This window comes from Lactobacillus laiwuensis (assembly GCF_019972835.1).
GTDB classification, from domain to species: Bacteria; Bacillota; Bacilli; order Lactobacillales; family Lactobacillaceae; genus Lactobacillus; species Lactobacillus laiwuensis.
On record NZ_BPPB01000008.1, the window covers coordinates 1 to 57,671 of the forward strand.

The following is a 57,671-nucleotide window of genomic DNA, read 5'->3' on the forward strand; positions in this document are numbered from 1 at the left end:
AGAGCTACATGTCATGATAATGCAGCTATGGAAAGTTTCTTTCACATTATGAAAGTTGAAATGAATTATTTTACACACCACTTTGATACTAAGAAACAATTGGTTAAGGCGATGAAAGAATGGATAAGTTATTACAATGAAGATAGGATTCGGCACAAACTAAAAGGCTTAACTCCGATTCAATATCGGAATCAAGCCTTAAGTAAAACGATATAAAACTAACGTCCAGTTTTAGGGGTTAGCTTCAAGTTAATTCAGAGTTTTTATTTTGCAAAAGTAAATTCAAAACGGTCCGCAACATAACTGGCTCTAGTATACTCAAATGGTATACCATTTGAGAGTTCAGTTACTTGCAGGCGAGTAATTAATGCTTCACCTTTCTTGGCGTCGAGCAATCTTGCCGCATTTTCGTTTGCCACCGCTGCAGAAATATATTCAGTTACCCGTCCTATTTTATAACCATTTTTTTCTAAAGTTTGATATAAATGCGAAGAAATATCGGCTTTGGACATATTTAAAATCACGCTATGCGGAATAGATACGACTTCATAGCAAATCGGAACGTCATCTGCATAACGTATACGCTCCATACGCAAAACTTCCTGCGTATCATCTAAATTCAGCCGCTCCATCTCCGACAAAGAAGGCTTACCAAAACGATAAGAAATCAATTTACTTGAAGGCGTTTGGCCATTAGCATGTGTAATATCGGTAAAAGACATAATTCCCGACATTTTTTCCTGCACTTTTTGGTTAGCTACATATGTTCCGCTACCAACACGCTGTTCTAAAATGCCTTCATCTTCCAAAGTTTTAATTGCTTGTCGCAGCGTCATCCGAGAAACACCAAATTTTTGGGCTAGCTGCCTTTCGGCTGGAATTTTACTGCCAACTTTGTAATTATGCTTTTCTATTTCACGTTTAATTTGATTGTGAATTTTGATGTACATTGGTTCTTCCATGAATGCACCCCCATTACACATCTTATTATAATTCAAATTGGTCTACTCTGTATGATACGTTACAAATTATAAATTAGCAACCTAATTCTTTTTAGTGGTCCACTTCATACCCCATAAACGAAATTCAGCGTTTTGGCCACATTCTACTGTTATTGAATCATCACTTGTGGCAATCACGCTGGCATGCAAGTGTGCCTGATTTTCTACGGCCAGATTTGCACCATTAGAATTAAAGATAAGATCATGTCCTTCAAACTGTGCCTGATCACTTAGAGCTAAAAAATATTCATACTCATTACCACCATTGAAAGTTACCCGCCTGGAATTAGATTCAACTTTATTCTGAAAATCAGCATGATTAACAATAATAGAATTGTTAAGTGTGATCTGCGCTTCACCAGTGGCTATCAAGCGGTTTATTCTGCTGTTTTGAATAATTATGTGCGGATTTTTCTCGCAGTAAAAGCCACCCTCAAACTCACTGCCGATAATATTAATCCAGGTCTCATCGGTTATAAACATCCCAGTATCTTCCTGTGATAGGAGCTTGCTGTTAAGCATATTTAGCCAGACCTGCCCCTGAATAAGAAGTGAGGAAACAATAGTGTTATTTATATCTAATTCAACATTTGCTTTTTTAAAGGTATCGATACTGCCATGAATGCGAGAATTATTGATAATAGCAGTGCCGTGTCCTTCCAGTGCCAAGGCTCCAATATCTTGAACAACATTCTTGATGGTCGAATCATTCATTTCCAAGCGAAAATTGGAATCAGCAAATAAAGAAACTGAACCATTTAGAATTACTGTCGAAAACAGCTCTAGTGTCACCTTACCATTGGCAGCTATAGTAGCAGTATCACCACCGAAGCCCTTGATAATACAATTGCGTAATGACAAAAAAGTATTGGCTTCAGCAGGTACAAATAAGCTGTTGGCATCTTTTACAGTATTAACACACAAATTTTCTAAATTAACAAATTGACTGCCAGCATCTACATTCACGTAACCCAGTATTGTTGTATCTTCTGGAAGATTGCCAGTTCCTTTAATAGTAATATCAGATAAAAAAATTCCCGCAGGTAATTCATAAAATCCTGGCTCCAGAAGCAGAACATCATCTGCACGTAAATCTTTTAAGGCATTATGCCAGCTAATTTCTTTACCTCCGGCACCAACTCGCACAAGTCTTGACATATATTTCCCTTCTTAATCAAAGTTAGCTTCTCTATTGTACTATTAATAAATCAAAAATAGGCAGATTTTAGCAACTGAATTTAATTCATTCAGAAAATTTATAACAAATTATAAAAATACGAAAGTATATTTTAAATAACAATTATTATAAAAAAGTAAACAATCACAAACTAATTCAGCTAAAAATTTTCAATGTTTATATCTTAATTATATTCACACACATTTTTATGTTTGTTAAATTTATTTATTAATATTTTTTTATACAAAATATATACGTTTTTATAAATAACGCTTTTTATATTTTTCTAAATTAGTAATTATTAATTTGTCGCACATCGTAGTAAACTTTTCACCAATTTTAAATAACAGAGAGTAAATATTTGCCAGCTAAAAAATTTGACCGCAAAAAACAAATGCTGTATAACCCTAAGCTAAATGAAAATATAAAAATTACGTAAGGGGTTTTTATTATGCTAGATAATAATGTTAGAAAACTAAAAAATAACGACTGTTTTAATTTTAAAAATAACAGTACTAGATTCTTTTCTTATAGTCTATTTGTAGTGACATTAATAGCAGCTGCATTAATAACCTGCAATAAGTCTATTGATGCCCAAGCTGATTCAGTGTCTACTTTAACAAAAAATTCCGCTACTACAAAAGGTTCTGTCTTAAAAAATAACAATAACTTAAATTCACAAAATAGTAATACTATTCATGGCACGGATAATGAATGTGAGTGGTCTTTTGATGAAGAGACAAAAATTCTCACAATTACAGGAGGAGCTCTATCTTCTACACCAATCAATCAGTTGGTAAGAAACCAACAAAATAATCAAAGTAAAGGTATCAGTCCAAATGAGATTCAGTATATTGCTTTCCAGATCGGAACTGCTGATTACGGCGGTAAGCTGAAAGTTCGACTAGGACGTAATTCAAGTAGTAAATTCGCTAACTTACCAAATTTAGTTGGTTTTATTGATCTCAATAATGTCGATGCTAGTGAAGCCAGTGATTTAAGTAGCTTGTTTGAAAACGACAGTAGCTTAAAAGAACTTGACTTGACTTCTTGGGACACTATTTCAAATAGAGACATGAATAGTATGTTTAAAAACGACACTAAATTGGCCAAAATCAATTTAAATAATTTCAGAACAGATAGTGTTTTTGATTTTAGTCACATGTTTGAAGGTGACGCAGCTTTAACCACTTTAAATTTAGCCAATTGGAAAACCGGTAACGTTAAGAACATGAGTTATATGTTCAATGGCATCGCGACTACGGAATTGCCAGATATTGTCAGCTGGCAAACATACAACGTTACTAACATGAGTTATATGTTTAGAGACCCCAACTTGAAACAATTAAACTTAAGCCACTGGGATACAGGAAACATTTTTGAAATGACTAACATGCTTGATGGTTTAGGAAATAATTCTGACGGTTTCGTACTTAGTTTAGGTAAACATCGTTTAAAACCAGCAGCATTTGCCAATTTAAAAATGCCTCAAGCTATTGCAATAGGTAGTGCCAGTGCAACAAAACCTGCCGGAAAAACTCTTTCTGTCGCAGATTTAACTAATTTATATGACAAAGAAGACAAAGATTGCCCGGCAGAAACATATGTCAGCCAGCCAATTACCTGGCCTGTTGGTTTAATTGACTTAGATAGTTCTGTTAATAACATACATATCCCGGCAAACAAAATTAATAATTCCAATTATGATAATAAAACAATTGGCTTCATAAGTTCAGTTCCAACTGAAAGTTCAAAGATTCAAGATCCAGGAAAAGAATCAGTTACTCAATTTAAGACAATAAAGGACCAAGCAGAAGATAGTGATACTGTTAAATTAGCTCGTAAAGTTCTATGTTTAATCCAAGTTTATGATCAAAATGGTAGTCCCATTAAAGGTTTTACACTTGAGCCAGGTTTGACTATTGAAACTTATGGTGTAGAGACAATTAATAATCAAAAATTTTATAAACTCGGTCAAAATATTTTTGCTAATGCTACTGACATTGAAGGTAACAAGAAAAAAATTGTACGTAATTCATACGTTTATAACAAAAAAGGTAAGAGAGTCCGCAAATTGCTGGTAAAGAAAGGCAAAGCGGTTCGGGTTTATGGCAATCCAATCAAAATTAAAAAGAAGCTTTACTATGTAATTGATAAGAATCAGTATATTAAAGTTAATAACATAGCCTAAAGTAACAAAAAACGACTCTAACGAGTCGTCTTTTTTATTGGGTTAGCTGGATTCGAACCAGCGCATACTAGTACCAAAAACTAGTGCCTTACCGCTTGGCTATAACCCAGTGATAATGGAGGAGGGTGGATTCGAACCGCCGAACTCAGAGAGAGCGGTTTTACAGACCGCCGCGTTTAGCCACTTCGCTACTCCTCCGTCACGCACGTTAATTATAATACCGAAAAACGTACGTGATTGCAAGCAAAATTTGCTTAAAAATTACTTCTTATTCTCTTTAACGAATTTTTCTAGGCGCTTTAACCCCTCTTCAATTTGATCCATTGAAACAGCGTAAGAAAATCTGATATAACCTTCCCCGCCTTCACTAAAACTAGAACCTGCTGTAACAGCAACTCGCGCCTTGTCAACCAACTCATAAATAAATTTATTATCATCTTGTTCAAAGCCATCAGGTATTTTAGCAAAAATGTAGAATGCACCTTGGGGTTTAGCACACTCAAAACCTATTTTTGTGAGGCCGGAATACAAAGCGTCGCGTCTCTTTTGAAATTCTTTTTTCATTGGTAGCGCATCATCCATACCGTTTTTAAAGGCTTCTTCGGCTGCATCTTGCATAGGTGTTGGCTCAGTAGTAACTATTGCTTGGTGAACTTTTGCAATTTGCTGCAAAATATTTTCTGGCGCACAAACAATACCAATTCGGTAACCGGTCATGGCCCATGACTTGGAAACGCCGTTCATTAAAATAACTTGGTCATGCAATGATTTCTCCATTGACGCGTGTGGTTGATCATAGTTCAACTCACTGTAAATTTCATCACATAGTGCAAAAATTGGCTTATCACGGATAACATCCGCCAAAGCATCCAATTCATCTTGACTATACATTACCCCAGTTGGATTGGTAGGATAATTCATAACCAACATCCGTACCCGGTCCCCATACTTGTCAATTACCTTTTGCAATTTTTCTGGTGTCAGCTTAAAGCCGTCGTCTACTGTATTTACCTTAACAATTTCAACGCCTTCATTAATGACGCCCTCGTCAGTCATATAAAGTGGAAACAATGGAGTTGGCACAACCATAATATCGCCAGGATTCAAAGTAGCCAACACAGAATCAAAAATTGATTCAGTTACGCCATTGGTAACCAAAACCTCAGTTTCTGGATCATAGTTTTGCCCATATTTTTTACTCAAAAACTGGCTGGCTGCCTTGCGTAAGCCAATAGTCCCATTTGAAGGAGCATAGTGGGAGTGATTTTCATCAACTCCTCTTTTGGCTGCCTCTTTGATATGATCAGGAGTGTTGAAATCAGGCTCACCAAGAGTGAATTTTACAACATTCGGAATCTTGCCGGCATAATCTGAGAATTTCAAAATCGGATTAGAGGGAGCATCAGCTAAACCTTTTCGTACGTATTTAATTAAATCTACCATATTTTTCACCAAACTTTCTTTTCAATTATATAGATTATACCTTTAATAAAATTATTTTTCTACAATATTTTTCTAATTATTAACTAATTTTACATATAAAAACACCTTTAAACTGTATAAGTTAAAGGTGTTTTAAAATTAACTATTTTAATACTCCGTATAGGTTAGCTTATCCCTGAATTTGATCACGTAATTTAATCATCATAGGGTAGTTATTAGTAAAAATTCCTGCAACATGTTTTTGAAAATATTGTTTAGCAATTTGCGGGTCATCAACAGTCCAAATTCGTTCAGTAACTGATTGCTCTCCTGGTAAAAGCTTGCCTGGATGAATGCCAGCAAAGTGGTTATCTTTAACCAATTTAGCTGAATTAACTACTTCTTCATCAGTCAGGTAACAATAAATCTGGTTCGGATCAATTTCCTGGCAGTTCTTTAAAGTAACATAATCAAAAGATGAGTAGATAATGGGATAAACGAAATGATAAAGCTGAGCCAGGCTTAACACAGTTTTTTCAATACCACGGTAATGAATCACTCCAGTTTTAAGTTCCAAATTTATTTGAATATTTTTATTTTCAAGTAGTTCAAATAATTCTTGCAGAGTTGGAACCGGCTCACCATTTGACAAGTGCAATCTCCTCAATTTTTTAAGCGTAAAATCCTTAATATACCCAGAGCCATCCGTTGTCCGGTCAACTTTTTCATCATGCATTACTACCGGTATGCCGTCTTTAGTCAAGTGAACGTCAAATTCAATTCCCTCTGCTCCATTTTGAACAGCATTGCGGAAGCCCTCCATTGAGTTTTCTGCAAACTTTACGGGATATCCTCTATGACCAAATACTACTGTCTTATTTTTGCCATTATTCATATTTTTGTGTTGGTTAAACCTCGTTAAAAAGAAAACACTACAAACCAAACTTAAAGGATATCATAAACCCTTTTCCCTAAATTTTAAATAGTAAAAGCTAAAAAATAAAAAAATTTTTTGTGCATTTTCTAAACAAAAAAAAGAGATAGTTCTTATTTCAGAACTATCATCTTTCGGGTTGGGTGTTCGTAAGAACAATTGGGTTAGCTGGATTCGAACCAGCGCATACTAGTACCAAAAACTAGTGCCTTACCGCTTGGCTATAACCCAATACCATCTGAGCTTTTACTTGTATGCTCAACATTTAATAGTATAGGAAATTGTGCTTTGCAAGTCAAGAGAAAACAGCTTTTTTCTTACTATAAATTTAGTTCATATGCGTTTCTAGTACCATTTTTAGTTTGATTAACTTGAACAATTCCCCGGTATTCAAACCCTAAACTTTTAATCAGACTCTGCATGCGCTTATTGACCTCATGTGTATCAATGCGGAAATTATGAATGCCAAGCATCAATCCTCTCGATATCAAGTTTGACATCATAAACTGACTGAGGTGCTGACCGCGAAATTTTGTGCTAATTGCAATTCTGTGAATAGTGGCATATTGTTCGTCATTATTTTTCCAAGCACCATCTATTTCAGTATAATTAGGATCAGGTGTAGTTAGTAAAACAGCAACACCGGCAATTTCTTTATTAGCTACAAGGCAATATGTGCGCTTTAAAGCAATGTCTTCTGCAAGCATTTTACGGTTAGGAGAGCCATTTTGCCACTGAGGATTGCCGTCTTCTTTCAGCAATTTTTTTGCTTCAGCAATAATTTCCATAATTTGGTCTAAATCTTGTTTTTCTGCCAAGCGAATATAAATCAACATTTTGTTTTCCTCATTACTTTCAATATTTTATTTTAAAGTTAATTATACAATAAAAAGCAGCCTTTCAAATAGGCTGCTTTTTATGGCTGAAAACCGCTATTATACTTTTTACTTTTAACTACATATGTAGGAACGCTAATAAAATGCATAGAACAAATATTATCATTATGCGAAATACTAAATCCATAATAATTATAATCACCATCATGAAGCGTACCTTGGATGTTAAACAAGTCCCCAGCATGTTCCCATTCTTGATAATAGCTGCGGTCAGATCTCTCCTCTTCACCGCTGCCAACATAGCCAAAAATCATTTGTTTCAAGCCAAAATAAACACTTTTCTTTAATTCAGTCATGGTCATTGTAGGACTAATATTATAAAAACCGGCCATGTCTTCAACAAAATTATCGTCAAGGTTAAGTCCATTAGCATGACAAGCACGAACAATTCCAGGAACATAGTGACTGTCTTTAATTGTTTTATTATTTTTGCTATATTCCAAAGCAATATCAGCTGCTAATTTACCAGTTCCATTGCTTTCAACCCAGGGAGATAAATTCAAATCATTCCTTGCTTCATTAATAAGGCGAAGAGAAAAAGCAGTTAAATCTCCAATTTGCTTAGGTGTAAGCTGATTTAGGTCAACCTGAGTTGCATCATCAGCTTTACTTTCAGATACTTTGAGACGACTAAAATCATTAGTTTTCATCCCTTGCATTGAAGCATTAATAAAATTCTTGCTGGGTTTACCCTGATAAGCGAGTAGCAACTCAGTTTTAGTGTAACCTTTGGGCAATTTCATTCTTGCCTGGGTATATACTCTTTTGGTGCTCTTTTTAACTACTTTAACATCTTTAGCTAAAATCCAATGCGAATTGTTACCAATTTTATAGGCCGTTCTTTTTTTCTTACCAATTTTTTTCTTGGCACTATAGGGGTACTTGTATTTAGATTCTGCATAAAAATTAGAATGTTTTCCGGAAATTTTATACAAGCGAACTTTTTTCTTCTTTTTTACTTTAACATAGCCCTTGATAGTGGCTGCCGTTACTTGTTCAGCTTCGCCTATAGTTATTCCTGGAATAGTGATTAAAAAAATAATATTAACTACGGCAATAGCAAATTTGCTTTTCTTCATATTCTTCCTCGAGAGTTATTCTAAATTGGCTCTTTGTGGTACAAATTTAATTCTAAACTTATTATGAGAGATTGCCAATTAAATTATTTTTTCAATTAAGAAACATTTTGTAATATTTTTACCTTATTTTAAATAATACAAGTGATGAATAGGACCGAATGCCAGTCATGATTGTATGTAAAGATTAAGCATTTTTACTGCTACCAACCTTAATGGCAATATTGACAAACACAAGCCTTTGAAAAAAATTGCTCCAAATTAAAGCTTTTTCTGAAATTTTTTGATTAATATTGTTGTTACCGGGTTTACAAAGTGAGCGCTTTTATTTTTATACGTGAAATTCATATCTCTCAGAAATAATGTACTGTTTTCCTGTATGTACAATATTCTTATTTTCATCTTCAACGCTTACTTGTAATAATAACAAAGGAAAGCCAACAGATTTCTGCAAAACTCTGGCTTCACTAAGACTCGCTAAGGCAATACTTATAACCATGTCCCGCGACTTTAGTTCTTTTATATGATATTGGCCGTGTAAAACCCGATATAAAGATTTGCTTAAGTCAAATTTTTCCAGTCCAGTAAACCGAGGCAGAGGAAAGTAGTTGCATTCTAGCATTACAGGTTCGTCATCAACTAAATGAACCCGTTCAATATAAAGAGCTGTCTTTGTTTTTAATATTGATTTTAACTTGTCTGGAGTTTCAACTTTTTTTACCTTAATTACTTGTGCGCTAGCTTTAAAGCCCTCGTTAGCAGCTGTTTGTGAAAAGCTTTCAGCTGAAGGAGAACTGACTATTCTTTTCACTTTATGCGGTTTACGAACAAATGTCCCCACACCATGAATCTTCTCAATCAAGCCATCTTCAGCTAATCCAGCAATAGCTTTCCTTAAAGTTACACGACTTACGTTGAACTGTTTACTTAATTCAAATTCGTTTGGCAATTTACTATCTATTGGATATTCTCCTGTAATAATTTTTTGCCTGATTTTTTCCATTACCTGAGAATACAAAGAACCTGTTGCTACCAAATATCATCACTTCCCTAATATTACTTTTACCCATGTATCATCTATTGTCTAGTAAATGATTATGTACTTGAGCTAATTTTGATCTATATTCACAAAGAATAGTATAAAACAAAATTAGATTAAAGTATTCCAAAACAATAAGTATTCCAAAAGAGAAGACCACTATAAAAACTGGAAATTAACATAAAGGGATTCTATTTTCATAGAATCCCTCTAAAAATACTTTTTACTATATTATATTAATAAGTGAGTTTCCACATATAACGACGCTTGGTTAACGGATGCTTTCTCGCCTTAGCTAATTCTTCGGCATAAACACGCATCACACCTGTATGAATCATCGGGTTGAAGTAATCAATCACATTTTCACTGGCAACTTCATTAAGACCATAATCCTTAGCGTCAATATTTGTTACTTGCGCGTCAAATCTTTGTAAGAATGTTAAAGCACGAGCATCAAGATGACGTGTACTGCCGTCATTCATGAACAATAAGTATGGAGCATCCTTTTCGGTAAGTTCAAATGGACCATGGAAATATTCTCCTGAATGAACTGTTGGAGCAGCAATCCACTGCATTTCCATAAACAAGAATGATGCGGTTGAATAAGCAACACCAAGTGATGCACCACTGCTGAGAACAAAAATTTTCTTTTCGTCCTTGTATTTTTCACCAAATTCCTTTGCTGAAGGGCCAACAGATTTTACTGCATTTTCAATCAAATCAGGCATGCCATTAAATGCTGCGAGAGCCTCATCATAAAACTGATAACCTTCAAACTGCTTAACAATTTCAATAGCAAAGGCCAAGCAATATGACATTTTTTCTGTTTTAGCAGCATAATTTTCGTGGAAACCATGAACAACTTTATATTCTGTTTCTTTAATAATAGGTGAATCATCTGCCATTGATAAAGTAATCAGGTGAGTCCCTAATTCTCTAGCCTTTTTAGTTGCAGCCACTGATTCTGGGGTTGTACCTCCAAGAGAAGCTGTTATTACAATAGTGTGTTCTCCCACTCCTTTTGGAGTATCATAGTTAAATTCATTTGCAGTATGAATTGAGGAAAGCAGTTTAGTACTTTCATGCGAAACAAAGTAATAACCCGGATACAAGTCGGCCATTGAAGCACCACAACCTACAAACATTACACGATCAATATCAGGCTGCTTTTCCTTAATATCACTTACAATAGACTTAACTTTTTCAAAATCCATAATATATATAATCTCCTAGTTCTACTATAAAAATAACTTAAAACTAATTAAAAATACCTAATACGCTGAGCAGGATACCACCGAAAATACAGATAACCATAATCCAAGCAGTATTGACCTTCTTTTTGATTAGGTAAAACATACCCAACGTGAAGGCTAGTGACAACATCTGTGGAAAAATCGAATCTAAAGTTTTTTGTAAAACAAAAGTTTTACCAAATTTTATCGGAGTTGTTATCCCGATCATAGTTGCCACCATTGCGCCAATGACCATTAGCCCTATTACATTCATCAAAGACATGATTCTGTTAATAGTACCATTACTAATGAGACGCTGGATATTCTTTTTACCTTGGAGATAACCCCATTTGCCGCCCCAATAAGTAACAATAACTGAAGGGATGATAGAAATAATCATTGCCAAAATCGGTCCAAATATGTTTCCTTGTTGAGCCATGTTGATTCCCAGACCAAAGGCAATAATTTTAACTGTTCCCTGGAAGAAGGAATCACCAATACCTGATAAAGGCCCCATTAATGAGGTTTTAACCCCATTAATCGAATCGGGATCGAATGTGTCTGGATTGGCTGCATATTCCTCTTCCATTGCCGAAGATAGCCCTAAAACAAAAGAAGTCAATTGCGGTGTACAGTTAAAGAATGCCATATGACGATGATATGCTTCTTTCTTCTTTTGAAGCTTTTCAGGCGTATCCGGTTTCTCACCATAAATCTCATCTATCGTTGGTGCCATACCATACATGAAACCCATATTCATTTGGCTTTCATAATTCCATGATGTCTGAATAGCCCATGATCTCCAGAAGAATTGCCAAAACTTATGACGTAACCGTTTATCTGTATTTTTTTGTTCAGTCATAATTCATCCTCCTATAATTCTTCCAAATCATCTAAATCATCACTACTACTGGTCTTAGGAGCAGCATTATTGTTTTCATTATTAGACATAAACTTGTTGAGTATAATAGCGAAAATAACTGCAAAGATAGCTACGCTGATAACAGTCATCTTGCCATAAGCTGCAATAAAGAAACCTAAGAATAAGTAAACTGCATTTTTCTTATCAATCATAGTTGACATCAGAAGAGCAAATCCGTAAGCTGGTAAAATCTTACTTGCTAAAGTTAAACCGTTTGTTAACCAATCCGGAATCATTTTGACGAAACTGGTTACAACATTTGTTCCTAAAAAGATTGCAAGAAAAACTGGAACAAAATATAACAAACCATAAATAATTGGTCCATAAACTATGTGGTAACTTCTTGCTTTTCTAAATTTGCCTGCATCTATTGCATTCTCAACCAATTGGTTAAAGGATGAAAACAACATTCTAATTACTATAGCTACTAGCTGACCTAGCACTGCTACTGGCAAAGCTACTGTTAGCGCTGCTTGTGCACTAGTATGTGACAAAATAGCAAAAGCTGAAGCTACAACTGAGCCTAAGACCATATCTGGTGGAACGGCGGCTCCTACTTGAACTATTCCCATCGAAACTAATTCAAGCGTAGCACCAACTAATAATCCTTTCGAAACATCTCCTAAAACCAAGCCAACGAGTGTGCTTACGATTAACGGCTGCTCGAAGTTTTCACGACCCAGCAGTCTTGAGTCGAACATGGCGAAAACACCAACCAAGCCGACAACAAAAGCTTTCCAAAACATTTTTTACCCCCTTTTTCTAAATCATATTATTTAGAAACTCCTTATTAGCTGAAGGAACTTGTTGCATTGAGATCTTAATTCCCTGATCGCACATTTTCTTAGTAAGTTTAACTTCGTCGGGAGTTAAATATATAGCATTACTAAAACGTTTAGCATCAGGCTTAGAAGGAACTAGGCCATAGTTAATCTCTTCTACTGGACCATATGCATCAATAAACTTGCTTAGTTCAGTTACATTTTCAAAAAGCAACATAATGTTGTCTTTTAGAGCCTTAATTTGATCGATTTTACTAATTGCTTTATCTACACTGAAAACGTTTAGTCTCACATCTTCCGGTTTAGCCAGTTTCAATGACATTTTCTTAAAATCATCATTTGCTGTAGCTGTATCAATCACAATTACTCTTTCGATATTTGCAAATTTAGTCCATGAAAAAATGACCTGTCCGTGCAATAATCGGTGATCAACCCTAATTACTTTTATCATAATAAATCTCCTTCATCGTCATCTTCAGTCATCAACTTATTTATCGACAAAACTCCCTTCTGTCCTTGGTTAATAGCTTCCTCTATATCTTCTTGGGTTAGGCCTGAATTCGCAGTAGTAACCAAAGTTATAACCAAAGGCAAATTCATACCTGTCAGTACGGTTAACTTTTGGTGATCCTTTAATAGCTGGGTCATTTCATTATTAACTGAACCCCCTAAAACGTCAGTAATAATTACAGTATTTTCATCACTAGCGTTATCTATAGAATTCCTGATTTCACCGATAAAACTGTCATCACTCGTACCATTTTTATATGCTTCATATGCCTCGAGATTTTTCTGTTTACCAGTGATCATCTCAACTGTATCTTTCATTCCTTCAGCGAGCTTGCCATGGCTAACTAAAATTATTTTCACTAAACTTCACCCCTAATCCAAAATCAATCATTGTTAGTACATTAGCAAGATGTATTAACATGTATATTTAGTATAATAATATATAAAGAAAGTCGTGTAAAGGGTTTCTTTAAAAATAATTAAATTTAATTTTTTATTTATAATTTTAAAGCGCTTTTATTTAGCTTAGAATTAAAAAGTAAAATGCATTAACTTTTTAACAACTTTTTATTTATAGTCTTCTTTCCACATATACCTGCGAGTTTCATAACTTTCGTGAGTAGTATAAGAAAGTTCTCTCATATAAACATTATTTAAAATTGATGAAAAAATCGGATGATTAAAATACGGTGATACTGCGGGCTCGATATCATCTAACCCAATTTCTTTACCGTCTAGTACATACAACTTTTTGCCAGCAAATCTTTGTTCAAATTTCAGCGCACGTTCATCTTCTGGTCTTGTTTTTCCCGTAGCCAAAAGTTGAAAAATTGACTTATTCTTATCTGTAACTTCAAATGGACCATTAAAGTATTCATAACTATGGATAGTTGGCGAATTTAATTGCAGCATTTCCTCTAAATTACAAATCGAGAAAACATAAGCTGCACCATATGCTGGACCGCTACCAATAACATAAATGGTTTTTTGATCTTTATTTTGCTCAGCCCATTCTTTTGCCAAAGGTGTAGTATATTCAACGGCTTTGCGATAGATAGGATCAAGCAAATCAAAAGTTTTCATGGCTATTTTAAAATTCTCATAGCCTTCAACTTGTTCCAGCAAATTCATCGCTATGCATATTCCAATACTGCCATTTACACGTTCAAGTCTGCTTTCATCTAGAGCCAAACTTTCATATTTTATTTTAAAATCACAAACGTCTACCAGCTCAGATTCATCAACATAAAGAGCAATGGTGGTTGCATTATGTTCTTTAGCAACTTTTGCAGAATCAATCGTCTCGCTGGTTCCTCTCATAGAACATAAAACTACTAAAGTATTTTGGTCTATGCTCTTTGGCGGAGCATAAATAAATTCTCCGCTAGTATACATACTGGAAAATATAGTTTTTGACTCCTGATGCATAAAATAGTTTGCACCGTAAAAGCCGCCAAAAGAGCCTCCGGCACCAACCCAAATTACCTGCTTAATACCTCCACCAGATTCCATATTTTTAATAGCTTTTTGAACAACTTGTTTAGCTTCTTCTTGTATCTTCATCTTTTTCTCCTGTATTAAATATAGATACATGTATCTTCAATTTAAAATTATAAAGCGCTTTATTTATAAAGTAAAGTGTATATTAAAAATACAGGTATCTTTTTTATAAAAAAGATACTGGTGCCTAATTAATCAGCTTTTGTTATAATATAGTTAATAGTTATTCAGGAAAGAAAAAAATATGTTGAAAAAGTCTGAAAATCATATGCCACTATATCTTAGCTTGGCAAATATTATAAAAAACAAAATTACAGAAAATAAATATCAAATAGGTAAAAAGATACCTTCTGAAATGGAGTTGCAAAAAGAATATTGTGTCAGTCGTACCACTGTTCGTAAGGCTCTTAAAGTCTTAAGCGAAGAAAATTTTTTAATTAAGCTTCCTGGTAAAGGAACTTTTGTTTCTGACAAAAGTAATGAAATTCAAACTCAAAATCAGAAATTTTCGAGTTTAACAGAAAGCGTTGTCAAAACTGGTAAAAAAATTTCTAACCGTTTAATTAGTATCAAAAGCGTTGCAGGCAATGATGAACAAAATTCATTCCTGCAAACTACTAATGAGCAGCAAATAATAGAAATTAAGCGTTTAAGATATATTAATGACATCCCATTTTGCCTTGAATGGATATGGCTTGCTCCAAAATTTAATGCTATTAAAGCTGAAGATCTTAATATGCCCTTGTATCAAATATTACAAAAGAAGTTTCATATTAATCCTGGTAAAGGCAAGAAAACTTTTAAAATTGTGTTTGCAAATAGAGAAGAATCTTTTTTGCTTAATGTTGACGAAAAAACACCATTAATGCGAATCAAGGACTTAGTTTATGACGATCACGATCTTCCTTTACATATTACGCAAGAAATAATTCGCAGCGATAAATTTACATACGCAGTTAATCATTAACGTTTTCAAATAAAAAGCAGGCGCTAGTTTTTCCGACTAGTGTCTGCTTACTTTATAAATATTCTGTTTTTAACTGACTAACTAATTAGTACCAGCCATTAGCTTGCCAGAATTGTTTAGCTGCTGCCCATGAGCCGTAACGATTAGTAACGTAGTTGTTAGCAACACGTTCTTGGTTAGCAGCTGAGTAGTCTCCATTAAGGTATGCAGCAGATAGCTGATATTTACCAATGTATTGTCCATTTTGTGCACTGTATGAGCCGCCAGATTCACGACTGGCAATCCACGCTTTTGCTCCAGCTTCTGAATCAGATGAAGCAGTTGTGTAATTAATATTTGTAGCTGCAGTATTGTTTGCAGAATGCGTAGTTTCTACATTATTATTGGCATTAGAAACTGAACTATTTTCTGTTTGTGTGCTAGTTGCAGCTACAGTGTTTTGGGATTCATTTGCTGGATGATAGCCTTTATTAACGTATTTGGCTTTAACCCATTGGTTCTTGCCTAAGTCATACCACTTGTGACCCTTTTTGTCGTAAGCAGTTTTAATGACTTTCCAAGAAGAATTACTTGGTAAAATTTGCCCAGTAGCTTCAGGATGTTTGTAACTGTTCCATACGCGAATTGAATTGCCATCAACATAGTTAACAGTTACAACTGCTGCATCATTTTCTACTGTGGCTGCTTGAACATCATTTGCTTTAACGCTGCTCATAACTGCAACTCCGGAAGCAGATAATGCTGCTACTGCTGCTGATTTAACTAAGATAGATTTTACCTTCAAAAAAATTCTCTCCTTAAATAAAAATCCATAATATGTTTTTCAAACTGAACATACTAAATCACTATTCAATTTGATGCTATATATACTACAACGTTAAAGTTGCAGAACCATAACAGGAATATCACTCAACCTTTAAGAATTAGTTACCTAATTTAGTAAAAATGTCACAGTTGTAACACAACGTTAACTGTTATTTAATTTGACAAAATCCTATTAGAACAAGGTCATACGGTTAATTGTCACTAGCAAGAACATGCGTTTGTATATTGCAACTTTAACCAAATGAAAGCTATTTTTGCAACACAAATGAAAAACATTGGCCAGCTTTGCATAATTTCTACCTAAAGTGATATAGTTAAGTTAATATTTAGTAGAAAGGAAATTACAGAATGAGTAAGTTTGAAGTTACATTAGACAAAAAAGATTTGCAAATGCTTGAAGATTGCCATTCAAAAAGCCCTTCAATTATGAAGGCATTAAAAGAAGCCAAAAAGGTTGAAGACTAATATTTAATCCAGGAAGCACTAATGTGCTTTCTTTTTTTGCATTTCAGAACAACAATTGCTTTTAAATAAATATAAAGCCTATCGATTATAAAATTATTCAAAATTGAAAAACACAGCAAAATAAGTCCCGTAAGTTAGACAACTTGCGGGACTTACTTTATTTAATCTAGTATTTACTAGCCCATTAATTATTTTCAAACAAACTTTGGATTTCTGCAGGTGTATTTGCTGCTTTTAACTTAGCAATAAAGTCCGCGTGAGTCAAAAGTTTGGCAGTATTTGATAAGTACTGCAAATGAGCATTACTATCAACTTGTGGTATTAAAAAGGAAATAACTGTATCAACCTTCTTACCATCTAATGATTGCCAGTCAATCGGTTGTTTGAGTTTTAAAACGATCATTGAAGACTTAGCAATTGCTGCTGACTGAGCATGGGGAATAGCAAAACCGTCTGTCATCCCTGTAGAGCCTTCTTTTTCACGCTTAACGTAACTATTGTAAACAGCTTCACTGTCATTAGCCAAGTTGTTTTTGACGGAAAAGTCTGCTAAATATTTGAGCGCTTCATCACGACTCGCAACATCAACATCAACTTTAATATTTTGTAAATCAAGAATATCGCTTGGATCAAAACTTTCTACTTGTTGGTTAGAGGTATCGTCAACACTAGGTGCAATTGTAGAGTCAGCTGCAGTTGCTAAAGCATCTTTTTTAGCAAATCTACCAGCGATTAGAGCCAATAGCGCACCCGAAATAGCTGCTCCAATCAGAATCCACAGTACCCATAAGAATGGTTTATTAACTAATGGTAAAACAATAAAGCCACCGTGAGGAGCAGGTACGCTAATCTTGGTTATGTAAGTTAAAACTGACGCTACTGCAGAACCAATCATAAAAGCCGGGATATTCCATAAGGGATGTTTAGCAGCAAATGGAATCGCTCCTTCAGTGATATGAGTAGAACCCAGTAAAAAGTTGACATAACCAGCTGCTCTTTCACTCTTAGAATATGCTCTGCGATTCATTAAGACGGCAAAGCCTGTTGCAAGCGGTGGAGCAATACAAGCAGCAGAAACTCCTGCCATAAAGTAGTAGTTTCCTTGAGCCAGTAATACCGTACCTGTAACATAGGCAGCCTTATTAATAGGACCACCAAAGTCTGCTGCACACATGATGCCCACAATAATTCCTAGCAATGCAGGATTAGTATTTTCAAAACCTCTAAGCCAGGACATTAAACCAACGTTCAGAGCTTTAATTGGAGTATTTAACAGGTACATAATTGATCCTGTAATTAAAACTCCGAGAACAGGTAAAAGAAAGATTGATTTCAAACCTCTAAATTTATCATCTGGTAGAGGTTGAAACAGCTTCTGCAAGCCTAAAACAACGATCGCAGCTAAATAGCCACCGACGATGGCTCCTAGAAAACCGCCACCACCGTTGAAGGTGATAAAACCGGCAGAAAGGCCGATTACAAAACCCGTTCTTTGAGCCAAAGCTTCAGCAATATAAGCTCCTAAAACTGGAGCCATTAGGTTCATAGTAGTACTGCCGACTGTATTTAGCATCGCAGCAAATTGATTGTATTCGCTACTTTTGGGATTTGCCGAATCAATTCCCCAGAAGAAGGAAATAGCCATTAGCACACCGCCTGCAACGACAAATGGCAACATATGAGAGACGCCATTCATTAAAGAGGTATAAATTTTGTTGCCTAGCTTTTGCTTTCCTACACTTTCATGCGTGGAATCCTCAGCTGCCTGTCCTTCTTTATAAATTGGTGCTGCCAATGCTTTTTTAATTAAAGCATCTGGCTCTTTAACACCCCTTGCTACTGGAACTACTACTAGACGTTTGCCTGCAAAACGATCCAAGCCAACATCAATATCAGAAGCAATAATTACGGCTTGCGCGTCTGCAATTTCTGCACTTGTTAAATTATTTTCAATACCCGTTTGACCGTGTGTTTCAATTTTAATGGTATAGCCAAGCTTTTCTGCGGCTTTTTCCAGTGCCTCTTGCGCCATAAATGTATGAGCAACACCAGTTGCACAACCAGTCGCACCAACTAAATCATATTTAGCCACTTTAACTCATCCTTTCCGTTACTGAAATTTGTGGTAATAAATTATCTAAAGAAAAAGCTGTTAGTCCAGTGCGACTAGCTGTATCGCTTCCTGCAGCTACAGCTACTTTGAGAGCCTCACTAATAGGTTTTTTCTTTTCCAAAAAGGCAATGAAGGTGCCAAGCATGGTATCTCCGGCACAAGCTGAATTAACTACTTTTATTTTTGGAGCATTGGCAAACAGGATATGCCGTTCATTTATAAAAGCAGCACCATCAGCACCTAGAGAAACTAAAACATTTTGACAACCCGATTTAATTAATTTCTGAGCCAATTCGACTGTTTTTGTGGCAGTCATTTCACCCTCATAATTAAAGAAAGCTGCCAGTTCTGCGTCATTAGGTTTAAGTAGAAATGGCCGATATTTTAAAGTATCAATTACTTCTAGGTAACTACTGTCAATCACAAATTTAGCCCCCTGTTTTTGGACTAATTGAGCCAGTTGCACTAAAAAATTTGGTTTTATACCCCGAGAAAAGCTTCCGGAAACAACTACCATATCATCCTTAGTTACTGTACTTTCAAGATAATCCAAAAATTGATCTTGTTTATCTGAACTTACTACTGGTCCGGGATTAACTTGTTTGTATTCTGTACCTTCGTCTAAAACGTCCGTAAAGACATTAACTCTAGTAGGTTCTTTTACCTTTAAGAAATTAGTTTTAATACCCTTTTCTGTTAAACCAGAAATGACATAATCTAATGTAAAGCCGCCACCAATACCAGTAGCTACACTATCAATGCCTAATTTCTCTAAAATGAACGAAACATTGACCCCTTTACCATTAGGTTGCAATTCAAATTTTTCTGTTCTATTAACTACCTTTGGTTCCAGCTTTTTAGTGACAATTACTAAATCAATTGCTGGATTCAATGTTATTGTATAAATCAAAGATTTCTCCCCTTTTTTTGCCTTTTGCATTATTATTATAGAAGTTAAAAAGTGTAACGTTTTTCCAAATTGATAGCGTTTACTATAAATAATGGGAAAATATTTACAAAAGGAGCTCGTAAATGAAAAATAAAGAACTTTCTTCAGCAGAATTACATCTCTGGAATATCGTCGAAAATAACCCCCAAAAGATTGCTAATATGTCAATAGTAAAACTAAGTCAATTTGCAAATGTCTCGACTGCAACAATTGTGCGCACCATGCAAAAAATGGGTTACAGTGGTTACACCTCTTACCGTGAAGCTTTGAAACTAAAAAGCAATTCAAATTCTACCTTTAGTGTGTTAAATGAAGCTGACGATAAAATTAAAAACGTGATTACTAAAAACGAAATTGAAATGAACAATACACTGCATAACCTAAGTTACAGCACAATCGAAGACAGCATTTCGCTCACTAAACAAGCTAAAATCGTTTTTATCTTTGCTCGCGGCTTATCTGAATCAATTGCTCACGAAATGATGGTTAAATTACAATTAACTGGAAAATACTGTGAATTCCATTCAGACCCAAATATTATTAAGACAATTGCCTGTAAAATCAAGAAAGATTCGTTAGCAATTTTTATCACTTTGAACGGTGAAACTGAGGAATTGGTCACTGCAGCTAAAGCTCTTAATAAAAACGAAGTTCCGGTTTTGGCCTTCACTACTAATTCCTCAGGCAGCATTTTGCCCTTTTCCACTTTATCCTTTATCGGTTATAAATCTAAAACTAATTATTTTCCCGAGTACGAGGTCAGATCACGACTGCCCCTGCAAATAATGACGCGCATCTTTTGTGATGCATATTCGGTCAGATCAGATTTTTATAAGAGCAAATAAAAAGCCTTCTATACTAATTAAAGTATAGAAAGCTTTTTAGTTAATAGGTAAAATTATTCAGCAACTTCTAGCTTATCGCGCCAAGATTTAGCTCCATTTAGAGCCTCATTTAAGTTTGCAATATTTTCTTTGCCGTGAGTAGCTAACCATTTTCTACCGGCTTCTTCACCTTCAGCGGCAAATGGTTTGATAGCCGGTTTCCAGGTAGCACGACCACAGAGAACACCGTTAAAGTCTGCACCTGCTTCTTCTGCCATTTTAATTTCAGCAATAAACTCTTCACTAGTTACACCAGCAGATAAGAAAATATAAGGCAAATCAGTTATCTCAGACTGCTTTTTAAGCAGATCCTTAGCTTCTTCTTGAGTGTAAACCACGTTGTTGTCACCATTAAAACCTTCGACAAATTTAATGTTAAACGGAATTTCAACTTTAAGTACAGTTACATCATATTCAGGCTTTGAAAATTCTTTCATTGTCTTCAAAACCTTATCAGCTTTAACTTTCGCAAATTCTTCACTCTTAGCGTCAGCGATATTTGCGTCATAAGTCAAAACTTCCAAAAAGAATGGCAATTCATTAGCTTTAGCTTCTGCACCAACTCTTTCAACGAAAGCTTGCTTTTTATCATTAATTTCTTGTCCTTCATCAGGATCATAGTAAACCAAAAACTTAATGGCATCTCCGCCTTCATTTTTAATTCTTAATCCAGACTGATTAGCAATTAAGTCAGGCATTCTGCCAGGTTCTGTGGTATCATACCCGGTTTTTTCATAAGAAAGTAATAATCCGCAATTTTTATCTCTTACTTTTGTTGCCGGCAAACCATATTCTGGGTCAGTCAAAATCGATGAAGCATAAGGAGTCAACTCACTGGAAACTGCTTTTTTAAAATCAACAATAGTTGTTTCATCAGCAGGTTTATTAGCGGCCTCTGCTAACATCTTTTTTAAAGAGCCACGTTGATCGATTGCCAAAGCACTGATTATACCATCAGTTGTTGACAAGTTTGCCATATGTTTGGCAACTGCTGCAGAAATTGTTTTCATTATATATCTCCTTTAACATTTTCTTTAATCGCACAAATATTATTATATACTGATATCTCAGTGTTTTAAAGAAAAGCGTGAGTTTTAGTAAACTTTTTCACAATTATAAATAATCCAGAAAACATTTACTTGGTTTTACGAAAATTACTTTTACTCAACTTTGTCAGCTTTATTAGTTTTACAGCTAACACATGCTCCCCAAGGAGATGCCTTTAAGTCCTTAACTTCTCTTACCTTAAAAGTATGTTCAGATTCAGACTTCAGGCTGCTTAAAGTATAACTTGCTTTTTTAATATTAGTATATAAAACATCGTCAATTTTAAGCTGGTAACTATCGCAATCAGATACAGGTTGCCATGATACCGTGATAGAATCTGCAGTAGTTTTTTCATCATCTTGTGCTAAATTAGTCGGAGTTGTCAAAGAATCATCTTCTGCTGGCAAACTGTTAACCGGTTTTGTACTTATATCGATACCACCGATTTTAATAGTTATTTCGTTTTGACTAATATCAGTCTGACCTAGTTTTATTCTCAAAAATGTTTGCTTTAAATCAGTGCTAAATTCCTTTAAGTACGGGTTAACTAGGTAATTTTGATCAAAGAAATAGCAATTTTCTTGGTTGCGGAATTCAGCTATACTATTTAATTCAGTCAAATTAATTTCTTGGTTGTCTACCAAAGCTTTGATCGCTTCCGGTGCCTTTTTAGTTCTGATATCAACTTCTGTTGCTTTTTCAGGATCAAAACCAGCATATGTACCTTTGGTTTTGTCAATTTTGATAGTCAGGTCATTATCCAGCAAATGACTGCTTACTTTGGTTTGAGCATAATCGCCCTGCTGGTACTTAGCAGAAAAGCCATCATCTTCATAAACTGAAAAGCTGCTGTTTCCACTTGGATAAACTATAAATTGTCGCTGCTTTTTCAGATCAAAGTATTCCTTAGGTGTGTTTGTGGCTGGTGCTAGCGGAACAATCGCTCCTGCTCTAACAAATACAGGCAATTTCCATAATGGTGCATCAAAGTTATTAATTACTTGACCGCCACGATATTCTTGACCAGTAAAGAAATCTATCCAGATTTGCTTTTCATCAGGCAAATAAATTTCGTTTCTGATGTCATTCCCCGTTTCATCACTGGCAGTATCTTGATAAATCGGAGCAATTAAGAAGTTCTCTCCCCACAAATACTGGTATCTGACCAAATTAGTATAAAATTGAGGTACATCAGGATATTCCAAGAACATTGCACGCACCATAGGTTTACTGGTAAAGGTTGCTTGCGCTGCGATGCTATAAATATATGGCATCATCATTGACTTTTGTTTGAGGTATGCACGGTTAAGTTTATTTGTAATACCACCAAATACAAATGGGTTTTTAGGATTCTTGCCCCAGCCATCCATATTTAATTGAATTGGGGTGAAAGCTTTCCACTGATAATCTCTGGTATTAATAATTGGCTTTTGGCCTCCAAAAATGCCGTCCATGTCTGACGCAACATTAGGTTGTCCTGAGAGTCCTTCGCCAATATAAGTTGGTATTTGGAAGCGAATATATTCCCATTCGCCACCTACTTCATCCCCAGTCCAAACTGTACTGGTATTTTGAGTTCCTGCCCAGCCATCAACAGTAATAATAAATGGTCGCAGTTGGTCACCTTTAATTTTGGCAATCATCTTGGCAGTACTTTGAGTGGCATTTAAGCCGAACGAATAACCGTGGCCAACCCACGCCTCATCAGTTTTAAGTGCAGTGACGCCGGCAACCAATTCTTTTTCAAAGTCACGGTCATCTGGTTTAGGATTTTCAGGATCTACTGGGGCAAGATTTTGCTGTGTCCAAAGTCCTACTTGCACACCTTTACTATTAGCATATTTAACAAATTCAGCTAAATTTTTGAGGTTACCTGCTAATGTATCAGTTTGACCATATCCAGCTCCATAACCATCATTAGGCAAGAACCAGCCTATAGGCATATCATTTTGCAAATATTGTTCAAGCATGGCACGGGCACTAAACTGATAAGAAACCCCGCCATGTTCACCGTTAAGCGTTTCCCTGATCGACTTTGGTTTTAATTCTGCCGGTAAATCTTTGGGCTGATATTCTCGATAATACTTGCCATCAGGATATTTGATAGCTCCCTTTTCATCAGATTTTACCTCAACCCAATAGTCACGGTTATATGCATTTAGATGAGCTTCATAAAAGCCGAAAACTGGTGTCAGGGCAGGCCTGCCAGTTAGCTTATGATATGCATTAATTAATTCATATGCTGAGTCGGCAAAGAAATAAATGGCATCAAAACGATTTTCTTCATGAACAGTCGTAATCTCGTCGTTCGAATTGCTATTAAAGTCATAATGTCCGGGCTTAAAAGTATTGCGAATTACACCATAACCGGCAGTTGACCAGTAAAAAGGATTAGGTGAAGCTACACCTTGATCAACCCAGTTATTGGTATTAACAATTTCGATTTTTTCTCCTGCTAGTGTGAAACGGCCGTTTTGGGTACCTCCACCAAAGTAGTTACAATTATGATTAACTAAAGTTTGAACAGTTGCCGAATTTGTCAGTTTAATCGGCCGTGCCTCTTTTAATACTACCTTACCGTTTTTAGTAACACTCATAATAGCTGAATTTCTAGCCAAATTAATCTCAATTGTGCCTGTAGTAATTTGCCAACCCGTTTCGTTTTTAAGCAAATTAGCTTCATTCATCCCTTTGGCACCATAAATATCTTTCACAAAAATTTGAGCATGCAATCCTGTTTCTGATTGCTCTGGTTCTTGAAATTTCTGGCTGGGATCAATATATAACCTGAATGTTTTTGCATCTAGTATATATAGGCGTCCAGTTAGTCCATGTGCATAATGAATCTCAAAATAACCAGTTTGTCTAGTTACTTCAGTGATATGTTGCAATTCTAAATTACTAGTTTCTGTTTTTTGATTTGAGTTAGTTGCTTTATTAATTGTTCTCTCCTCCTTCATATTAGAAGAACATTAATCTTTCTTAAAATATTTGATAAAGCTGATTATATGCTAAATTTGCGAAAGGATAAATAGCTAATAACGAAATTATTGTCCAACCACTTATTTGCTTTTCTTCCTAAATCTCAGGATAAGCAGTAACATATTATGCTAAAATTAAGACAAAATGAATAATGATTTTTTTACAGGAGCAACTACAATATGACTTTTATTTACACTTTAAGATACATGCTTGATCCCAGAGCAAACACTCCAACTAAAGACGAAAAACTAATTGAATTTATTAAAAAAGGCAAAATTGACGATGTTGCTTTTTTTATAAATGGTGAAGAATTAAACCATAGTCACTTAACTAAAGCTGAGACTCAATTATGGTTAGATGCAATTAAGCCGTTACAAAAAAAGTTATCTGAGATAGGCGTAACAACTAGTTTAAACCCCTGGACGACCATTATGCATTCAGATCGAGGCTACCAAGTTAATCCTAAAATCGGCTTTAATACTTTCGTTGATATTGATGGTAATAAGGCCCAAGATATGGCTTGTCCAGCGGATCCAACCTGGCGGAAATATTTAGCAAATACCTACGCGCAATATGCCAGCATCCATCCGCGCAGATTATGGCTAGAAGATGATTTTCGCCATTACAATCATTCACCCCTCAAATTAATGTGCTTTTGTGATTATCACATGCAACTTTATAATGAGCAATTAGGTAAAAAGGAAACACGCACAGAATTTGTTAAAAAAATGTTGCAACCGGGGGAGCCTACTAAGGAAAGACAAGTTTACCTTGATCAGGCTCGTCAAGAGATGATTGAAACTGAGCATATAATTGAGCAGGCTGTCCACAAGGTTAGTCCAGAGACAGATCTGGCGCAAATGACTTCGTATCCTGATTGGCATGCACTTGAAGGCCGTGACTGGGACAATTTATTTAAGGCCCAAGCAGGAAAAGGTCATCCCAAGGTGGCTCGGCCTCATTTACCCGCTTATAATGAAGTTGCACCATTACAATACGGCAGATATTTCGAAGAATATACTCGCATTACCGCTGCTTTTTTAGGAGAAGATGCCGAACTATACCCAGAATTAGAAAGCTATATGTATTCGCCTTTAGTCAAATCAACTGCATTTACTGCATTTCAAATTATTACTTCCGCCCTAATCGGAAGTCAGGGAATTTTGCTTAATTTATTTGACATGATGGGTAACGGTATCAATGATAGTTGGCACTATGCAGAAATGCTCGCTCAAATTAAACCGTTTGTTAACCAACTATTAGAAAATCGTCTGCCGATAGACCATCTGCGGGGCATTAAAGTTTTAGTTGATCAAGACTCTAGTTACTATTTGCAAACTAAAACTGGTAAGAATGTCGAGGAGCTGTTACCTCATGAAAAGAATTGGGCCAGTCTTTTAGGAGCCTTTGGTTTTGCTACAACAATTCTGCCTATTAGTAAAAAAACTTCATTGAAAAATGAAGTAGTTGCTATTTCTGGCCAACTTTTACGCAACTTAACAAATGCACAAGTAACAGAATTGATTAAAAACAATTTCGTGTTGCTTGATGGTGAATGCGTACAAGTTTTACTAGACCGAAAATTAGGCAATTTACTGCATATTGAAAAAGCCGAGTGGCACCCCGTTCGTTCAAACTATCAAGTTTTTGAACAGGCAGATGGACAGATTGTTGACGGAGTTGAAAGTCCGCGAATTACAATGTTGCAGCAAACCGGAAACTATTTGAAAATTGATTATCAACCGCAAAGTTCTGTGAAAGTGTGGTCATTTGCCTATAACGCAGTTGATGAAAAATTGGGTAACGCCATGGCCGTCATTGACCAACATATCGTTGTACTTCCGATGGATCAAGATCCACGCTATGGCTGGGAATCGCAATTTACTACATATAAACAAGGCTTGTTGCAGCAAATGCTTGATAGTATCAAGCCAGTAGATTATTTAATAGGAATGCCGAATGTTAAACTGTTAGTTGAAAATGATGGTCAAAAAATTTGGCTAGCCAACTTTACTTTAGACGGCTATCAACAAATAAAATGGCACCTAGGAGAACCATTAGCAAGTGATGAAGCTACAATTATTAGGAAAGTCAATAACTCTGTCAGGAAAACAAAAGTCCACATTAATGTTGAAAATGGTATTGCTATTATTAATGAAGCTCTAGCGCCATTAGAGACAATCCAAATACTGTTTTAGGATCTATGTAAAACTAGAAATCAACATTTATAAATATTAAAAAAAGAACTGTAATATAATAGTATTTACAGTTCTTTTTCTCTTATTTTTTATATTTCAAATGAATTTATTACGCGCAGGTTATTAAATTTCAATATCAATATCCAAATTATCATCGATTGTCTCATCTTTTTCGTCTTGCTTAAGTTTTGGTTTAATAATTGAAAGAACTATGCCAATTATTAGAGCACCAATTAAGAGACCACCTAAATATAACAATGGTTTATTAGCTACAGGAATCGTAAATATACCCCCAGATAGTAAGGGGACAGTTACTCCCCATGACAACATTAAACCATCAGCTACACCGGAGCCGAGAACTACGGCAGGTACAACTCTTAATGGATCTTTAAAAGCAAATGGTAAAGCTCCTTCGGTAACTTGGCACATTGACATAATAATTGCAGCTACAGCATTTTGTCTATCTGCTTCATCATATTTTTTTCTGGCAAAAATTAAAACTGAAAGAGCTATTCCAAGAGGAGGACACATAGCTGCTACATTCTTACCCGCAGCAGGCCCCCAAATACCGGAAGCAGCAAAAGCTGTTACAACCGCAAAAGATATTTTATTAACTGGTCCACCCATATCAAAACCGGTCATGCCACCTAATAGAAATCCTAATAAAAACTTTGATCCAGTGTTCATACCTGTAAAGAATTTCACAGCAGCATCCGTTAAAGCGGCTAGTGGTGGACCTACAACATAATCAATCATTAAAACTTCTAAAATGCCACCCACTAGTGGAATAACAACTAGAGGGACAATAGATTTGACGTTTTTTGGAAGTTTCAGATTAAAAAGCCACAATGCAACAATCCCAGCTAAAATGCCGGCAAATATTCCTCCAAGAAAGGAAGCATTTACTTGTGTAGACAACCATCCGCCCATTAGTCCTGGTGCGATGGCAGCTTTGCCAGCAATAGAATAACCAATCCCAGCAGCTAAAACAGCAATCATAATAGACATGCCACCGTTACCAGCTGTTAATAAATAATACCCTAAAGTGCCTTTAATTTCAGTATTGCCGATAATGCGACCAATTGCAGTACAAAATCCTGACATAATAATGACTGGTATCATAAAAGACAGACCACTAAGGAAATGCTTTTTAAGATTTTGTAACTTAAATATATTTTTATACATATTATTTTCCTCTAAAAACACTACTAATTAAGCTTTCCAGCTGCTTTTAACTTCTTTTCAACTGTTTTAAGTAAGCTTTTCGGCTTTTGAATTGCCATATTCGTATCTACACTTATGACAGGTTTCCCCTTGAAGCGATCTTTATCAGCTATAGCCACATCTGCTGCAATAATTACAGCATCTGCATTTCTAATATTTTCTTCTGTCAATTTATTTTCTACTCCTCCACTTCCTTGAGTTTCGACAAATCCATTCATTCCTAATTCTTTTGCAGCTTGAAGTAATTTTTCTCTAGCCATATAGGTATGAGCAATACCTATAGTACAAGATGTAACACCTACAAAATTCATATTTATTTCTCCTCATTTTCTTCTAAAATTTTCTTAAACCTATTTCTACTTGTTTCATTAAGCAATTTTGTTTGAACCTCTGGGTGCGTTAGGGCTGCTGAAAGATGAGAAAGCATTTTTAATTGTTGAACATTCCGATTAGTTGACGGTACAACCATCAAAAAGATTAAATGTATTGGTTTCTTATCCAAGCTTTCCCAAACTAAATCATTTTTTGTCCTTAAAACTGCTATAGTAGCAACCTTAGCTACTTCAGATTCGCCATGTGGAATTGCAATACCATTCTCCATTCCGGTTGGGCCTAAAGTCTCTCTTCTTAATACATCTTCCAAAAAAATATTTTTATTAGTGATATAGCCATTCTCTTCAAGCAGATTGCATAAGTATCTAAGTGCTTCTTTCTTTGACTTTACGGTGGCATTCAGAACTACATTTCTTACGTCTATAATGCTATTATTTTTCACACTCAATTCAAATTACCTTTCTCAGATAAATAGTTAGTGGATTGTATAGAGAGTACCTGTAACCTGTTATTTTTACCAAGTTATTTTCATTATTTAGTATTACTATAAGCTTATGATTTTGCTTAGCATAAGCAAAGTAAAAAATCCCCAAACATATACAATCAATAATAGCAGCTAAAATGTTATTTGTTATGCAAAAAACTACACCTATCAAAATAAAAAGCAGTCTTAAATAACTGACACATGTATTCCATTCGTATGAATTCTTTTTTTTATCAAATTTGTACCAATAAAATATTTTATTATTTCTTTTCATTGTAGCCACCAATTTCTTTTCTTAACGAATTAATTACTCTGGCACTATATGTATCAGTAGTTTGCGTTCTTTGCCTCATAGTAAGAGTTACACCAAACATTGGAACAGGAACATTTAAATCAAAAGCTGACTTCATTGCTTCTATAGCAGCTGAACTTGAGTGTATAGTAGTATTCACATCGGAAAGCTTTGCATCGTTTTTAAAAATTTCACTCATCAACTTCATTAGCCAGCCTCTAATAACTGCTGATTTATTCCAAGCAGAAGCAACTTCTTCTAAATTGTAATTAAACGGGCTGGCATGAAGCAGCGAAAAGCCCTCACCTAATACTTCTAATTCTGAATGTAAAATTGCATTATGTATAATCTTTAGATAGTGACCTGAACCGGATTCTCCACAATAAAGTAAACCGTTAGTTGCTGAAATAGATTTCAATAAAGGTGCAATTTTTTTATACGCACTCTCACTCCCACCTATCATAAAATTTGCTCCGTGTAATGCACCATAAGTTCCACCTGAAGTACCAATATCTAAAAAAGCAATTCCCTTTTGTTTAAATTCATCAGCTCTTTTTATTGAATCATGGTAATCGGAATTTCCGCCATCAATTACAATATCGTCTTTAAATAAAATGCTTTCTAATTTTTTTAAAGTATCATTTGTAATTTCTCCAGGTGGAAGCATTACCCAAATTACTTTTGCTTTTTTATCAGCGGCAATCAATTTAAGATCAGAAATAGTATTTATTCCTTTATTGTTTGCATTACTTAATGCTTTTGAACTAATATCAAATCCTGTAATTTGGTAATGATTTCTTTTCATATTCATTGCTAAGTTCAGGCCCATTTTCCCTAAGCCAATCATATAAATTTTCATAATTAACCTCTACTTATTTTAAAAATTGATAAATGCTTTCATAAGCTTCCAGTTTAGTTTTAGAAGACAACAGCTTAACTCTTAATTCATCGGATGAAACCATTAGATTAAAGCCATGGTATATATAGTCAAAAGGTAAAACATTAATATCCGCCTTTTTGTAAGACATTAAAAATATCAAATTAACTTTGCTTTTTCCCCACTTTACCTCATGCTTCGGTATGTAAATGGCAATATTGGTTTTTCTAACTGTATCAGGTTCAGGATGGGGTATTGCAATATTTAATTTAGCCAAAGCAGTAGATGCCATTTTTTCACGACTATTGATAGAACAAATAATTTCAGGATCAGCATATCCTAATTCAATTAATTTATTACCTAAATATTTAATTACATCTTTTTGTGAGCTTAGATTTCCAATAAAAATAGTTTCAGGAGATAATAGTTTTAAAAACTCTTTTTTAGTTTCCCTATCCTTCATTACGTGTACAGCTTGTTTAATTTCTTTAATTTCAACCGAAGTAATAATTGGATCAACTACGATTACACGAACCGAAACAAATTGTATTGGCACAGTACTAACTATAATATCTTCACTTATTGAATTACTTAATAATTCTTCTACTGAAACTACTCTTGTAATAACCGCATCATCTTTAATACACTCTCTAATATGTTGAACTATTATTCTTGCGGTACCTAACCCTGTACTACAAACTACTACAATTTTTATTTTTTGATTTTTATATTTTTTCTGTTTTATTCGCTCATCATAAGCTTCGATGTGTATAGCTATATATGCAATTTCATCATTGTTAAACTTTAAGTCATAATTACTTGCTATCTTTGAAGCCAATTGAATTGCTTCATTTGTAGCAACAGGATACAAATAAAATATTTGATTTGTATAAGGATTAAAAATTTGTAGATTATTTCCCGCTCTATAAATTGCATCATCAAGATGAATTGTTAAATCTTCAATTAGTTGTTCATCCCAGTTATCAAGATTATCTTTTAAAAAATTTGATAAATCATTGTCTTTGCAAAAAAAGTCTTTTGTAACTTGTCCCTGAATATTCTTCTTAACACCTATAATATGTATGTTCAAATATTTTTCTTCACTTGTTGGCACTTTAACATGAAAGGCATCTTCAATGTAACTACATAATAACTGTGTTTCCTTTAATATTATTTCATTCTTAATTGGTTCTTCTTTTAAATATTTTTTCTGTTTTATTCGTTCAATCATTATACAAATATGTATAAAAAAAGATTGATATTGGAATTCCGTGAAAACTAGATTAGTAGAATTAGTTAACTTTAGCAGAACTTCTTGAACCATTCTGATCGTGCTTTCTTCAACTAATTCTCTTAGTTCCATAGGAATACTAATTTTTCTTACATTGTTATCAAATGTTTCCATCCAATATTTATTAATTATTTTACTAGCCTGATTTCTCTTTTCTTTTTCATCACCTTTAATCTTTAGTCCCTTTCTAGTGCCGATAATTTTTAAGGTGGGATCTAATTCTTTTTTTAGCTCTTTTATATCCCTATCTAATGTGCTTCTGCTAACATAATATTTTTCACAAATACTCTCCAGTTTTACACCATCATCATTATCTAAAAGAAGAGAAAGTAAAATTAAGTTTTGTCTATTATTAGTACTTAAAGCTATTTCGTTACTTGTTTGAAAAACTCTGTAAATTTGATTAATATCACCCTCAAAATAAATACCTACATTTCGTTTACGAACTAACTTCATATCTGTATTCTGTAATCTTTTACTTATAATATTTAAATATTTTACGACCTCTTTTCTCGAAACTTGTAAAAATGACATTATCTCAGGATAGTGTACCTGTTGCCTAGTAGCTATGAAACTTACCAATTTCTTGATTTTTTGGTTTACAACTTTATTACTTTCTTGCAACATTGATCACCTCACTAAGTAATTTTATCTTATAATGAAACCGCTTACTAAAAAACACCAAAAAAGATACTTAGATTAGTTTCGTTTTTTAAAATGTTGTACACAAAAAGCCCTCTAAGTTAGGATTACTAACCTAAAGGGCAATAAAAATTCATTTATACAAATTTACTTTTTCATATTAGACAACATTTCATTAACGTCGACGATTCCTGCTTTACCAGCAGTCACAAAATCGGATTCTGCACCGCTCATTTGACTGTTAAGCCATTCGATTACCAATGGTAAATTCATTCCCGAGATTAAGTGAATCTTTTGACCACCCATAATCATGCGACTAACAACATTAGCTGGAGTTCCACCCATTAAATCGGCAAAAACAGTGATGTCTTCAATATTCATTCCTGAAATCTGCTCTTCAAATTTTGACTTAAAATCATCTGGGCCTTCAGATGGAAGCAAGCAAACTGTGTGCACATGTTCTTGCTTACCCATAATTAATTCGGCACTGGCTTTTACGCCCTCTGCCATTTTACCATGACTAATTAAAATTAATTCTTTTTCTGCCATACTTTATCTTTCCATTTAATACTCAATATTATTTAGCTTAAAGCTATTACCATATCTAATTATATCTTAGCAATAACTCCAAGACCACCTAAAACGATACAAAGTACTAAAACAATAAAGATTGCTTTGGTCGAAGTCATACCCTTCTTACCAAGAAGCCAGTAGACAAAGCCTACAACAGCAGCTGGTAAAAGCTTAGGCAGGATCATATCCAAATTATTTTGAACATTCATAGTAACTTTGCCAATTTGTGGTGCCCAAGAGAACTTTATATTAACCATAGTGGCAACAAGTGCACCAACCATGAATACACCCAAAACAGTAGCGGAATCAGTTAAAGCGTTTAAACGATCTCTCATATCAGTAACAAGGGAAACACCTTTATCATAAGCAAAATGCAGTTGTTTCCAACGAAAGACACAGATCAAAAGGCAGGCAATTACCCAAATGATAACTCCAACTGGGTTTCCTTGAGTTGCCATGGAAGCAGCCAAAGCCCCAAAAATAGTTGGAATCAAAGAGGCAAAAATTGAGTCGCCGATAGCGGCAAAAGAACCCATCAAACCAACTTTAATACCGGTAACAGTGTCTTTTCCTTCGATACCTTCATTTTCTTCAACAGCAAGATCAAGACCAGTGATAATTGTATTGAAGAAATTAGAAGTGTTGAAGAACTGCATGTGAGTCTTCATCATTTCCTTTAATTCAGGAGTATCATCACCATAAATTTTTCTTAATTGTGGCAAAATAGTATATAAATAACCACTATTCTGCATTCTTTCATAGTTCCAGCCCAACTGGAAACCAAATAAAGATCTACGATTAATTTGATTAAAATCTTGTTCAGTTAATTTATATTTAGGTTTAGAGTTCGTCATCAGTAATCTCTCCTTCATCGTCATCAGAGCTTGAACTTTCGCTATTACTTTGACTTTCAGTACTTTGTGCTTGAGCAGTACCCTTATTTATCGGAATATTCTTGTAGTGTAAAATTGCAAAGGCCAATCCCAGCATTGCAATAGCAAGCATTGGCAAGCCGTTAAGAACAGTAGTGAAACCTTTGTTAACAGCTGACAAACCTGTTCCCAAGGCTTGAATATTAGTGAAGAGAACCGAGAACAAAGTTGTAATTGTAAAACCAAGAATTAAATATGCTGCATGTCTCTTAACTGGCAGATACCGAAGCAAAACAGCAAAACCAACTGCTGGTAATGTAGCACCGGCTACAGTCAAACCATTACCAAGCCACAACAGGTCTCCATTTAAGGCATTTGCAATCTGTTGTACCAATCCTTGACCAAAGGCTAACGCGATAAAGACAGGAACTGCACGTGAAAGTGACCATGGAATTGCACCATATAAAACATTTCTTTCAACTGCCTTATAGTTAATCTTATCTTGATCAATCAAGTGATCAATTCTGTGTGAAAAGTAAGTGTTGGCAAATCTTGCCAAAACGTCCAATTCAATCATAATAGCAGCAACTGGAACAGCAATTGAAGAAATTGCTGTTTGAGGACTCATACCTTTAACGGTAGTTGAGAATGCTGTAGCTAAAACTGTACCAGTAGTCGCATCAATTCTAGATGCACCACCAAAAGTACCGATACCTAAAACAGTTAACTGCATTGACGCACCAATGAACAGTCCCGTTGGCATATCACCCATGATCAGACCAGCGATTAATCCAGCACCTACTGGTGTGTTTAACGATGAATAAATTTGCAATTCATCTAAAATTTCTAATCCTGCATATAAAGTAAGCAGTAATATTTGCCACCAAGCCATTTTTCTCCTCCTACTTCATCTTTTCATTTATCAATTTCATTAAATCACGTGATTCAACACTGGGATTTAATTGAGCAATCAGGTTAACGCCTTTATTAGCAATTTGCCTGAAAAGGTTTGCTTCATGCTCATTGATATTAACTTGCTTAGTCAGTTCAGTAGTGTCATCTTGTTTAGACATATTACCAACATTGATGGTGTCAAGCTTGATACCCATGTTAAGCAAATCGAGAAACTTATCAGGTTTTTTTGCTACCAGAAACAATCTTTGCTTACCGTAACGGTTTTTCTTTAAATGATCTGCAGCAACTTCTGTTGGTAAAACACTCAGCCTGGTAGACATTGGAGTAGCCATTCTAAGGCCACTCTTTTGAATATCATCTTCAGCTGCTTTTTCGTCCAGAACAATAATCCGTTCTACCTGCAACTGAGGAGTCCACAAGTTTGCTACCTGTCCATGAACCAAGCGTTCATCAACTCTTGCTCCCACAATATTCATAATTCTTCCTCCATATCTTTTAAGGAAATCTAAACATTACAAAAAACGCTTTCACATATTTATGATAAGGTACCAACCAATTTTTGTCAATATGTATTTTTTATATTTAAAAAGTTGATTATTAAAATCATAGTGATATCTTTAGTACCCACAACAAAAGCACATTATTTGAATTCGTGAATTGTAACACCTTTGACTACACGATTGACTGTACCAGTTGGTGATGGTGTATCCGGCTTATTATTAACCTTGATAGAAGTTAGTAAAGCTATTGTCTGACCAAACATGACATCGGGCAAAGCTAAGTAGGCATCAGGCAATACTTCTTTCTCAGCAAACATGAAAGATTTTCCTGAGAAATCCTGACCCTCTTTTTCTTGACCAACAGCCATCACGAGTGGCACAATTTGATCATCCCTAATCTCGTTTAAAATATCTAAGTCGTATTGCCTGGTATAAGTATTGTTGGAGACAAAATCAAAGACGATCGTCTTCTTGTCAAGGAATGATTTTGGACCGTGACGCAAGCCCATTGAGGTATCAAATAATGCGGCAACTTCTCCTGCAGTTAATTCCAAAATCTTAAGCCGTGTTTCTTCAGCCAAGCCACCTAAACTGCCGCTACCTATATAGGTAATTCGATTAAAGTCAATGTCAACTAAAGATTGAATTTCATCTTCACGCTCAATGACGCTCTTACCCATTTGAGCAATTTGACTAACAATATGTTCTTTATTTTCGTCAGCCAAAGTATCAAACACAAGTAGTGCCATTAAACTCATGCATGAAAATGAACCAGTCATTGCAAAGCCCTGGTCTAAAGATTTTTCGGGCATCAATAAAACAAGGCCGGTAGGATCACCTTCTAGATCCTGCGCCAAATGTCCTTCTGGTGCACAGGTAATTGCTATTTGATATAAGTTTTTAACTAACTTTTTGGCTAATTCAACTGTTGCTACCGATTCTGGTGAATTGCCGCTACGTGCAAATGAAACCAGAATAGTCGGAGTATCTTTTTCTAGATAATCTTCAGGAGTAGAGACAATTTTGGTCGTATCAATTGCTTCAAAGTCATATTTTTTTCTGTCACCATGTTTTTGTAAATACGGCATAATCATGTTGCCAACATATGCACTAGTACCGGCACCGGTAAAAATAACTCTAACTTTACCCCATTTTTGAATTATTTGGTTCAAAAAATCAGTAATTTTAGTTTTGTTATTCTGATAAATGGACCAGGTTTGTTGCCATAATTCAGGTTGCTGCTCTATTTCACGAGTAGTAATTTTAGCACCCAATTTTTCTAATTCTGCATCTGTTTTTGAAAACATTAATTTTACCTTCCTTATATAATTAAAATAAATCATTATATTGACGTGAACGATAAACAAATTTATCGCCTCTAGCCAAAGAAATCGTAAACTCTATCGGTACATTTTTGTCATTAATAGTCTTCCGAAATATTTTTAAACTTGGTGCACCAACTTTTTCCGCCAGATTTCTACTTTCTTCTTGATTAAGACAAACAGCTTCAACATCTTCAAAAGCCATCACACTGATTTGGTCATATTTTTCTTTCATGACATCATAAAGCGGCTTAGCCTTTAAATCGTTTAAATTGAGTTTGGGAAATAATTTTGTCGGTAAATAAGTTCTACTAAAAATGCGTGGTTCGTTATCAGCAAGACGCAAACGAACCAGCTCGTAAGTTTTTTCTTTCGGTCCCAAATTCAATTGTGCAGCGATATTTTTATTTGGAGCAATTAAGTCTAAACTTAGATTTTTAGTTGAAGCCTTTTGCCCAGTTCTTTTTAATTCTTCTGAAAAAGAATACATTCCTCCAATATTAGGTTGATCAAGAAAAGTACTTGAAACAAAAGTGCCTTTACCATGAAGACGGTATATTAATCCTCTTTCTTCAAGATTTTGTAACGCCAATCTAATTGTATTGCGACTAACACCGTATTTAACTAATAACTGTCTTTCACTTGGCAATTTAGCATTCGGCTCCATATTGTTTATTTGTTTTTCCAAGTCTAGAATTACTTGGCGATAAAGTGGTTTTGCCATTAATTCCCCCTCCTTAGCTAACTGGTAGATACCACTTAAAGTGTATCAGAGAAAGCGGTTTATTGCAATTTGATTTTTACAAAATATTGTTAATTAAAATTTATTTTTACATAAAAATACCATTGAGAGTTAGTTTCCCAATGGTATTTAATAAATTTATTTACTTAGTTTATTGCCTTTCCAATCATAGTATTTTTGACTAAGGCGATTTTTAGGGTTATCAAAAACAACGATTCGATATAAGGCATAAATTGTACCAACCATGGCAATTAGGCTTGTTATCCAATTTTTAAATAAAATCTGTAGCAAGTTAACCACAATTACAACAACTGCCCAAAAAAGGATGCGATTCCTTCTTGCTTTTTCCTTAGCCGTTACTTTTGTTTTCTTCAATTTGATCACCCTTAAGCCAAGACATTATTAATGATTAATTAGCCTTTTTAGCTGCAGCGTATTCTGCATTTCTCTTCTTCATCTGTTTTGCATACCAGATAAATAAGAGCAGGTAAACTGTCAAAGCGATTAAGGCATAAACTATAAACATTCCTTGTTGTTTCCAGGCATTTCCCACTAGGTAAGCTAAGAATTTTTCAACTGGACCTTCCATAGTAGTGTCTGAAACCAATGTATGTGCAGGAATAGCCGCACCTACTGAGTGAGCCATGTTGGTAACAAATGGACCAACCATAGTACCTGCCCAAAGGAAGATAGGTAATTCAACGGTTCCAATGATAATCATCCGAATAATTTTACCACGAGTAACAACTAGCAAAGCTGGAGTAACACCCATAGCAATGATGCCACCTAAAGGCATTAGTCTGTTACCTGGCAGAACCATTGCTTCAAGCATCATAATTGGAGCCAAAACATTTGCGGCAGCCCAAATTTCAGAACGGCCAGCTAAGAATGGCCAGTCAAGTCCGATATTAAAGGTACGACCAGAAAATTTCTTGGTGGCAAAATCGGCAATACCTTGAGACAAAGGCTCAACGGAAGCGATGAACCATGAACCAATTACAGAGAACAGTTCAATACATGAACCACCAATAAATGATAGTGTAAACATGTCTTTCCATCCCTGCTCAGTAGCGAAATTATTGCCAGCTAGCAAAGAAACAAACACACCAAGGTAAACGCCAATAGCAAATCTACTGCCCCAAAAGCCGATTTTTTCGTTCAATTTAGTAGAATCAAAGTCAAATTTATCTAGCCACGGCAGGCACTTGTCAAAGAACTTGTTAAACACCATTATGATAGGATTCATCATATAGTTCATGTGCGTAGTAGTCATTGGGTTGCCTTCAGGGGCATCTAATAAGTCATTAAATGTTGGCTTCATTAAGTCAGAGTTAATAATTTTCATTGTGCCAATGAAAAGGACTAACAAAGTTGATAGCCAAAGAGGGGCACCGACATAAACACAGAACAAACCATCGAATGCCAGGTGCCAAACATCAAAGATATCTACATCAAGCGTGTTTGTCTTGTTTAATACCAGTAGAACAACATTTAAAATAATTAAAACTAGCAGATAAAACAAGGTATATGGTGATCCCCAAGTTATAGTAGCAAGTGGAGCCCAACCCATATCCTGCATATCCATGTGGATGCCAGTATGCTTAACAAATTGCATCATTGGCTTTTGAAATGCTGTCGTCAGCATATTCATAACATTACCTATCGCTGTAATAGCAATAGCTAATTTCAAACCACCTTCTAAGGCCTTGGTGAACTTGACTCGAAAGAGTACAGCGATTAACGTCAAAACAATTAACATTATTGTAGCTGCACCCATATCAATCAAAGGCTTAAAAAGTGAGTTAGCAAAATTAATTATCCCATTCATTTTTTATTTCCTCATGAAATCTTATTTAGCATTAATTTCTTTAACAACTTTTTCCACATTATCATAAACTGGTTTAGCCATAGCAGGTATACGGTATAAAATTGCTCCTGCATCAATTAATGGAATTTTTGGTTTAAAGGAAAGATCAGTCTTAGCAATTGTCAAATAACCATCATAATGTGATAAAAGATCTTCATTGACATCCTTAATCATATAGGCATCAACTTTGACGTTATACCCACGCTTTCTCATTTCTTCTTCAACTGCATCCTTAATTTGGTGAGATGAGTTTACCCCAGCACCACATGCAGCTATAAATTTTACTTCTCTGCTCATAAAAAGCCCTCCTACTGTTGACTAAAATTCTCACTTAAGAACTGATAAATTTTATCAGTCTCGGTAAGATTGAATAATGTTTGTAACTTTGAAACGGATGTAAGTCTAAGAAAGTCCATAATTTGTGCTAAAATGTTTGCTTGTCCTTCTGGATTATTATTCAAAATCATAAACAGAAATTTTACCGGCAAACTCTGATCAGGTGCAATCATGTTTTTGAAAGATACTGGTGCCTTTAAAGCAACAGGCACTATCAAACAAGTATTAACAAACTCTCCTTCAGTATGCGGTACAGCAATGTTGGGTAATTCCTTTGCAATAGGTGAAGTATCTATCCCGGTCGGATACTGTTGTTCACGCTGGTTAATTCCATTGAAAAAGCCATCGTTGACCAAATCAAGAGCAAGTAACTTATCCGAAACTTCCTTAAAAATTGTGGTTGGATCTGATGCATCACTTACAAATACTGCATTTGCAGAAAACAAGTTATTTTCTTTCACAAATTAGGCCCTCCTTAACAATAGACAAGTTTTTCGCTTTTGTTTGATTATGTTAGTTTTTGTTCGCTTGTCTATTGCTATTATATTTAATGGCAAAGAAAAATGCAAACGCTTTTTTAAAAAATAAAGCAAAAAAATCATCAAAATTACCATGTTCCTTGCTAATTAAAGTGATTAACTTGCTATAAACAGTTAATCAGACAGCATTCAGAAGTTGTTACTATTCTAATTTTTACTAATTAAACAAAACAAAAATAATTCCACAAAATAAAGCCATGACTTTTAAATCATGGCTTCAATGTGCGATTAAAATTTTAAGTTTTTTATTTATATTATTTAACAATATTAGTCGTGGTATACGCCTTCAGCCCACTTCTTATTTTCTTCATCAAAGAAGTGAACGTTATCCTTTTGATCAGGATTTGGTTTGGCAATACCATCTATTTTGGCAATTAACTCTTGTCTTTCTGGAGTAGACTCATATTTGGCATTTAAGAAGGAATCAACAATGTCAAAAATAAAGTCACGTCCTAAAACGATACCACCAAAACCAAGGATATTGGCATTTAACTCGCGCCGAGCATACTCAGCTTGAGCAACATCGCCAACCATTGCTGCCCGAACGCCCTCGTTTTTATCTGCAGCGGTAGAAATACCGATACCAGTACCACAAAGGACAATACCTAAATCGGCACGACCATCAGCAACATCTTCAGCAACCCGTTTACCATAAATTGGATAGTGCGTTCTGGTATTATCATGAGTACCTTCATCAATGACCTGATATCCCTCTTCTTTTAAATGATCAGAAATAGCCATTTTGACAGAAGTAACGATATGATCATTTCCTAAAGCAATGACCATATGCTTATCAACTTTGGGATCAACAAATTCTGGTTGTGGTCTATCATTATCTAGCATTAGTAAGCCTCCTTAAATCATTTCTTCAAGCATATTTAAACGCACTTGATGGCGGCCACCAGCATATTCAGTATCCAAATAATGTTGCACGATTGAATAAGCCAGTTTTTCACCGACAATACCGCTACCTAAAGCAATAGCTTTTGCACCATTGTGCATAGCAGTCATGTGTGCAGTTCTTTCTTCATTAACATTTGCGGTAACCATGCCTTTAACCTTGTTTGACGCCATGGCAGACCCTACGCCGTATTCGTCAAACATGATGGCCTTTTTAATGCCATTGTCTAAGACTTCATGAGTTACCTTTAAACTAGATTCAACAAAATCCTCAGCGGGTTTTGCAGTAACATCCAAAACATCATAGTGATGTGCCTTCAGGTAATCTTTTACTTTTTCTTTTAAGGCAAAACCTGCCTTGTCACTACCAATGACAACCTTCATAGCCAAATCTCCTCTCAAAAAATTACTTATAAATAGTCGTAAATTGACTGTAATGCTTTTCCAACTCAGGCTCAATTCCCCGATTAGTAATTAAACCATCCACATTGCGCAAATCATAAAATTGGTGAAAATCACTATGATCCAATTTAGTATAATCAGCTGCCACAAATTTTATTTGTGAATGATTCAGTCCAATACCTTCGGTTTGACCTTCTTCTAAGTTAGCAGTTGTTAAAGAAGAATCTTTAATGCCATTAACACCGACAAAACCAACAGAAAATGACATAGTTTTTAATTCGTTATTGGCTAAAGCGCCTACAAAAGCACCGCTGATTCTTCTGTAAGAACCGCCAACCATAATTAAATCGTAATCATTCATATTATTTTTGGCAGCTTCAAATACAGGTAATGAATTAGTAACAATGCGCAAATGTTTAACTTTGAGATTAGCCACTAGTAATTCTAACGTCGTCCCCGGTCCAACATAAATCGAATCATTTTCATGAATTAAGTTACAGGCTCTTTTTGCTACTTCATATTTTTCTTTACTATGGATTTCACGCTTTTGCTCATAACTTTTTTCAGTGCGAGTTTGATCAGACAATAACTGCGCGCCACCGTGGACACGTAAAATCTTACTTGCCTTGTGGAGCTCATTCAGATCTCGTCTGATCGTCATATCAGAAACTTTTAAAGCTTGTGCTAATTCATCAACTGTGACAAATTTCTGTGTTTTTACAACTTGTAAAATAGTTTTCAGTCTTTCACTCTTTAACATTAGTAACCTACTTCTTAAACTAGATTATGCAACTAACTTAGTTCATTTTAATTATAGCTGTCCCTTTTTGTTTGTCAATGTTTGAAAGTGTTCGTTAACTAAATTTGAACCTAAATATTGCTTTGGATCATATAAGTTAATAAATACAATCCACGGCTTTTTACCAAAAACACAAATTGTATTTATTAGGAAAAGCCCTATTCAACTAAACTTAGTCTATATTTTATCAACAAAAAATGCATCTTTTAGGTTGAAAAAGATGCATTTTCTTCTATATTTAATCAGCAAAACTACTTTTTAATTGACTCAGCAATTTTTTCATATTTACGAACAGTGTCATAGTCACTATCTTTAGCTTTGACATATCCTTCGTGCGAATAAACGCGTTCGATTACTTTTTTACCTTCTTTAGATTTACCAATGGCAATAAATGCATTAGCTAACTTTTCCCGGAAGGATTTTGACAAACTCGGGATGACAGAAATAGTGTCATTAGGAATTTCCGTTGTGTAATAAATTGGTACAACTTGGGACTTAATCTTAGGGTTGTCTTTAATAACATTATTACGGGCATCCTCAAAAACAAAGGCTGCATCAGTATCTTTATTTAAAACATTTAGAACTGCTTGATCATGTCCAGTTGTAGTAACCAGCTTACAGCTACGAGGAACATCCAGTCCCTTTTGCTTTAGTTCAGCAACTGGGAAAATATAACCAGAAGTTGAAGTTGGGCTTTGAATTGAAATTTTCTTACCTTTAAGATCCCTCCAGCTCTTAATACCAGAGTCTTTTCTAACTAGAATTTCGGAATGAAAAGTATGAACTAACTTTTTAGTCCAATTACCATCTGGTCTGGTTAAACCAAAACGCTCTGACTGTAATAAAACATCGGCTGCATGCTGTTTATGCGCTTGCACATAGTCATCACCTGGTAAAAAACCGACATCTATTTTTTTAGATTTCATTGCTTCTACCAGTGCGTTACCACTTGTTGAAACTGAAACGTGAACTGGAATTCCCAGACGCTTAGATAGCATTTTTTCTAATGGTTTGGCCTTAGTCTCCAAAGTATTCGCAGAAACGCTCGGTACGAACTGCACGTTGAGAGACTTTGGGGTACCGCTATCAGCTTGTTTTTTAGCTGAGTTAGAGCACCCAGCAAGTAAAGCAGTGCCCAAAACTGCAATAGCACCAACTAAAAACTTCTTAAATTTTGGCATGATTTCCTCCTGATCTGGAAATATAGCAATCAAAAAAGACTTAGCATTTCACGTTGCATGATAATGCTAAGTCCATTAATGATCATATTAAAAAACAGCAACAACAGATTGTTCAGATAAGAAAGCCGCACTTCCCCCATAGCAAATTGCTCAAAATTTTGAGTTAACACATGCATATGGATAAATCTACCTCTCTTTCTTAGTCTAAGAAAATAATAGCACAATATTGAGAGTTATTACAGTAGTTTTATTTTCAAAATATGTTATTTTATTCATTTAAAATAAGAAAGCGCTTTCCAAATAAATTAAAAGCTAAAATTCATCGAAACCATCATCATTCTCTTCTTCTACATCTATATTAGCTTTTTTATTTTTATCCTGATCAAAGAAAATATACATGATGGCAGCCATAATTACTGCAAAGATAGCTACTCCAGTAGTGGAAATTTTACTATATGCCACCAGGAAGAAGCCTAAAAAGAAGAAAGCTACAACTTTTTTATTCATCATCATTTGCGCCAGCATTGCAAAACCGAGTAACGGAAGCAAACCAGCTGCTATGTTCATACCTGTTTGCACAAACGGTGGAATAATGTTTAATAATTTTGCTACTGTTGCTGAACCAAAATAAAAAGCTAGTGGATTGAAAATAATTCCTGGCCAATTTTGTGCCCAGCCTGATAGCAACATGTCTCGCGTTATCGCGCGCGTATCTCCTTTATCCGCATCTTTATCACAACGGTGAATTAATAGTAACATCACGGGTTGTCCAACAGCAGTATTAAGTGCCAACATCACCGTTGCAATCGGAATTCCTAAAGTTAAAGCAGCCGCTGCATTAGCATGCGACTCAATCGCTAAGGAAATCCCTAAAACCGTTCCAGCTATTAAATCAGGAGGATTATATGCTCCAATTGAGACTGCACCGATCATGGCAAGTTCAAGCGTTGCCCCCATGACAATGCCATCTTGCAAATCTCCTAGAACTAGGCCAACCAAGGGACCTAAAATTATAGGTCTTTGCAAATAGCTGGTTCCTAATAACCATTCTGAATATCCTAGAAAATTAATCAAAAAGATTAGTATTGTTTTTACAATCATTTTATCCACACTTTTTAAAAACTATCAAAATCATCTAGTGCATCCTTAGACGTTTCAGTGTTTAAATTATCAAAATTCACAATTCCTTCTTTAGCAGCCTCTATACTTTTGTTTATAACTTCAGAAACATTTGTTTCATTGGAAGTTAAAAACTGCAGTAAAAAAGGTAAATTAATACCAGCTACCAGATGCAATCTATCACTAGAAGCAACAATTTTCTGTAAATCAGTATTTACACTACCACCAGCAATATCAGTTCCAAAAACTATGTCGCCTTTATTATTATTAATAATTGTCTTAACAGCTTTGGGAAAATCTTTACATTCTGGTGTATAGGCACATATTGCGTATAAATCATTTCGCTTTCCCATAATAAATTCTGTAGACATTTTTAATCCTTTTGCAAAATATCCGTGTGTTGCAATTACAAATTTTGTCATTATTTCCTCCAAAGTATTGGTATAATTACTAGACCAATTTTGCTTTTTGCTATACCATTAAAATATCATTATCTATGCACCTAATCTGAAAAAATATTCTTCAGAATTGCTAACACTTCAGTGTTAAGCTAATATTAAGTTATCTAATATTGACAAGGAAGAGCTATTAAAATGTTCAATATCATAAATAAAAGCGAACTAATTGCCAAAGACATCAGGTTCCAAATTTCAAATAAAATTTACACTCACTATTTGCCTTCCGAAAGGAAGTTAGCAGATAAATATTCAGTTTCCCGAAATACAATTAGAGAGGCGCTGGAAATTTTAAAAAACAAAGGGATCATTTCTTTAATTGCTAATGATTATATTATTAATCAACCAAAAGAAGATTTAGATTGGCTAGAATTTTTTGGCAAAAAAACTCATCATATTATTCGTAATTATATTGTTAAGAATGAAGTTTTTGAAGCTAACAAAAAGATTGCTCAAAAACTTGAAGTTCCACTTGCTACACAAATTCGTTTACTAGTTTATAAACGAACTACAAATGAACAACAAAATAATATAACTTTATCAATTGATTACATATATGCTCCAGAAAAACTAGCCAAAAATTTACCTTTAAAGCGACTACAAGAATGTTCTTTTTGGAATTTACTGGCTAAAAAATATCAAGGTAAAAAATTAAAAGAGTACCAAAGTTTATCAATTGAATCAGTAAATTTTGAAGATGCTAATTTATTAGATGTTCCCGTTAGGAGTAAAATTCTACAGCGCTCATCCAAAGTTTTTATTGATAATGAAATTATTTACTTTGTATCAAAGAAAATTCCGTCCAATTCACTATTAGTGTCAATAGATAATAATTTAAAGAAAGAAAAAGAAAAATAATGAATAATCTTTATCATGCCCCTCTTTATATTCAAATAGAGGATTTGCTTGAGAAAAAAATTCTTAGTAAAAAGTATTTACCTGGATCTAAAATACCGAGTGAACGTGACTTAGCAAGACAATACGGTGTAAATCGCATGACTGTCAAAAAAGCTATAGATTCATTGAAAAAAAAGGGATTGCTCTATCGCAAACAAGGTAGTGGCACATTTGTTACATCAGTAACTCCAGATAAAGAAAATGTATATTTTAATTTGGCTTTTACTGATAAAAATTCTAATTCAGGAATTTCTGAATTGCTAACCAAAAATGGTATTCACTTTTCTAATGAAGTTGTTGGTACTGATCTCATTAGCAGCAACGCTTTTTTTAATGAAAAACTTAAATTAAATGACGAAAGTAAGGTCTTTGCCTTACATCGAATTCGAGAAATTAAAGAACGACCTTTTGCTATAGAATATAACTACTTACCTGCTAAATTATTTCCGGATGCATCACAAGTCGATTTTAAGAATGTAAGTCTCTATGACTATATGGACTCTAAAAAACATAAACCCGTACATTTTTCCCAATTTATTCAAGTTATTCCAGCTTTAACAAAAGAAGCCAGATTGTTAAAAATAAAAAAAGGAGACCTTCTTTATTACATCATTTATTATGGTTATGATGAGCAAGGTAATGCTGTTGAATATACGGAAAGTTATCTAATTTCAGAAGAATTAAATCTACAATTTACTCTTGGTGGTATTTTAGGTGAAAAAGAAACCTATTAAGTATAGCTACATAGACTTGCTAAAAAATCGTAAAAAGATTATGACTTTTTACGATTTTTTCTTTTGCTCTAATAATCAAATTGACGATAGTAGCGACGGAAATTAAGGTCATGACCAGTATATTGTTGATACCATGATGCTAAGCGATCAGTTAAAAGCGATGTTATAATCATTGGCGAGCAAATTTGCCTAAAGTCATCATCAATTCCTTCAAATACAAAGTCTTTAGTGTCAAAAACTTCGAAACTATTTGTATGCTTTGGCAAAAAGCGTTCTACTCGTTCATCTAATGCACGATATTCGTCTTCGCCTTTGATTAAGTACACTGGTAAAGTATCATCAACTAATTCTAATGCACCGTGGAAAAAGTCAGCTGAAGTAACAGGGCGTGTGCGGACCCATTGCATTTCTTCTAAAATACACATTGAAAACATGCATGTTTCACCCCACAGCATTCCTGAGCCCACAGTCATAGTTAATGGGGCATTGTAATATTTACGCGCAATACTCTGAGCTCTTGGTTCAAATTCTTCTCTGAATCTTAATAGGTTAGGATAAAGTTGTTTCATTTGATCTGCCCAGCGGTCGTAATCCTTATAGTAACCCCAATTTTGATAGATACGCAAAGTTAACATAAAGTACATTAAATAGGCATTTTCACATTCAGCTAGTGAACCATTAATTGATTCTTTTAACAATTTTCCTAAGGCAGATTCTGGATTTTTGGTGAAACCATAAACATCTATTCCTTTCTGATTGCAGTACTTCACTGCTGCTACAATTTCTTTAGTATCACCTGAATCCGAAGAAGTAAGAACCAAGGACTTATTGGTGAGATAGTTAATATCCTTTTTTACCAATAATTCACCAGCATTTTCCAAGTAAACTGGAAAATCAGATAAATGATGCAAGTATTCTGCAATTGGATACCATTCCATCCACGTGCCACCGATACCAATCATTACAATGTTTTGATATTCATTTTTAGATAATTTATCGGCTAATTTTTCAATATTCTCTCTTTGAGCATATACATCTTTACCATTTTGCAAATATTTTTCTACATCAAAATTTTTCATTATTGTCATTTTATTCTCCTTTTAAATCTAAGCTCCCAGAATTTTAAAGTATGCTGCCGCTATACTTACCACCAAAATAATAAACATAATTAACAACGGATTAAGCTTCTTTTTGAGCATCCAATAAGTTACACCGAATAGAGCAAGAGTAGCAATTCCAGGGAAAATGCCATCTAGTAGAGACTGCACTGTTGATGCACTCTTGCCAACACCAATCTTAGTAATGAAATTAACACTGACCATTTCTTGAGTCATGGCACCAACAACCATCATACCGATCATTGAGGCATATTTGGTGATTTTATCCATCATACCCGAATTTTCGACATTATTAATTACATTCGACCCCAAGCTATAGCCTAAAAATGTACCATAATATCTCATAATGTAATGTGGAACATTGAATACTAAGAAAAATAATATTGGCCCTAAAATACTGCCTTTAAGAGCTAAAGTTGTTCCAATACCTGTTGCTAAAACTCTCAGAGTGCCCCAGAAAAACGAATCACCTATGCCTGAGAGTGGACCCATCAATGCTAATTTAACCGCTGAAATAGAAGTCTCATCAAAATCTTCATTGCTAGCATTGGCTTCTTCCATTGCCACAGAAATTCCAAGTGGCAAAGTCACAATATATGGCGTCATATTGTATAATTCCAAGTTACGTTTTAAAGCATGAATGAATTTATCCTTTTGGGGATATAATTTTTTCAAAATAGGCATGATTGCCCAAGTAAAGCCAACATTCCCCATTCGCTCATAATTCCAAGAATGTTCATAAGGAATACTGCGCCAAAATAATTTAACTAAATCGGATTTGTTTATCTTCTTATCATATTTAGGTTTAATATTAAAACTCATCGAAACCATCACTTTCCTGTTCTACACTTGGTTTAACATCTTTACCCTTTTGACTCTTATCATCTCTATCAAAGAAAACGTACATTATGGCAGCCATTATTACTGCAAAAATAGCTACACCAGTAGTTGATATTTTTCCGTATGCTACTAAAAAAAAGCCGAAGAAAAAGAAAGCTATCACTTTTTTGTTCATCATCATTTGTGCCAGCATTGCAAAACCTAAGAGTGGTAATAGTCCCGCAGCAACATTCATTCCATCTTGGACAAACTGAGGTATTATATTGAGCAACTTTGCCACGGTTGAAGAACCGAAGTAAAATGCTAAAGGTATGAAAACCAGTCCGGGCCAATCTTGAATATAACCAGCAATTAGCATGTTTCGCGTAAGTGCTTTCGTATTACCCTTTTCTGCAGCACTATCACAGCGGTGAATGAAAGCCAACATTAAGGGCTGACCAGTTGCAAGTCCTAAAGCCTGCATAATAGCAGCGATTGGAATGCCCAATGTTAGTGCTGCACCTGGAGCGGCATGGGTTTCAATAGCTAAAGAAATACCAATTATTGAGCCAGAAACCAAATCAGGTGGATCATAAGCACCGATTGAAACAGCACCGATCATTGCAAGTTCAAGGGTTGCTCCCATAATTATTCCACTTTGCAAGTCACCTAAAACTAGTCCCACTAAAGGGCCTAGAATGATTGGCCTTTGCAAATAACTAGTTCCAAGCAACCATTCTGAATATCCCAATAATCCAACAAGAAAAATTAAAAAAGTTTTTAGTATCAATTTTTACACCTCCTTTAAAAACTTTTTAGCATCGATCTTGTTTTCATTCGGTACCATTTGAATAAAAAGCTCAACTCCCTGATCTACTAGTTTTTGCATTATTTCTACATCTTCATGATCAATAAAAATACTTTTAGTCACTTGCTTTTTACTATCTTTATACGGCATATTGCCCAAATTAATTGCTTTTTCACCAATAGCTTCAACCAGTTTGGCCGCAATTGGCAGAGTTTCACATATGACAAACAACTTATATTTGTCTGTAATTCCACTTTTTATTTGTTCAATGGCCTCATCACAAGTTTTAATAACTACTTTAGTTCCAGCTGGCTTTGCTAATCTCAACGCCTTCATGCGTAGCGGATCTTTTTTAACAGTATCACTTACTAGCAGTAATGCGTCTGCGCCTAAAGCTTGCGTCCATGAAAAAGCAACCTGGCCGTGCAACAGCCTATAGTCAACACGAATCATCTTAATCATTTTTAAGCCTCCTAAGCTAATTTAACTTTCATGATCTGAATCCCACTTTTGCTTGATATTTTTGATTTCTTCGTCATAATCATCTGTTTTAATTGCAATTTTTTGATCAAACTTGTCAAAATAAGGATGTGTGGCCCAAGCCTGAAGCTCGTCAGTCATTTTTGCTGCCACTAATTGCACTACTGGCAATGAATAATAGGGTTCAAAAAACCAGTTATTCACAGCTTGGGTTTTCAAGATTCTCTGATCTTTTTCCAAATTATTTGAACTAGTAATAAAAAATACATTTGGCGTTATTTCTTTTAATGCTTCAAATACTTCTGAGAATCTTGTTTTCCCAGAAACAGGCATATCATCAACTAAAAAGACGGTATGATTTGGCGTTAATTGCATATCCGGCCCATGAAGAAATTCTTCTAGTTCGTAGTACATTGCAGGTCTTTTTAGCGTTTCTTGAAACTTCAATGCACCTTCCCTTGCAACTCCATAATTGGGTCCATTGCCACAGAAAAAAGTAGGGTTTCTCATTGAAAGGGCAAAATAATTATTTTGAATAAATTTTTCTGTTTCCGCCATCAACTCCTTTTGGTATGAAATAGTTTGCTGTAGTTGCTTATAAAAGTCTTCTTTTTGTTGTGAATCTAGAATGCTAATTTCACAGCCCAATAACAAAAAGAACTCGACAAGTGTTTGTACGCCAACAGTCACATAATCTACGTACTCATTACCAGGACCATAATCAAAAATTTCTTGTGAGTATTTGCTCATTTGACTATCAAGATTGCCAGTTAAAGAAACTTCAAATACATCATTTTTTTGTAAATACTGCAAGCAATTAATGATATTGGTCGAAGAACCACTCTGTGATACAACAACAATAAATGTACTTTTCTGAGACGCAATCCCAAATTGCATAACATATTCCGGTGTATGAAGATACACCGGTTTTTTGGTCATCTCTTGCAACGAATCCTGAATCATTGCCAGAGCGTTATAAGAAGAACCCGAAGCAATTAAGGTAATACTCAAATATTTCTTTTTTAAAAATAGATTTGCTACTCCGCTAATTAACTCATCCCTTTTTTGAAAATTCTCACCTAATTTTTCAGATGAATATTTCACATAATCCTGCATTCGCATTTTCAGCATCTCCTAAGTGGTTTCTTATATATACCATTTATTAATTTAACTATACCACTACCAAATTCTATTGCAAGCGTTTTCTAAAAATAATGTTTTAGAGTCAATTCTTTTTAAAATGGGAAAGAAATTTGGGTCAAAATAAAAAAGACTGCTAAAACCCGTTAAAAAACTAATTTAGCAGTCTTGAAAATTGAGAATGTCAAAAAGCTAAAACTAAATACCCCCCGCTTGCTTTAAAATTGCCGTCAAATACTTAAATTATTTCTGAAACACCCACTATATTTAGAATCATTGCAATTTTGTACAGATTGAATATGATTCAGTAACTTTATCGCAGATAATTAATAAGTCTATATGAATCATACGTGACCACATTCCTTCTGGGAACTTGTGTAGTTTGCGTTTTAAGCCATAAAAAAGCCTCCAAATTTTTTCAAATTTGGAGGTGCTATCAAAAAATTCACTTTTAAAAACAATATTAATTATCGTATTTTTTATCACTAATTATTTTGCCGTTACCAATTGACTTAATCTTTTGACTGCTGTCATCGCTGTCGCCAGTTTGTTTGAAAAGACCGCCAGTGTATAACATCACTTGCTTATGTTCAAAATCATCATGTTCGAAGGTGTAAGTAATCTTGTAAGTTACGCTGCTACAGTTATTTGGCGCCGGAGTAATCGAAACTACAGAACATTCCATATTATAATCATTAATATCGTCATCATTATCAAAACCAGAATCTTGAGAATGCAGTTCCTGATAACCTTTATTTTCAGCTCCACCAACAAAGTCATCCTCGTCTGGAGATGTAAAGTCATTTTCTAAAAGTTCTTCAGCATCATCTTTACTAATTAAGCCAGGCCATTCGGGTTTAATAACATTACTGCTGCTATCATCGTCATCTTCAAAGCCCATATCGTCATAATCAACAGACTCTGATTTGATAGATTTACCATCAACTTTAGTAACCACATAGATCTTCATATCATCAGTTACAGGGTAATCTTTAAACACTTTCGTGCCCCTTTTATCAAGATTGCCCACTTTTTTATCATTAATGTAAATCGTGGCAGAAGGGATACTTTTAATCATGAAATTAACAGTTTTAATGTTCATGTTAATTTCTTTATTAGAAAAAATAGTGGTACTTTTATCGGCAGATAACTGGTGACCAGAGGCAACTGATTTTACTTCAATGTGGTATTTACCCGGAAATAAAGGAGCAATTTTTTTATAATAGTCCTCACCGCTGCCGTCAACGCCACCAAATTTTTTATTGTTGACATAAATAGTAGAATTGGCGTGATTAGTTCTAATCTGCGGTGTATAAGTCTTTAATTGCAAACAATATTTGGGGAATAAAAGTAAATAACGACCACTTTGGACCAAGCTGACGTTTTCATATTCATTACCGTATTTAAAAGCATCTGCCATTTTATCTGCTTCAACGTAGTGTTCCGCATAATATTCCTGAGTTGGCTTTAGAGCTGCTGTTGTTACACGAGCATTAGGATTTTCAGAAACTACGAATTGGGCTAAATCAGAATGAGGATTTTTCAAACTGGCTGCAATTTGATTAATCTGATTATTTCTTTGATAATGATTAGAGCCCCAAGCATAGAATGCTGCAAATGCGACAACCAAAACTCCCAAGCAGATCAGCAAGACCTTATTTCTTTTTTTCATGGGCTGATGGACTGAGCTCGCCGTGGCTTGTGGCTGATTGACAACTGGCTGCGCTGCAGTATTTTTCTGCTGACTGCGATATTCTTTTCTACTATGCAGGGTCTGAGGTAATTTTTGACCACAGTTAGGGCAAAATTCCGCATTCGGTTTTACCTCTTTACCACAATTAGGACAAAATTTTTTATCATTCATTTCCTTCACTCTATCTACATTGAACCATTTTGCATTGACATAATTTGATTGATGATTGAATGGACCATGGAACTATAAATAATTGAATCTAAAATCATCAGACATACAAAGATAATGGCAAAAGCAATTAAGAAGCCAAAAATTTTATCATGCACTGCTCCCTGATCGCCAAATAATATAATATGCTGGCTTGCAAAGAATAAAGCTAACATTATGATAAATACGGCAATCATGAATTTAATGCTATTTAGTCCTAAAAGCATTAGTAAAAAGAATGCAGCAGAAATAAGCAGATTGAAGTTGCAGGCATGGGCACCACGATTAATAAATTCAAAAAAGCTCAGGTTTCTGTCATAGACATACCGATAACCAGCATAAAAGCCGCCAGTAACTATTGCTTCAAATATCACCAGCACCACAAATATTTCCAGCATAATGTTAAAGGGAACATGAAAATTCTCCCAGCCATTAATGTTGGCTCCCATGCGGTTGGCCCAGTTAATCAAAGTACTAACAATAGTATTGGCACAATAATATAGACCCAACACCACAAAGGCATCTTCAATCAAAATGGTCAACCAACCATACCAACTTGCCACATTAGGACTACTAGTACCTGGATTGCGCCAGGAATCAACACACCATTGCCAGTAATTTTGAAATTGATCTCCGTAATTAACTGGCTCACTGGCAGCTGGAGGCTGAGGTTCAGTCTTTTTTGGCTCTACTTGGGCAGTATTTTCAACTGGATTAGTAGGTGCCTCTTCTACTTTTTGTACACTAACATTGCGCAAATCATAACCGCAAGACGTACAAAAATTGACGTCTTTTCCCATTAAGGCGCCACATTGAGGACATTTTTTCATTGATAACTCCTTCTTAATTCCACTATTTTAGATATTTATTTACTACTTTAATTTTATACCACTATTTATAGATTATTGCATGGCATAAAATCTATAAAAAATAACATACCCCAACTATTAAATTTGTTCATTGTTAGTAATAGTAAGATATTACTAAAATGCATAATACAGAGTAATTTTAAAATTATTTATAAACACTGTCAAATACTCTTTTAATCACCATCTTACTGCAATTTTATAATATATAGTTACGCCGGTAATATGTAGTAAACTATAAGGTATAGATATATTGTATGTGAGGTTAAATTATGAAAATTGTTAATTTAGATAGTTATGCTCTAAACCCAGGTGATTTAGATTGGTCAGCGCTTGAAAAATTAGGTGAATGCACCTTTTACGACCGTACCCCAGTGGACGATGATGATGAAATTTTAAAGCGGATTGGGGATGCTGAAATTGTTTTAACTAATAAAACTCCACTTGACGAAAAAGTCCTTCAGACTGCGCCCAACATCAAATATATTGGCGTGACTGCTACCGGTTACAATATTGTTGATATGACTGCAGCTCGTGAAGCTGGCATACCCGTTACTAACATTCCTACATATGGTACTGATGCAGTTGCCCAATTTACTTTTGCATTGCTACTTGAAATTACAAGTCAAGTTGGCTTACATAACAAATTAGTCCATGAAGGTCGCTGGAACAGCAATCCTGATTTTACTTTTTGGGCAAAACCGTTAATGGAATTGAAGGGTAAAACATTAGGACTTATTGGTTTCGGTCATATAGCAAAAAAAGTGGCAGAAATCGGCCATGCCTTTTCTATGAATGTGATTTTTTGGAACCATCGGCCTAAATCCGACTTACCTGATTACGTTAAGCAGGTTGAACTTGACGAACTTTATCAAAAAGCAGATATCGTCAGTTTACACCTGCCACAAACACCGGCAACCACTGAAATGATAAGCCAAGAAGCAATTAGTCAAATGAAAGATGGCGTCATTTTAATTAATACTGCTCGGGGCGGTTTAATTAATGAAAAAGACGTCGCCGATGCTTTAAATGAAGGAAAGATTGCTGCAGCGGGAATTGATGTTGCACAAAAAGAGCCCATTCCTGCTACTAGTCCACTTCTTTCTGCTAAGAACTGTTACATTACCCCTCATATTGCCTGGGCACCATGCGAAACCCGCAATCGTTTGCTGGGTATTGTCGTTGAAAATCTGCAGGCATTTCTAAAAGGTGAAAAATTAAACGTCGTAAATTAAATATCATAAGCAAAAACCAGTAATCTTGATTGAAATACTGGCTTTTTTATTCTCAAAATCATTTTCCGTGCTTGACCTTGACGCTGCGTCAACCAACATACTTAATTTTGCAAGTGAGGAGATTTTAAACATGTCGTATTCTATCAATGAACTAGCAAAACTGGCTGGCATTTCAACACGAACTTTACGCTATTACGATAAACAGGGACTTTTAAAAGCGCGCAGGAATTCCGAAAATAATTATCGCTATTATGAAGAAAGTGAAGTTGATCAATTGCAGAAAATTCTCTTTTTAAAGCTCTTTGACTTGCCACTGGAACAAATAAAACAGGTAATGCAGACTTCAACGGAAACTCAATATCAAGTTTTACGAAGTCAGCGGAGCAAATTAGTTGCTGAGCAGAAACATCTAGATGATTTGATTAGGAATTTAGACAAGACACTTGCAACAATGAAGGGAGAAGCACAAATGACTGATACGGAAAAATTTGCCACATTAAAAAAAGAAATGATTAACAAAAATGAAAAAAATACGGTAGGGAAATTAGGAAAAAATATGGTGACGCTCAAATAGATCTTAGTAATGAAAAGTTCAATTCTTTATCTGCAGATGAATTATCACATTTCAAAAAACTAAGTGCTGAAATTTTAACTGAACTAAAGAACTTTGATAATACTGCTGGTGTCAAACAAGATGCTGCCAAGCACCTTTTCGACTTACATAAAGAATATTTACTGACAATTTGGCCTAAAGGCCAATATTCGGCAGTGGCGCACAAGAATCTCGCCCAAATGTATGTGTGTGACCTACGTTTTAGCAAATATTATGAAGAAGCCACAGGCAACCCTGACGCTGCGAGAATATTGAAAGCAATCATTGATTACTATGCCTGAGTGTCTTTAATTTATATAAATTTAATTGTAAAATAAAACCTTTCAAATACAAATTCGTTAAGAATTGTTTTGAAAGGTTTTTGTTTAGAAAGATTTTTTAGATATTAAATCAACTTTACCTGTTATTTAATCGTCATCTTCATCATCAAAACCAATAATTTTTACTTTTGTGGTATCCAGGCCATTAAAGATATTATCAGATAGTTTAATTCCCCAGCCTGTCAGATTAATTTCTTTTAAAGATGTATCACCTGAAAACATATTTTCCATTTCATAATAAAAAGAACTTGCGTCCCAACTACTTAAGTCAAGCTGAGTCAGTTTTTTATCCTTAAAAAACATATTATCCACATATTCAGTTTTACCCGTATCTACTTTATCAAGACCAGCAATGTCCTGTAAATTATACAACCTGGCAAATAAATATTCGGAATCACTTGATAAAGCAATATTGCTATCTATGCTAATATGTTCAATATCAGAAGGTTTAAACATATTTTTCTTAGAAACATGTTTCTTAGCATTATAAACGGCATCATAAATCGGAGTACTGCCTAATTTATTACTATTTACACCTTCTTTAATATGCAAGGTTTTAGTACTAGGATCGAACTTCAAAATACAATCATTGTCTTGAGAGTATTTACTAATATTAATCTTTTTATTAACATTAGCAGTTTTATGGCTAGTTACCGCCTTCTTAACCTTCTTCTTTGCTTTTGCGCGTTTCTTCTTTTTGGCTTGAACATTTTGGACAAGATCTGTCTTCTCAGGAATCACATTAATAGCAACTCCACCCAAAATGCCTGCAATTGCAGAACTAACTAGCAACTTACTGGTGAATTTTTTGATATTATGATTAACTTTCATTTTTTCTTTCCTTCATAAAAAACTATTTCTTTAACCATAACTAATTTTATATCTTTTATGCATTTATTTTCAATAAGAAAAGACATAAAGCCAATTATTTCGTACCTAGTTTCACTCACAATTGAAAGAATACAAATCTTTAAAATCATTCCGGCTCCACAACCACAATGGATTTTGCAAGTCGGTTGGCACAAATTCAGTGCCCTGCAGTTCTTTTGCCCAAGCACTAATCACATAAGTTTGCACTTTAGCACTTTCCATTTGTTCTTTGGTTATTAAACCTAATTTGTAACTTGCCCTGATTACATGCCTGTCGGCAGCAATATAAATATTATTAGTGTTTTTTAAGGGAATTGCAGTGTATTTACTGAGAACATAGAGCCAATAGTTACAAAGCTTATTACCAGACAAGTACGGAAACTTTTTCTTGGCATCTTTTTGCATAAATTGCCTTATTTTATTCACATCATTATCCAAGTCGTTAGCGAATTTAATAACACTACCATCAGAAAGCTCTATAAACGTTTGACATAATTTAAGCCAAATATCTGTTTGCTTGTTCTTTTGCAAAGCAAGCCGATACTTAGTCAAAGCTTTTTGTACTGCTTCATACCCAGCAGTAATAACTTTTTTCGGTATAAAAACAAAACTAGTTTTTGGATCTTCATATGTCTTCAAGGCACTTTCCCATAAAGTATAGGAATTTCTCTGATAGTTTAAAGCCATTGGCAACGTGAAATAAAGCGCATTTTCATTGGAACTTTGATCTAGGTGGGGGTTGCTATCTTCAGGTAAAGTAGTATCACCCAAATCGCCATTTCTGTACATTTGATAAATTTTTCTTGCTTTTTTAAGAATTACATCTGACATAAATTGCTGACCTCCCTTATTTTTCAAACTAACGCTTATTATTTATACATCAAAGCATCAAGGTATTTGTGCAAATATTTCTCTTTTTCTTCAGGATGATATTGTGTAATAAAACGCGGATGCTCAAGTGGAACTATTTTTTGAAAAAAGTGCCACTTTTTATTAATTTTGCTTAGTTCTTGATAATTTTGACCACCGCCTATGCAGTAACAAACAGAAGTATCAATTCCGAAATTAATTTGCGTTTTAAGCACAGAAATTAT

The 57,671-nt window shown here is 34.8% G+C and carries 59 protein-coding genes and 3 tRNA genes (1 of these 62 running past the window's edge); 10 read left to right on the top strand and 52 right to left on the bottom strand.

The annotated features are described in order from the left end of the window. Positions 1 to 216, top strand: a 216-nt coding sequence (locus LDM92_RS07300; RefSeq protein WP_223902660.1) for an IS3 family transposase, incomplete at its 5' end; no start/stop codon positions are given. A gap of 47 nt (positions 217 to 263) precedes the next feature. On the opposite strand, the gene LDM92_RS07305 is transcribed toward LDM92_RS07300, so the two are convergent. After that, entirely contained in the window at positions 264 to 962 is a 699-nt protein-coding gene (locus tag LDM92_RS07305) for a GntR family transcriptional regulator (RefSeq protein WP_223902661.1), read from the bottom strand. 81 nt (positions 963 to 1,043) lie between these two features. Continuing rightward, complete coding sequence (locus tag LDM92_RS07310; protein WP_223902662.1) at positions 1,044 to 2,159, bottom strand: hypothetical protein; 1,116 nt, start codon at positions 2,157 to 2,159, stop codon at positions 1,044 to 1,046. Positions 2,160 to 2,629: 470 nt separating this feature from the next. On the opposite strand from LDM92_RS07310, the gene LDM92_RS07315 reads away from it, so the two are divergent. Then, positions 2,630 to 4,369 (top strand): BspA family leucine-rich repeat surface protein, encoded by a 1,740-nt coding sequence (locus tag LDM92_RS07315; RefSeq protein WP_223902663.1) that lies wholly within the window; start codon positions 2,630 to 2,632, stop codon positions 4,367 to 4,369. A 37-nt stretch (positions 4,370 to 4,406) separates the two neighbouring features. Here LDM92_RS07315 and LDM92_RS07320 read toward each other — a convergent pair. The 14 genes from LDM92_RS07320 to LDM92_RS07385 form a co-directional block, all read right to left on the bottom strand. Beyond that, positions 4,407 to 4,478, bottom strand: a tRNA-Gln gene (locus LDM92_RS07320). Positions 4,479 to 4,485: 7 nt separating this feature from the next. Beyond that, positions 4,486 to 4,567: transfer RNA gene (locus LDM92_RS07325), tRNA-Tyr, on the bottom strand. Positions 4,568 to 4,630: 63 nt separating this feature from the next. Continuing rightward, on the bottom strand, positions 4,631 to 5,812 hold the full coding sequence (locus LDM92_RS07330; protein WP_223902664.1) for an aminotransferase class I/II-fold pyridoxal phosphate-dependent enzyme: 1,182 nt from the start codon (positions 5,810 to 5,812) through the stop codon (positions 4,631 to 4,633). A 169-nt stretch (positions 5,813 to 5,981) separates the two neighbouring features. Further along, positions 5,982 to 6,686 carry a glycerophosphodiester phosphodiesterase family protein gene (locus tag LDM92_RS07335; protein WP_223902665.1) on the bottom strand — a complete coding sequence of 235 codons (705 nt, stop codon included), beginning with the start codon at positions 6,684 to 6,686 and terminating at the stop codon, positions 5,982 to 5,984. A gap of 198 nt (positions 6,687 to 6,884) precedes the next feature. Beyond that, positions 6,885 to 6,956: transfer RNA gene (locus tag LDM92_RS07340), tRNA-Gln, on the bottom strand. Between the two features lie 89 nt (positions 6,957 to 7,045). Then, positions 7,046 to 7,561, bottom strand: coding sequence for a GNAT family N-acetyltransferase (locus tag LDM92_RS07345; RefSeq protein WP_223902666.1), 516 nt, complete (start codon positions 7,559 to 7,561; stop codon positions 7,046 to 7,048). Between the two features lie 80 nt (positions 7,562 to 7,641). Continuing rightward, positions 7,642 to 8,700, bottom strand: a complete 1,059-nt coding sequence (locus LDM92_RS07350) for an SEC10/PgrA surface exclusion domain-containing protein (RefSeq protein ID WP_223902667.1) — start codon at positions 8,698 to 8,700, stop codon at positions 7,642 to 7,644. A 328-nt stretch (positions 8,701 to 9,028) separates the two neighbouring features. After that, the gene (locus tag LDM92_RS07355; protein WP_223902668.1) at positions 9,029 to 9,733 is read right to left on the bottom strand and encodes a GntR family transcriptional regulator; all 705 of its coding nucleotides are present in this window, start codon (positions 9,731 to 9,733) and stop codon (positions 9,029 to 9,031) included. A 239-nt stretch (positions 9,734 to 9,972) separates the two neighbouring features. Beyond that, positions 9,973 to 10,950 (bottom strand): SIS domain-containing protein, encoded by a 978-nt coding sequence (locus tag LDM92_RS07360; RefSeq protein WP_223902669.1) that lies wholly within the window; start codon positions 10,948 to 10,950, stop codon positions 9,973 to 9,975. Positions 10,951 to 10,993: 43 nt separating this feature from the next. Then, complete coding sequence (locus LDM92_RS07365) at positions 10,994 to 11,830, bottom strand: PTS system mannose/fructose/sorbose family transporter subunit IID (RefSeq protein WP_223902670.1); 837 nt, start codon at positions 11,828 to 11,830, stop codon at positions 10,994 to 10,996. Positions 11,831 to 11,841: 11 nt separating this feature from the next. After that, positions 11,842 to 12,636 carry a PTS mannose/fructose/sorbose/N-acetylgalactosamine transporter subunit IIC gene (locus LDM92_RS07370; RefSeq protein WP_223902671.1) on the bottom strand — a complete coding sequence of 265 codons (795 nt, stop codon included), beginning with the start codon at positions 12,634 to 12,636 and terminating at the stop codon, positions 11,842 to 11,844. A gap of 16 nt (positions 12,637 to 12,652) precedes the next feature. Beyond that, entirely contained in the window at positions 12,653 to 13,123 is a 471-nt protein-coding gene (locus LDM92_RS07375) for a PTS sugar transporter subunit IIB (RefSeq protein WP_223902672.1), read from the bottom strand. Beyond that, on the bottom strand, positions 13,120 to 13,542 hold the full coding sequence (locus tag LDM92_RS07380) for a PTS sugar transporter subunit IIA (protein WP_223902673.1): 423 nt from the start codon (positions 13,540 to 13,542) through the stop codon (positions 13,120 to 13,122). The genes LDM92_RS07375 and LDM92_RS07380 overlap by 4 nt, the downstream gene beginning before the upstream one ends. Positions 13,543 to 13,749: 207 nt before the next feature. Further along, positions 13,750 to 14,745 carry a sugar isomerase gene (locus tag LDM92_RS07385; protein WP_223902674.1) on the bottom strand — a complete coding sequence of 332 codons (996 nt, stop codon included), beginning with the start codon at positions 14,743 to 14,745 and terminating at the stop codon, positions 13,750 to 13,752. A 181-nt stretch (positions 14,746 to 14,926) separates the two neighbouring features. Between LDM92_RS07385 and LDM92_RS07390 the strand changes: the two genes are divergently transcribed. Continuing rightward, positions 14,927 to 15,649, top strand: coding sequence for a GntR family transcriptional regulator (locus LDM92_RS07390; protein ID WP_223902675.1), 723 nt, complete (start codon positions 14,927 to 14,929; stop codon positions 15,647 to 15,649). 85 nt (positions 15,650 to 15,734) lie between these two features. On the opposite strand, the gene apf is transcribed toward LDM92_RS07390, so the two are convergent. The 3 genes from apf to pfkB form a co-directional block, all read right to left on the bottom strand. Further along, positions 15,735 to 16,433, bottom strand: a complete 699-nt coding sequence (gene apf, locus LDM92_RS07395) for an aggregation-promoting factor (RefSeq protein ID WP_223902676.1) — start codon at positions 16,431 to 16,433, stop codon at positions 15,735 to 15,737. A gap of 690 nt (positions 16,434 to 17,123) precedes the next feature. After that, a complete protein-coding gene (locus LDM92_RS07400) occupies positions 17,124 to 19,031 on the bottom strand; it encodes a fructose-specific PTS transporter subunit EIIC (RefSeq protein WP_223902677.1) in 1,908 nt (635 codons plus the stop codon). A 1-nt stretch (position 19,032) separates the two neighbouring features. Beyond that, positions 19,033 to 19,962, bottom strand: coding sequence for a 1-phosphofructokinase (pfkB, locus tag LDM92_RS07405; RefSeq protein ID WP_223902678.1), 930 nt, complete (start codon positions 19,960 to 19,962; stop codon positions 19,033 to 19,035). A gap of 122 nt (positions 19,963 to 20,084) precedes the next feature. Here pfkB and LDM92_RS07410 point away from each other — a divergent pair, with 122 nt between their 5' ends. Then, a complete protein-coding gene (locus LDM92_RS07410) occupies positions 20,085 to 20,846 on the top strand; it encodes a MurR/RpiR family transcriptional regulator (RefSeq protein ID WP_223902679.1) in 762 nt (253 codons plus the stop codon). Positions 20,847 to 20,899: 53 nt separating this feature from the next. Here the strand turns inward: LDM92_RS07410 and LDM92_RS07415 are convergent, their stop codons facing one another. Both LDM92_RS07415 and LDM92_RS07420 read right to left on the bottom strand, forming a co-directional pair. Then, positions 20,900 to 21,895, bottom strand: coding sequence for a tagatose 1,6-diphosphate aldolase (locus LDM92_RS07415; protein ID WP_223902680.1), 996 nt, complete (start codon positions 21,893 to 21,895; stop codon positions 20,900 to 20,902). Positions 21,896 to 22,045: 150 nt separating this feature from the next. Continuing rightward, on the bottom strand, positions 22,046 to 24,892 hold the full coding sequence (locus LDM92_RS07420) for a TIM-barrel domain-containing protein (RefSeq protein WP_223902681.1): 2,847 nt from the start codon (positions 24,890 to 24,892) through the stop codon (positions 22,046 to 22,048). Between the two features lie 201 nt (positions 24,893 to 25,093). On the opposite strand from LDM92_RS07420, the gene LDM92_RS07425 reads away from it, so the two are divergent. After that, complete coding sequence (locus LDM92_RS07425) at positions 25,094 to 27,112, top strand: hypothetical protein (protein ID WP_223902682.1); 2,019 nt, start codon at positions 25,094 to 25,096, stop codon at positions 27,110 to 27,112. Between the two features lie 123 nt (positions 27,113 to 27,235). On the opposite strand, the gene LDM92_RS07430 is transcribed toward LDM92_RS07425, so the two are convergent. From LDM92_RS07430 to LDM92_RS07530, 21 genes are all read right to left on the bottom strand, one after another. Further along, entirely contained in the window at positions 27,236 to 28,297 is a 1,062-nt protein-coding gene (locus LDM92_RS07430; protein ID WP_223902683.1) for a PTS fructose transporter subunit IIC, read from the bottom strand. Between the two features lie 23 nt (positions 28,298 to 28,320). Then, entirely contained in the window at positions 28,321 to 28,647 is a 327-nt protein-coding gene (locus tag LDM92_RS07435; protein WP_046331662.1) for a PTS fructose transporter subunit IIB, read from the bottom strand. 2 nt (positions 28,648 to 28,649) lie between these two features. Continuing rightward, positions 28,650 to 29,111 (bottom strand): PTS sugar transporter subunit IIA, encoded by a 462-nt coding sequence (locus tag LDM92_RS07440; RefSeq protein WP_223902729.1) that lies wholly within the window; start codon positions 29,109 to 29,111, stop codon positions 28,650 to 28,652. A 302-nt stretch (positions 29,112 to 29,413) separates the two neighbouring features. Beyond that, positions 29,414 to 30,304, bottom strand: a complete 891-nt coding sequence (locus LDM92_RS07445) for an NADP-dependent phosphogluconate dehydrogenase (RefSeq protein WP_223902684.1) — start codon at positions 30,302 to 30,304, stop codon at positions 29,414 to 29,416. A gap of 13 nt (positions 30,305 to 30,317) precedes the next feature. Next, a complete protein-coding gene (locus LDM92_RS07450; protein WP_223902685.1) occupies positions 30,318 to 32,240 on the bottom strand; it encodes a BglG family transcription antiterminator in 1,923 nt (640 codons plus the stop codon). A gap of 162 nt (positions 32,241 to 32,402) precedes the next feature. Then, the gene (locus LDM92_RS07455) at positions 32,403 to 32,804 is read right to left on the bottom strand and encodes a PTS sugar transporter subunit IIA (RefSeq protein WP_223902686.1); all 402 of its coding nucleotides are present in this window, start codon (positions 32,802 to 32,804) and stop codon (positions 32,403 to 32,405) included. 59 nt (positions 32,805 to 32,863) lie between these two features. Next, positions 32,864 to 33,682 carry a PTS system mannose/fructose/sorbose family transporter subunit IID gene (locus LDM92_RS07460; protein ID WP_223902687.1) on the bottom strand — a complete coding sequence of 273 codons (819 nt, stop codon included), beginning with the start codon at positions 33,680 to 33,682 and terminating at the stop codon, positions 32,864 to 32,866. Then, positions 33,669 to 34,592, bottom strand: a complete 924-nt coding sequence (locus LDM92_RS07465; RefSeq protein WP_223902688.1) for a PTS mannose/fructose/sorbose/N-acetylgalactosamine transporter subunit IIC — start codon at positions 34,590 to 34,592, stop codon at positions 33,669 to 33,671. Before LDM92_RS07465 ends, LDM92_RS07460 begins: the two co-directional genes overlap by 14 nt. Before the next feature lie 10 nt (positions 34,593 to 34,602). Continuing rightward, positions 34,603 to 35,091: a PTS sugar transporter subunit IIB gene (locus LDM92_RS07470; protein ID WP_223902689.1), complete on the bottom strand. Its 489-nt coding sequence runs from the start codon at positions 35,089 to 35,091 to the stop codon at positions 34,603 to 34,605. 164 nt (positions 35,092 to 35,255) lie between these two features. Further along, positions 35,256 to 36,422: an SIS domain-containing protein gene (locus LDM92_RS07475; RefSeq protein ID WP_223902690.1), complete on the bottom strand. Its 1,167-nt coding sequence runs from the start codon at positions 36,420 to 36,422 to the stop codon at positions 35,256 to 35,258. A 22-nt stretch (positions 36,423 to 36,444) separates the two neighbouring features. Further along, positions 36,445 to 37,161 carry a GntR family transcriptional regulator gene (locus tag LDM92_RS07480; RefSeq protein ID WP_223902691.1) on the bottom strand — a complete coding sequence of 239 codons (717 nt, stop codon included), beginning with the start codon at positions 37,159 to 37,161 and terminating at the stop codon, positions 36,445 to 36,447. 156 nt (positions 37,162 to 37,317) lie between these two features. Continuing rightward, entirely contained in the window at positions 37,318 to 37,563 is a 246-nt protein-coding gene (locus LDM92_RS07485) for a hypothetical protein (RefSeq protein ID WP_223902692.1), read from the bottom strand. A gap of 25 nt (positions 37,564 to 37,588) precedes the next feature. After that, entirely contained in the window at positions 37,589 to 39,007 is a 1,419-nt protein-coding gene (locus LDM92_RS07490; protein ID WP_223902693.1) for a PTS transporter subunit IIC, read from the bottom strand. Positions 39,008 to 39,028: 21 nt separating this feature from the next. Further along, a complete protein-coding gene (locus LDM92_RS07495) occupies positions 39,029 to 39,343 on the bottom strand; it encodes a PTS sugar transporter subunit IIB (RefSeq protein WP_045927619.1) in 315 nt (104 codons plus the stop codon). A gap of 11 nt (positions 39,344 to 39,354) precedes the next feature. Further along, the gene (locus LDM92_RS07500; protein ID WP_373868656.1) at positions 39,355 to 39,843 is read right to left on the bottom strand and encodes a PTS sugar transporter subunit IIA; all 489 of its coding nucleotides are present in this window, start codon (positions 39,841 to 39,843) and stop codon (positions 39,355 to 39,357) included. Between the two features lie 345 nt (positions 39,844 to 40,188). Continuing rightward, entirely contained in the window at positions 40,189 to 40,707 is a 519-nt protein-coding gene (gene lacB / locus LDM92_RS07505; RefSeq protein ID WP_198181168.1) for a galactose-6-phosphate isomerase subunit LacB, read from the bottom strand. Between the two features lie 69 nt (positions 40,708 to 40,776). After that, positions 40,777 to 41,205: a galactose-6-phosphate isomerase subunit LacA gene (lacA, locus tag LDM92_RS07510; RefSeq protein WP_223902694.1), complete on the bottom strand. Its 429-nt coding sequence runs from the start codon at positions 41,203 to 41,205 to the stop codon at positions 40,777 to 40,779. Between the two features lie 22 nt (positions 41,206 to 41,227). Beyond that, positions 41,228 to 41,983 (bottom strand): DeoR/GlpR family DNA-binding transcription regulator, encoded by a 756-nt coding sequence (locus tag LDM92_RS07515; RefSeq protein ID WP_122052007.1) that lies wholly within the window; start codon positions 41,981 to 41,983, stop codon positions 41,228 to 41,230. A 290-nt stretch (positions 41,984 to 42,273) separates the two neighbouring features. Next, positions 42,274 to 43,203 (bottom strand): phosphate/phosphite/phosphonate ABC transporter substrate-binding protein, encoded by a 930-nt coding sequence (gene phnD / locus LDM92_RS07520; protein ID WP_223902695.1) that lies wholly within the window; start codon positions 43,201 to 43,203, stop codon positions 42,274 to 42,276. Between the two features lie 312 nt (positions 43,204 to 43,515). Further along, on the bottom strand, positions 43,516 to 44,304 hold the full coding sequence (locus LDM92_RS07525) for a PTS mannose/fructose/sorbose/N-acetylgalactosamine transporter subunit IIC (RefSeq protein WP_223902696.1): 789 nt from the start codon (positions 44,302 to 44,304) through the stop codon (positions 43,516 to 43,518). Positions 44,305 to 44,318: 14 nt separating this feature from the next. After that, positions 44,319 to 44,744 carry a PTS sugar transporter subunit IIA gene (locus tag LDM92_RS07530; RefSeq protein ID WP_223902697.1) on the bottom strand — a complete coding sequence of 142 codons (426 nt, stop codon included), beginning with the start codon at positions 44,742 to 44,744 and terminating at the stop codon, positions 44,319 to 44,321. Positions 44,745 to 44,915: 171 nt separating this feature from the next. Between LDM92_RS07530 and LDM92_RS07535 the strand changes: the two genes are divergently transcribed. Next, positions 44,916 to 45,635, top strand: coding sequence for a GntR family transcriptional regulator (locus LDM92_RS07535; protein ID WP_223902698.1), 720 nt, complete (start codon positions 44,916 to 44,918; stop codon positions 45,633 to 45,635). Continuing rightward, on the top strand, positions 45,635 to 46,408 hold the full coding sequence (locus LDM92_RS07540) for a GntR family transcriptional regulator (RefSeq protein WP_223902699.1): 774 nt from the start codon (positions 45,635 to 45,637) through the stop codon (positions 46,406 to 46,408). Before LDM92_RS07535 ends, LDM92_RS07540 begins: the two co-directional genes overlap by 1 nt. 68 nt (positions 46,409 to 46,476) lie before the next feature. Here the strand turns inward: LDM92_RS07540 and LDM92_RS07545 are convergent, their stop codons facing one another. From LDM92_RS07545 to LDM92_RS07575, 7 genes are all read right to left on the bottom strand, one after another. Beyond that, a complete protein-coding gene (locus LDM92_RS07545; protein ID WP_223902700.1) occupies positions 46,477 to 47,496 on the bottom strand; it encodes an SIS domain-containing protein in 1,020 nt (339 codons plus the stop codon). A gap of 18 nt (positions 47,497 to 47,514) precedes the next feature. Next, positions 47,515 to 48,348, bottom strand: coding sequence for a PTS system mannose/fructose/sorbose family transporter subunit IID (locus LDM92_RS07550; protein WP_223902701.1), 834 nt, complete (start codon positions 48,346 to 48,348; stop codon positions 47,515 to 47,517). Continuing rightward, a complete protein-coding gene (locus LDM92_RS07555; RefSeq protein ID WP_223902702.1) occupies positions 48,338 to 49,135 on the bottom strand; it encodes a PTS mannose/fructose/sorbose/N-acetylgalactosamine transporter subunit IIC in 798 nt (265 codons plus the stop codon). Before LDM92_RS07555 ends, LDM92_RS07550 begins: the two co-directional genes overlap by 11 nt. Positions 49,136 to 49,138: 3 nt before the next feature. After that, positions 49,139 to 49,615: a PTS sugar transporter subunit IIB gene (locus tag LDM92_RS07560; protein ID WP_223902703.1), complete on the bottom strand. Its 477-nt coding sequence runs from the start codon at positions 49,613 to 49,615 to the stop codon at positions 49,139 to 49,141. 21 nt (positions 49,616 to 49,636) lie between these two features. Next, positions 49,637 to 50,755, bottom strand: coding sequence for an SIS domain-containing protein (locus tag LDM92_RS07565; RefSeq protein ID WP_223902704.1), 1,119 nt, complete (start codon positions 50,753 to 50,755; stop codon positions 49,637 to 49,639). 481 nt (positions 50,756 to 51,236) lie between these two features. Next, complete coding sequence (locus LDM92_RS07570) at positions 51,237 to 52,637, bottom strand: zinc ribbon domain-containing protein (RefSeq protein WP_223902705.1); 1,401 nt, start codon at positions 52,635 to 52,637, stop codon at positions 51,237 to 51,239. Positions 52,638 to 52,651: 14 nt separating this feature from the next. Continuing rightward, on the bottom strand, positions 52,652 to 53,503 hold the full coding sequence (locus tag LDM92_RS07575) for a zinc ribbon domain-containing protein (RefSeq protein WP_223902706.1): 852 nt from the start codon (positions 53,501 to 53,503) through the stop codon (positions 52,652 to 52,654). Positions 53,504 to 53,811: 308 nt separating this feature from the next. On the opposite strand from LDM92_RS07575, the gene LDM92_RS07580 reads away from it, so the two are divergent. The 3 genes from LDM92_RS07580 (at position 53,812) to LDM92_RS07590 (ending at position 55,668) form a co-directional block, all read left to right on the top strand. Further along, positions 53,812 to 54,774, top strand: a complete 963-nt coding sequence (locus tag LDM92_RS07580) for a D-2-hydroxyacid dehydrogenase (RefSeq protein ID WP_223902707.1) — start codon at positions 53,812 to 53,814, stop codon at positions 54,772 to 54,774. Positions 54,775 to 54,904: 130 nt separating this feature from the next. Then, positions 54,905 to 55,348 carry a MerR family transcriptional regulator gene (locus tag LDM92_RS07585; protein ID WP_223902708.1) on the top strand — a complete coding sequence of 148 codons (444 nt, stop codon included), beginning with the start codon at positions 54,905 to 54,907 and terminating at the stop codon, positions 55,346 to 55,348. Next, positions 55,345 to 55,668, top strand: coding sequence for a TipAS antibiotic-recognition domain-containing protein (locus LDM92_RS07590; RefSeq protein ID WP_238480660.1), 324 nt, complete (start codon positions 55,345 to 55,347; stop codon positions 55,666 to 55,668). The genes LDM92_RS07585 and LDM92_RS07590 overlap by 4 nt, the downstream gene beginning before the upstream one ends. Before the next feature lie 126 nt (positions 55,669 to 55,794). On the opposite strand, the gene LDM92_RS07595 is transcribed toward LDM92_RS07590, so the two are convergent. The 3 genes from LDM92_RS07595 to LDM92_RS07605 form a co-directional block, all read right to left on the bottom strand. Continuing rightward, positions 55,795 to 56,538 (bottom strand): BspA family leucine-rich repeat surface protein, encoded by a 744-nt coding sequence (locus tag LDM92_RS07595; protein WP_223902709.1) that lies wholly within the window; start codon positions 56,536 to 56,538, stop codon positions 55,795 to 55,797. Between the two features lie 111 nt (positions 56,539 to 56,649). Further along, positions 56,650 to 57,408: a hypothetical protein gene (locus tag LDM92_RS07600; protein WP_223902710.1), complete on the bottom strand. Its 759-nt coding sequence runs from the start codon at positions 57,406 to 57,408 to the stop codon at positions 56,650 to 56,652. 38 nt (positions 57,409 to 57,446) lie between these two features. Beyond that, on the bottom strand, positions 57,447 to 57,671 hold the 3' end of the coding sequence (locus tag LDM92_RS07605; RefSeq protein ID WP_223902711.1) for a uracil-DNA glycosylase family protein. Its footprint extends 486 nt past the window's final position; 225 of the gene's 711 nt are visible here — the last part of the coding sequence; its start codon lies off the right edge, out of view; it ends in the stop codon at positions 57,447 to 57,449.

Coding starts and splice junctions, on each gene's coding strand:
- LDM92_RS07305 (WP_223902661.1), bottom strand. CDS start 962: ATGGAAGAACCAATGTACATCAAAATTCACAATCAAATTAAACGTGAA.
- LDM92_RS07310 (WP_223902662.1), bottom strand. CDS start 2,159: ATGTCAAGACTTGTGCGAGTTGGTGCCGGAGGTAAAGAAATTAGCTGG.
- LDM92_RS07315 (WP_223902663.1), top strand. CDS start 2,630: ATGCTAGATAATAATGTTAGAAAACTAAAAAATAACGACTGTTTTAAT.
- LDM92_RS07330 (WP_223902664.1), bottom strand. CDS start 5,812: ATGGTAGATTTAATTAAATACGTACGAAAAGGTTTAGCTGATGCTCCC.
- LDM92_RS07335 (WP_223902665.1), bottom strand. CDS start 6,686: ATGAATAATGGCAAAAATAAGACAGTAGTATTTGGTCATAGAGGATAT.
- LDM92_RS07345 (WP_223902666.1), bottom strand. CDS start 7,561: ATGTTGATTTATATTCGCTTGGCAGAAAAACAAGATTTAGACCAAATT.
- LDM92_RS07350 (WP_223902667.1), bottom strand. CDS start 8,700: ATGAAGAAAAGCAAATTTGCTATTGCCGTAGTTAATATTATTTTTTTA.
- LDM92_RS07360 (WP_223902669.1), bottom strand. CDS start 10,950: ATGGATTTTGAAAAAGTTAAGTCTATTGTAAGTGATATTAAGGAAAAG.
- LDM92_RS07365 (WP_223902670.1), bottom strand. CDS start 11,830: ATGACTGAACAAAAAAATACAGATAAACGGTTACGTCATAAGTTTTGG.
- LDM92_RS07370 (WP_223902671.1), bottom strand. CDS start 12,636: ATGTTTTGGAAAGCTTTTGTTGTCGGCTTGGTTGGTGTTTTCGCCATG.
- LDM92_RS07375 (WP_223902672.1), bottom strand. CDS start 13,123: ATGATAAAAGTAATTAGGGTTGATCACCGATTATTGCACGGACAGGTC.
- LDM92_RS07385 (WP_223902674.1), bottom strand. CDS start 14,745: ATGAAGATACAAGAAGAAGCTAAACAAGTTGTTCAAAAAGCTATTAAA.
- LDM92_RS07390 (WP_223902675.1), top strand. CDS start 14,927: ATGTTGAAAAAGTCTGAAAATCATATGCCACTATATCTTAGCTTGGCA.
- LDM92_RS07410 (WP_223902679.1), top strand. CDS start 20,085: ATGAAAAATAAAGAACTTTCTTCAGCAGAATTACATCTCTGGAATATC.
- LDM92_RS07415 (WP_223902680.1), bottom strand. CDS start 21,895: ATGAAAACAATTTCTGCAGCAGTTGCCAAACATATGGCAAACTTGTCA.
- LDM92_RS07420 (WP_223902681.1), bottom strand. CDS start 24,892: ATGAAGGAGGAGAGAACAATTAATAAAGCAACTAACTCAAATCAAAAA.
- LDM92_RS07425 (WP_223902682.1), top strand. CDS start 25,094: ATGACTTTTATTTACACTTTAAGATACATGCTTGATCCCAGAGCAAAC.
- LDM92_RS07430 (WP_223902683.1), bottom strand. CDS start 28,297: ATGTATAAAAATATATTTAAGTTACAAAATCTTAAAAAGCATTTCCTT.
- LDM92_RS07435 (WP_046331662.1), bottom strand. CDS start 28,647: ATGAATTTTGTAGGTGTTACATCTTGTACTATAGGTATTGCTCATACC.
- LDM92_RS07445 (WP_223902684.1), bottom strand. CDS start 30,304: ATGAAAATTTATATGATTGGCTTAGGGAAAATGGGCCTGAACTTAGCA.
- LDM92_RS07450 (WP_223902685.1), bottom strand. CDS start 32,240: ATGTTGCAAGAAAGTAATAAAGTTGTAAACCAAAAAATCAAGAAATTG.
- LDM92_RS07455 (WP_223902686.1), bottom strand. CDS start 32,804: ATGGCAGAAAAAGAATTAATTTTAATTAGTCATGGTAAAATGGCAGAG.
- LDM92_RS07460 (WP_223902687.1), bottom strand. CDS start 33,682: ATGACGAACTCTAAACCTAAATATAAATTAACTGAACAAGATTTTAAT.
- LDM92_RS07465 (WP_223902688.1), bottom strand. CDS start 34,592: ATGGCTTGGTGGCAAATATTACTGCTTACTTTATATGCAGGATTAGAA.
- LDM92_RS07470 (WP_223902689.1), bottom strand. CDS start 35,091: ATGAATATTGTGGGAGCAAGAGTTGATGAACGCTTGGTTCATGGACAG.
- LDM92_RS07475 (WP_223902690.1), bottom strand. CDS start 36,422: ATGTTTTCAAAAACAGATGCAGAATTAGAAAAATTGGGTGCTAAAATT.
- LDM92_RS07480 (WP_223902691.1), bottom strand. CDS start 37,161: ATGGCAAAACCACTTTATCGCCAAGTAATTCTAGACTTGGAAAAACAA.
- LDM92_RS07490 (WP_223902693.1), bottom strand. CDS start 39,007: ATGAATGGGATAATTAATTTTGCTAACTCACTTTTTAAGCCTTTGATT.
- LDM92_RS07495 (WP_045927619.1), bottom strand. CDS start 39,343: ATGAGCAGAGAAGTAAAATTTATAGCTGCATGTGGTGCTGGGGTAAAC.
- lacB (WP_198181168.1), bottom strand. CDS start 40,707: ATGGTCATTGCTTTAGGAAATGATCATATCGTTACTTCTGTCAAAATG.
- lacA (WP_223902694.1), bottom strand. CDS start 41,205: ATGAAGGTTGTCATTGGTAGTGACAAGGCAGGTTTTGCCTTAAAAGAA.
- LDM92_RS07515 (WP_122052007.1), bottom strand. CDS start 41,983: ATGTTAAAGAGTGAAAGACTGAAAACTATTTTACAAGTTGTAAAAACA.
- phnD (WP_223902695.1), bottom strand. CDS start 43,203: ATGCCAAAATTTAAGAAGTTTTTAGTTGGTGCTATTGCAGTTTTGGGC.
- LDM92_RS07525 (WP_223902696.1), bottom strand. CDS start 44,304: ATGATTGTAAAAACAATACTAATCTTTTTGATTAATTTTCTAGGATAT.
- LDM92_RS07530 (WP_223902697.1), bottom strand. CDS start 44,744: ATGACAAAATTTGTAATTGCAACACACGGATATTTTGCAAAAGGATTA.
- LDM92_RS07535 (WP_223902698.1), top strand. CDS start 44,916: ATGTTCAATATCATAAATAAAAGCGAACTAATTGCCAAAGACATCAGG.
- LDM92_RS07540 (WP_223902699.1), top strand. CDS start 45,635: ATGAATAATCTTTATCATGCCCCTCTTTATATTCAAATAGAGGATTTG.
- LDM92_RS07545 (WP_223902700.1), bottom strand. CDS start 47,496: ATGACAATAATGAAAAATTTTGATGTAGAAAAATATTTGCAAAATGGT.
- LDM92_RS07550 (WP_223902701.1), bottom strand. CDS start 48,348: ATGAGTTTTAATATTAAACCTAAATATGATAAGAAGATAAACAAATCC.
- LDM92_RS07560 (WP_223902703.1), bottom strand. CDS start 49,615: ATGATTAAGATGATTCGTGTTGACTATAGGCTGTTGCACGGCCAGGTT.
- LDM92_RS07565 (WP_223902704.1), bottom strand. CDS start 50,755: ATGCGAATGCAGGATTATGTGAAATATTCATCTGAAAAATTAGGTGAG.
- LDM92_RS07570 (WP_223902705.1), bottom strand. CDS start 52,637: ATGAATGATAAAAAATTTTGTCCTAATTGTGGTAAAGAGGTAAAACCG.
- LDM92_RS07575 (WP_223902706.1), bottom strand. CDS start 53,503: ATGAAAAAATGTCCTCAATGTGGCGCCTTAATGGGAAAAGACGTCAAT.
- LDM92_RS07580 (WP_223902707.1), top strand. CDS start 53,812: ATGAAAATTGTTAATTTAGATAGTTATGCTCTAAACCCAGGTGATTTA.
- LDM92_RS07585 (WP_223902708.1), top strand. CDS start 54,905: ATGTCGTATTCTATCAATGAACTAGCAAAACTGGCTGGCATTTCAACA.
- LDM92_RS07595 (WP_223902709.1), bottom strand. CDS start 56,538: ATGAAAGTTAATCATAATATCAAAAAATTCACCAGTAAGTTGCTAGTT.
- LDM92_RS07600 (WP_223902710.1), bottom strand. CDS start 57,408: ATGTCAGATGTAATTCTTAAAAAAGCAAGAAAAATTTATCAAATGTAC.